This is a genomic window from Lactobacillus selangorensis (genome assembly GCF_001437205.1).
Lineage (GTDB): Bacteria > Bacillota > Bacilli > Lactobacillales > Lactobacillaceae > Paralactobacillus > Paralactobacillus selangorensis.
Window position 1 is genome coordinate 113,782 of record NZ_JQAZ01000005.1, and the last position, 48,973, is coordinate 162,754.

General features: G+C 44.7%; 50 protein-coding genes and 2 pseudogenes (1 of these 52 cut by a window edge). 22 read left to right on the plus strand and 30 right to left on the minus strand.

From position 1 onward, the window contains the following. Positions 1-663: the 3' portion of an aldo/keto reductase gene (locus tag IV40_RS07665; protein ID WP_057770173.1), read on the plus strand. It extends 141 nt beyond the left edge of the window; only the last 663 of its 804 coding nucleotides appear in the window; its start codon lies beyond the left edge, outside the window; it ends in the stop codon at positions 661-663. A gap of 59 nt (positions 664-722) precedes the next feature. Here the strand turns inward: IV40_RS07665 and IV40_RS07670 are convergent, their stop codons facing one another. From IV40_RS07670 to IV40_RS07680, 3 genes are all read right to left on the minus strand, one after another. After that, positions 723-1,694 carry a LacI family DNA-binding transcriptional regulator gene (locus IV40_RS07670; protein ID WP_057770175.1) on the minus strand — a complete coding sequence of 324 codons (972 nt, stop codon included), beginning with the start codon at positions 1,692-1,694 and terminating at the stop codon, positions 723-725. A 1-nt stretch (position 1,695) separates the two neighbouring features. Next, entirely contained in the window at positions 1,696-2,514 is an 819-nt protein-coding gene (locus IV40_RS07675) for an HAD family hydrolase (RefSeq protein WP_057770177.1), read from the minus strand. Between the two features lie 200 nt (positions 2,515-2,714). Next, on the minus strand, positions 2,715-3,359 hold the full coding sequence (locus tag IV40_RS07680; RefSeq protein ID WP_057770180.1) for an NAD(P)H-binding protein: 645 nt from the start codon (positions 3,357-3,359) through the stop codon (positions 2,715-2,717). A 206-nt stretch (positions 3,360-3,565) separates the two neighbouring features. Here IV40_RS07680 and IV40_RS07685 point away from each other — a divergent pair, with 206 nt between their 5' ends. Next, positions 3,566-4,711 carry a low temperature requirement protein A gene (locus tag IV40_RS07685; RefSeq protein ID WP_057770182.1) on the plus strand — a complete coding sequence of 382 codons (1,146 nt, stop codon included), beginning with the start codon at positions 3,566-3,568 and terminating at the stop codon, positions 4,709-4,711. A gap of 29 nt (positions 4,712-4,740) precedes the next feature. On the opposite strand, the gene pepI is transcribed toward IV40_RS07685, so the two are convergent. Together pepI and IV40_RS07695 are read right to left on the minus strand one after the other, a co-directional pair. Continuing rightward, positions 4,741-5,619: a proline iminopeptidase gene (gene pepI / locus IV40_RS07690; protein WP_057770184.1), complete on the minus strand. Its 879-nt coding sequence runs from the start codon at positions 5,617-5,619 to the stop codon at positions 4,741-4,743. A gap of 82 nt (positions 5,620-5,701) precedes the next feature. Next, positions 5,702-6,619 carry a magnesium transporter CorA family protein gene (locus IV40_RS07695; protein ID WP_057770186.1) on the minus strand — a complete coding sequence of 306 codons (918 nt, stop codon included), beginning with the start codon at positions 6,617-6,619 and terminating at the stop codon, positions 5,702-5,704. 127 nt (positions 6,620-6,746) lie between these two features. Between IV40_RS07695 and IV40_RS07700 the strand changes: the two genes are divergently transcribed. After that, positions 6,747-7,214 carry a hypothetical protein gene (locus tag IV40_RS07700; protein ID WP_057770188.1) on the plus strand — a complete coding sequence of 156 codons (468 nt, stop codon included), beginning with the start codon at positions 6,747-6,749 and terminating at the stop codon, positions 7,212-7,214. A 42-nt stretch (positions 7,215-7,256) separates the two neighbouring features. Here the strand turns inward: IV40_RS07700 and IV40_RS07705 are convergent, their stop codons facing one another. The 13 genes and pseudogenes from IV40_RS07705 to IV40_RS07765 form a co-directional block, all read right to left on the minus strand. Beyond that, a complete protein-coding gene (locus tag IV40_RS07705; protein WP_057770191.1) occupies positions 7,257-7,694 on the minus strand; it encodes a universal stress protein in 438 nt (145 codons plus the stop codon). 2 nt (positions 7,695-7,696) lie between these two features. Continuing rightward, on the minus strand, positions 7,697-9,277 hold the full coding sequence (locus tag IV40_RS07710; protein ID WP_057770194.1) for an Nramp family divalent metal transporter: 1,581 nt from the start codon (positions 9,275-9,277) through the stop codon (positions 7,697-7,699). Positions 9,278-9,487: 210 nt separating this feature from the next. Beyond that, positions 9,488-9,874 (minus strand): metal-dependent transcriptional regulator, encoded by a 387-nt coding sequence (locus IV40_RS07715; RefSeq protein ID WP_057770196.1) that lies wholly within the window; start codon positions 9,872-9,874, stop codon positions 9,488-9,490. A 148-nt stretch (positions 9,875-10,022) separates the two neighbouring features. Next, positions 10,023-10,574, minus strand: a complete 552-nt coding sequence (locus tag IV40_RS07720) for a GNAT family N-acetyltransferase (protein ID WP_057770199.1) — start codon at positions 10,572-10,574, stop codon at positions 10,023-10,025. 282 nt (positions 10,575-10,856) lie between these two features. After that, on the minus strand, positions 10,857-13,202 hold the full coding sequence (locus IV40_RS07725; protein WP_057770202.1) for an HAD-IC family P-type ATPase: 2,346 nt from the start codon (positions 13,200-13,202) through the stop codon (positions 10,857-10,859). Between the two features lie 44 nt (positions 13,203-13,246). Continuing rightward, a complete protein-coding gene (locus IV40_RS07730; RefSeq protein WP_057770205.1) occupies positions 13,247-14,260 on the minus strand; it encodes a glycosyltransferase family 2 protein in 1,014 nt (337 codons plus the stop codon). 270 nt (positions 14,261-14,530) lie between these two features. Continuing rightward, positions 14,531-15,175, minus strand: a complete 645-nt coding sequence (locus tag IV40_RS07735) for a nitroreductase family protein (RefSeq protein ID WP_057770207.1) — start codon at positions 15,173-15,175, stop codon at positions 14,531-14,533. 71 nt (positions 15,176-15,246) lie between these two features. Further along, positions 15,247-15,627, minus strand: coding sequence for a winged helix-turn-helix transcriptional regulator (locus tag IV40_RS07740; protein WP_057770210.1), 381 nt, complete (start codon positions 15,625-15,627; stop codon positions 15,247-15,249). A gap of 15 nt (positions 15,628-15,642) precedes the next feature. Next, positions 15,643-16,536, minus strand: a complete 894-nt coding sequence (locus IV40_RS10615; protein ID WP_082617937.1) for a DMT family transporter — start codon at positions 16,534-16,536, stop codon at positions 15,643-15,645. Between the two features lie 138 nt (positions 16,537-16,674). After that, a pseudogene (locus IV40_RS07750) lies at positions 16,675-17,284 on the minus strand (cation efflux transmembrane domain-containing protein). Further along, positions 17,274-17,594, minus strand: a complete 321-nt coding sequence (locus tag IV40_RS07755; RefSeq protein ID WP_420843262.1) for an ArsR/SmtB family transcription factor — start codon at positions 17,592-17,594, stop codon at positions 17,274-17,276. Before IV40_RS07755 ends, IV40_RS07750 begins: the two are co-directional and overlap by 11 nt. A gap of 93 nt (positions 17,595-17,687) precedes the next feature. Further along, a complete protein-coding gene (locus tag IV40_RS07760) occupies positions 17,688-18,452 on the minus strand; it encodes an alpha/beta hydrolase (RefSeq protein WP_236698035.1) in 765 nt (254 codons plus the stop codon). Positions 18,453-18,471: 19 nt separating this feature from the next. Continuing rightward, on the minus strand, positions 18,472-19,461 hold the full coding sequence (locus IV40_RS07765) for a choloylglycine hydrolase family protein (protein ID WP_057770216.1): 990 nt from the start codon (positions 19,459-19,461) through the stop codon (positions 18,472-18,474). A 270-nt stretch (positions 19,462-19,731) separates the two neighbouring features. On the opposite strand from IV40_RS07765, the gene IV40_RS07770 reads away from it, so the two are divergent. After that, positions 19,732-20,238, plus strand: a complete 507-nt coding sequence (locus IV40_RS07770) for a MarR family winged helix-turn-helix transcriptional regulator (protein ID WP_057770219.1) — start codon at positions 19,732-19,734, stop codon at positions 20,236-20,238. Between the two features lie 97 nt (positions 20,239-20,335). After that, on the plus strand, positions 20,336-21,130 hold the full coding sequence (map, locus tag IV40_RS07775; protein ID WP_057770223.1) for a type I methionyl aminopeptidase: 795 nt from the start codon (positions 20,336-20,338) through the stop codon (positions 21,128-21,130). A 51-nt stretch (positions 21,131-21,181) separates the two neighbouring features. On the opposite strand, the gene IV40_RS07780 is transcribed toward map, so the two are convergent. Both IV40_RS07780 and IV40_RS07785 read right to left on the minus strand, forming a co-directional pair. Then, entirely contained in the window at positions 21,182-21,937 is a 756-nt protein-coding gene (locus tag IV40_RS07780) for an ABC transporter permease (protein ID WP_057770226.1), read from the minus strand. 15 nt (positions 21,938-21,952) lie between these two features. Beyond that, entirely contained in the window at positions 21,953-22,894 is a 942-nt protein-coding gene (locus tag IV40_RS07785; RefSeq protein ID WP_057770229.1) for an ATP-binding cassette domain-containing protein, read from the minus strand. Between the two features lie 217 nt (positions 22,895-23,111). Here IV40_RS07785 and IV40_RS07790 point away from each other — a divergent pair, with 217 nt between their 5' ends. Further along, the gene (locus tag IV40_RS07790) at positions 23,112-23,585 is read left to right on the plus strand and encodes a MerR family transcriptional regulator (RefSeq protein ID WP_057770232.1); all 474 of its coding nucleotides are present in this window, start codon (positions 23,112-23,114) and stop codon (positions 23,583-23,585) included. Between the two features lie 156 nt (positions 23,586-23,741). On the opposite strand, the gene IV40_RS07795 is transcribed toward IV40_RS07790, so the two are convergent. The 5 genes from IV40_RS07795 to IV40_RS07820 all read right to left on the minus strand — a co-directional run bounded on the left by IV40_RS07795 (position 23,742) and on the right by IV40_RS07820 (position 29,212). Then, positions 23,742-24,773 (minus strand): Gfo/Idh/MocA family oxidoreductase, encoded by a 1,032-nt coding sequence (locus IV40_RS07795; RefSeq protein ID WP_236698034.1) that lies wholly within the window; start codon positions 24,771-24,773, stop codon positions 23,742-23,744. Positions 24,774-25,171: 398 nt separating this feature from the next. Further along, positions 25,172-26,377, minus strand: a complete 1,206-nt coding sequence (locus IV40_RS07800) for an MFS transporter (RefSeq protein WP_057770235.1) — start codon at positions 26,375-26,377, stop codon at positions 25,172-25,174. Between the two features lie 100 nt (positions 26,378-26,477). After that, entirely contained in the window at positions 26,478-26,987 is a 510-nt protein-coding gene (locus IV40_RS07805) for a transcription repressor NadR (RefSeq protein ID WP_057770238.1), read from the minus strand. A gap of 421 nt (positions 26,988-27,408) precedes the next feature. Beyond that, the gene (locus IV40_RS07815) at positions 27,409-28,248 is read right to left on the minus strand and encodes an alpha/beta fold hydrolase (protein WP_057770243.1); all 840 of its coding nucleotides are present in this window, start codon (positions 28,246-28,248) and stop codon (positions 27,409-27,411) included. A 109-nt stretch (positions 28,249-28,357) separates the two neighbouring features. Further along, positions 28,358-29,212, minus strand: a complete 855-nt coding sequence (locus IV40_RS07820) for an arginase family protein (protein WP_057770245.1) — start codon at positions 29,210-29,212, stop codon at positions 28,358-28,360. Positions 29,213-29,393: 181 nt separating this feature from the next. Here IV40_RS07820 and IV40_RS07825 point away from each other — a divergent pair, with 181 nt between their 5' ends. The 10 genes and pseudogenes from IV40_RS07825 (at position 29,394) to IV40_RS07870 (ending at position 40,871) form a co-directional block, all read left to right on the plus strand. Then, positions 29,394-30,497, plus strand: coding sequence for a YncE family protein (locus IV40_RS07825; RefSeq protein ID WP_057770248.1), 1,104 nt, complete (start codon positions 29,394-29,396; stop codon positions 30,495-30,497). A 62-nt stretch (positions 30,498-30,559) separates the two neighbouring features. Beyond that, on the plus strand, positions 30,560-31,258 hold the full coding sequence (locus tag IV40_RS07830; protein WP_057770252.1) for a response regulator transcription factor: 699 nt from the start codon (positions 30,560-30,562) through the stop codon (positions 31,256-31,258). Between the two features lie 12 nt (positions 31,259-31,270). Beyond that, on the plus strand, positions 31,271-32,620 hold the full coding sequence (locus IV40_RS07835) for a sensor histidine kinase (protein ID WP_057770254.1): 1,350 nt from the start codon (positions 31,271-31,273) through the stop codon (positions 32,618-32,620). A 191-nt stretch (positions 32,621-32,811) separates the two neighbouring features. Beyond that, entirely contained in the window at positions 32,812-33,438 is a 627-nt protein-coding gene (locus IV40_RS07840) for a VTT domain-containing protein (protein ID WP_057770257.1), read from the plus strand. A 112-nt stretch (positions 33,439-33,550) separates the two neighbouring features. Further along, complete coding sequence (locus IV40_RS07845) at positions 33,551-34,090, plus strand: phosphatase PAP2 family protein (protein WP_057770260.1); 540 nt, start codon at positions 33,551-33,553, stop codon at positions 34,088-34,090. 5 nt (positions 34,091-34,095) lie between these two features. Beyond that, positions 34,096-35,019, plus strand: a pseudogene (locus IV40_RS07850) (glycosyltransferase family 2 protein); the annotation flags it as partial. Positions 35,020-35,125: 106 nt separating this feature from the next. After that, entirely contained in the window at positions 35,126-37,081 is a 1,956-nt protein-coding gene (locus IV40_RS07855) for a hypothetical protein (protein WP_057770263.1), read from the plus strand. 24 nt (positions 37,082-37,105) lie between these two features. Further along, on the plus strand, positions 37,106-39,001 hold the full coding sequence (locus tag IV40_RS07860; RefSeq protein WP_156404261.1) for a hypothetical protein: 1,896 nt from the start codon (positions 37,106-37,108) through the stop codon (positions 38,999-39,001). A 143-nt stretch (positions 39,002-39,144) separates the two neighbouring features. Then, positions 39,145-40,035, plus strand: a complete 891-nt coding sequence (locus tag IV40_RS07865) for a LysR family transcriptional regulator (RefSeq protein ID WP_057770270.1) — start codon at positions 39,145-39,147, stop codon at positions 40,033-40,035. Between the two features lie 92 nt (positions 40,036-40,127). Continuing rightward, positions 40,128-40,871, plus strand: a complete 744-nt coding sequence (locus IV40_RS07870; RefSeq protein ID WP_057770273.1) for an SDR family oxidoreductase — start codon at positions 40,128-40,130, stop codon at positions 40,869-40,871. 45 nt (positions 40,872-40,916) lie between these two features. Here the strand turns inward: IV40_RS07870 and IV40_RS07875 are convergent, their stop codons facing one another. The 5 genes from IV40_RS07875 to IV40_RS07895 form a co-directional block, all read right to left on the minus strand. After that, a complete protein-coding gene (locus IV40_RS07875) occupies positions 40,917-41,885 on the minus strand; it encodes an alpha/beta hydrolase (RefSeq protein WP_057770276.1) in 969 nt (322 codons plus the stop codon). Between the two features lie 14 nt (positions 41,886-41,899). Next, positions 41,900-42,748, minus strand: coding sequence for an alpha/beta hydrolase (locus IV40_RS07880; RefSeq protein WP_057770278.1), 849 nt, complete (start codon positions 42,746-42,748; stop codon positions 41,900-41,902). Continuing rightward, positions 42,748-43,095, minus strand: coding sequence for an SDR family oxidoreductase (locus tag IV40_RS07885; protein ID WP_057770282.1), 348 nt, complete (start codon positions 43,093-43,095; stop codon positions 42,748-42,750). Before IV40_RS07885 ends, IV40_RS07880 begins: the two co-directional genes overlap by 1 nt. A 25-nt stretch (positions 43,096-43,120) precedes the next feature. After that, the gene (locus IV40_RS07890; protein WP_057770285.1) at positions 43,121-43,582 is read right to left on the minus strand and encodes a cyclophilin-like fold protein; all 462 of its coding nucleotides are present in this window, start codon (positions 43,580-43,582) and stop codon (positions 43,121-43,123) included. A gap of 349 nt (positions 43,583-43,931) precedes the next feature. After that, positions 43,932-44,705 carry a hypothetical protein gene (locus IV40_RS07895; protein WP_057770287.1) on the minus strand — a complete coding sequence of 258 codons (774 nt, stop codon included), beginning with the start codon at positions 44,703-44,705 and terminating at the stop codon, positions 43,932-43,934. Between the two features lie 298 nt (positions 44,706-45,003). On the opposite strand from IV40_RS07895, the gene IV40_RS07900 reads away from it, so the two are divergent. The 6 genes from IV40_RS07900 to IV40_RS07925 all read left to right on the plus strand — a co-directional run bounded on the left by IV40_RS07900 (position 45,004) and on the right by IV40_RS07925 (position 48,925). Next, positions 45,004-45,747 carry an SDR family oxidoreductase gene (locus IV40_RS07900; RefSeq protein ID WP_057770290.1) on the plus strand — a complete coding sequence of 248 codons (744 nt, stop codon included), beginning with the start codon at positions 45,004-45,006 and terminating at the stop codon, positions 45,745-45,747. A gap of 15 nt (positions 45,748-45,762) precedes the next feature. Beyond that, a complete protein-coding gene (locus IV40_RS07905) occupies positions 45,763-46,173 on the plus strand; it encodes a cupin domain-containing protein (protein WP_057770293.1) in 411 nt (136 codons plus the stop codon). Positions 46,174-46,185: 12 nt separating this feature from the next. Further along, a complete protein-coding gene (locus IV40_RS07910; RefSeq protein ID WP_082617932.1) occupies positions 46,186-46,698 on the plus strand; it encodes a flavodoxin in 513 nt (170 codons plus the stop codon). Positions 46,699-46,782: 84 nt separating this feature from the next. After that, a complete protein-coding gene (locus IV40_RS07915) occupies positions 46,783-47,667 on the plus strand; it encodes a LysR family transcriptional regulator (RefSeq protein ID WP_057770297.1) in 885 nt (294 codons plus the stop codon). A gap of 110 nt (positions 47,668-47,777) precedes the next feature. Then, positions 47,778-48,134, plus strand: coding sequence for a cyclophilin-like fold protein (locus tag IV40_RS07920; protein WP_057770300.1), 357 nt, complete (start codon positions 47,778-47,780; stop codon positions 48,132-48,134). 152 nt (positions 48,135-48,286) lie between these two features. Continuing rightward, the gene (locus IV40_RS07925; RefSeq protein ID WP_057770303.1) at positions 48,287-48,925 is read left to right on the plus strand and encodes an NAD(P)H-binding protein; all 639 of its coding nucleotides are present in this window, start codon (positions 48,287-48,289) and stop codon (positions 48,923-48,925) included. Positions 48,926-48,973 lie beyond the last annotated feature (48 nt).

The window sequence follows — 48,973 nt, forward strand, 5'->3', positions numbered from 1 at the left end:
TATGGCAACGAAAAAGCCATCGGTGAAGCATTGACCAAATCGAATGTCGCCCGGAAAGATTTATTCATTACCTCAAAAGTCTGGAACACCGATCAAGGCTACGATAAGACCCTCAAGGCTTTCCAACAATCACTGGATGACCTGCAGCAGGATTATCTCGACCTGTATCTAATTCACTGGCCAGACGCCAAGAATTTCCAGCTGACCTTGGACACTTGGAAAGCGCTGGAAAAGATCTATGCAGACGGCAAAGCACGTGCCATTGGGGTTTCCAACTTCTCAGAAGATCAATTGACTGAACTCGCTAAAACAGCCACTGTTAAGCCAATGGTCAATCAGATTGAACGGCATCCGTACAAGGTTCAGAAGGCACTTGGTGATTTCGACGCCGCCCACCAGATTGTCAACGAAGGCTATTCACCACTTGGCCATGGTCACGCCATGCTGAATGACCCCGTTCTCGTCGATTTAGCCGCCAAATATCACAAGACAGCCGCACAAGTCGTCCTCAGATGGGACATCGACACCAATTTCGTCGTCTTCCCCAAGTCCTCAAAGCCTGAACGCATCAAGGAAAACTTCGACATCTTCGACTTCAAGCTCGAACCAGCCGACATCGACCGTATCAATGCTTTGGACCAAGATAAACATTTGAATTATTAACAGGACGCAAAAAGCCAAGCGAAAAATTACTTGGCTTTTTTTTGATGACATCCATTCATTTACCGTGCCGAATACCGTGCCGAAAAATGATTCTGCGCAATAAATTCTGATTCGATTTTAATTTTCTGGACCGGTTCGTCGGCGGCGATGACCATTTGAAAGGCTTGCCGACCTAACCGGTCAAAATGATGATCAATCGTCGGAATACCTAGAATCATCCCCGACATTTGATGTTCCTGTCCGATCAGCACCGGCACTTTTAACTGATGATCCAGATAATACTGCCGTACCGCAGCCGCAACATCATCGCCATTCGTAAAAATACTGTCCAAGTGCGGCAATTGCGCCAATTTAGCCGCCGCCCGGTACCCGTCTTCAGGCGTCGTCACATCCGCAATGACCTGATCCGCTTGCGGGAGCCGTCCGTACACTTCCTGAAAGGTTCTCACAGTACTGCTGCTGGTTGCGCTGACTTGCGAATTGCGGCTGAATAGAAAACCCACCTGCTGGCAATGATGCTGCTGCAACCATTCAAATGCGGATCGATAAGCTGGCGCCCGATCCGAATAAACGGCATTGATTTGATGCTCGCCCGGATCCCAGCAGCAGACGATTGTCCCGTACTGGGTATATTTCTCCAGTTGTGTCAGCGAAATCCGCTGCGAGGTGAAAATCAAACCGTCAAATTCCTTGCGGCGCAGCTGTTCCAGATAATGATTTTCCAATTCACGGTCATATTCGGACGGCAATAAAACGACGTTATAGTGCGTCGTCACGGCAGCCGCAATGACACCTTTTAAAATTTGCGCAAAGTACGGATGGCGCACATGCGGCAGAACGACACCGATTTTGTTGGTGGCACCGCGACTCAGATCTTGGGCCACGCCATTCGGCACATAGTCCAGTTCGTCCATCACCGCTTCGATCTTCCGCCGTGTTTGCGGCGCAACCCGCCCTTTGTGATTCAGAACACGTGACACTGTCGAAATCGCATAGCCGCTGATACGGGCCACATCACGGATCGTTGCCATCTTAACGCCTCCCCTGATTGATAAAATGTTTGATGGCATAACCGACACCATCTTCATCATTTGACTTGGTAATGAAATCACCCTGGGCTTTAATCGCCGGCAAGGCATCGTTCATCACAATTGCTCGTCCCACTTCGGCAAACATCGGCAAATCATTGTAGCTGTCGCCGAAAGCAGCCGTTTCAGCCTTCTCTAGATGTGTTTGATGCAGCACATAGCGGATGCCGCGTGATTTTTTAGCCTGCTGACTGGTGATTTCCAAATAGGCCTCACCAGTCTGCTGGATACTGACGCCCTGCAACCCCACCCCATTCATAAACGTCTTTAAATGTGCCAGTTCATCCGGATCAAAAGTGATCAGCATAATTTTGAACACCACCCGGCTCGGATCGGCAAAATAGTCGGCGTAACTGATTTTAGCTGCTGATTGCTGAACCAGTTTTTCTTCGAAACGAATCAACCGATCCACTCGTTCCGTATACCAATGCTGCAAATCATAAAAACTGACACTGACGTGCGGAAAATGTGTCCGCACCAATGGCAATATTTGCCAGACTGTCTGCAGGCTGATCGGATTCTGATCGATCACCTCATAGTCGGTGCCATTCGGCTTGAAAATCAGACCGCCATTAAATGCAATCTGTTCCGTCCGCAAACCCAACTTGTCGATCGCACCTTGCATCTCTCGCGGCGCACGTGCCGATACCAGTGTAAACGGCAATTTGCTGTCACGAATAATTTCCGCATTACGATCCGACAAACGACCCTGACTATTTAATAAGGTGCCGTCCATATCTGAAAAAAGATGTTTGATTGTCATATTCCCGTTCTCCTATCTCTAACCTGAATTCAGTATAGAGTGTCGAACGCGTTCGACGTCAAATCTTTTTTCGAAAATAAATGACTTTCTGTTTTTTTTGACTGCTGGTTTTATCTAATTATATCAAAAATGAAAAAGAGCCTCTCAAATGCAGCGATTTGCATTTAGGGGACTCTTTTTTAAGATACCTCTGGACGAGCTTAGATCCAAGCCGGCTGGGCGCCGTCTGTATTGGGTTTATCGATCCCGATGCTGTCATTTTCGTATAAACGCGGATCCTTGATGATCTTAACGATCAGATCGGCCACACTCTGGCGAGAGACCTCGGTGCCCTTGAAAGCATCGTGGCTGCCTGTCAATTCATAATCGATCTCATTGTAATCCGTCAACCAAGCCGGACGAATTTCAGTTGTGTCGATGTTCGCCGCAGCGTCGAGCAATTCAGCCGATTTTCTGAAACCAGGCAAATAATCAGCAATCGCCTGTTCATTCCATGCGCCGAACTTGCCAGGAACTTCATGCCGTGCCCCTAACGCACTGAAGAAAATCAGCCGTTTGACACCGGCCTGTGTCATCGCCGTCAAAATCGCCTGTGTGCTCTTTGCCAAATTAACGCCGCCGACATTCGAATAGACCAAATCAACATTTTGCATGGCTTGAGTTAAAGCCGCTACTGATTCAGTATTGCCGTCGATCAGCTCAACACGTGGGTTGTCGGCAAATTGCTTTAAGCGCTGCGGATTCCGCAAATACAGTTTTAACTGATCAGCCGTTTCTTTCAGCAAACGGTTCGTGACGATTTGGGCAGTCGCCCCATGTGCACCTAAAATTAAAATTGTTTTCATGTGAAGTGAACTCCTTTTTTGAATGATTGCATTCAGTTTAAGGGGCGGCGCCAGTAATGTAAAATACGGATATTTGATGATTCAGTATAGTTAAAATGAATAGTTTACATGGACACGCCATTTTCAGCATTCAAATCAGCATTTCATTATTTTTATGCGTCAACTTGTTTTAAAATAAAGGCAGCTTGTAAAAAAGGATGAGGATCTTGAATCACTTTCAGAAATGGTGGGGCACGCCCCAAAAACTAACCAGCCGAGTGCTCAATCGACAGATATCATGGCTGGAATTATTCTCCGATTTGGCCTACGTGGTCATGCTGCATTCGCTAATCATCAGCTATGCACCGCATTACCCAACGACCGGTATTTGGAAATTTGCACTGTTTTTCATGCTGGTCTTTTATATCTGGTATAACTTCATGACCTATTTCGACCTCCATGGCGATCGCAACGCCCGCACGACGGTCATCACGTTGGCCCAACTTGTTGCCGTTCTGGCCCTGACAACGCGTTTTCCGCTCGTCTTCAAAGGGCAGCTGCAAGGATTCATTGCGATTTATTTATTTGTTCAAATCCTAATGCTGTATGTGTGGATGCTCGTCGTTCACATCGACCCCGACCATCTTCAATCGTCATGGGTCTACTTTGTGATTGAATGGGCCGACTTCTTCATTTTGATTGCCGCCTTGTGGGTTGCAAATCCGCAGCTTAAATTGGACCTGCTGATTTTCGTCATCTTTGCGAAATACTGCATTCTGCCCATTGACAGCCCTGAGATGACAGCCGAAATGAACCGGCGTCATCTTCCAATCGTTGCCTCCGAATCATCGGAAGAACGTTTCGGTCAATTTGCAATGATTCTATTTGGGGAAGCCATTGCGCTGGTTACCGAACCATTGATGGGCCAAAGCAGCTGGCACGCCATCCTGGTGTTCGCCGTTTTTATGCTGAACATTATTTTATTATGGTGGCTCTACTATGCCTTTATGAACGATGTGACTGTTTCAGCCCAACATTTCCTAGTCATTGAAGCGTTCCATCTTTTAAACGTCCTCTTTACGCTGGCACTAGCCATGATGCTGCTCTTTATGTACCTGCTGCTCGAAGAACCGACGCAGCCCGAACTGCTTGGTTATACGGTCTTCATGGACTTGACCGTGGTGCTGGTCTTTATTATGAAAGATTATGAAATGCGGCGCTTTAAAACCACGACTACAATCGAATCCATCCTGTTGATGCTTGTCAGTCTGCTCGCCTTCAAACTGCCTTATCTCGGGATGATTGGCTTGTTGAACCTAGTGCTGATTGGCATCATCTTTATGAAAGAACGGCAGCAAGTTTTGGCACAATAAAAAATGACCCTTTTCGGGGTCATTTTTATTTAGTCGTTTTCTTTCAGCCAGTGATCGAGCACGTCGATAAATTCATCATGCTGGTCTAACAGCGCCAAATGACGGCTGTTCTGGAATAGATGCCACTTGCAGCCAGGAATATGATCATAAACCGACTTGGCAATCAGCGGTGTGCACAGGTCATCGGTCCCATTGGTCATTAAAACAGGGACATGAATCTTGTAGAGCTGATCAGTCAATTCGAAATCGCTGATTGAGCCGTTTTCGGTAAATTCATTCGGTCCTTCAGCAATCAGGCTGGCCCGTTTGCCGTTCGTCGGACGCCGCAAAGGTTCCGGCGAGTTTTCATCGGGATCATCCCAGCAGTAGCGTTCCATGTAACGATCGTTTGCCGCCAGATATTTCGGGCCGGTAAAATCACCCGTCCGTTCGGCTTCGGCGATTGCTTTCCGATCTTCATAACTTAAATAAGTAATTAGGCGATGCTGTTCTTGCGTCCACAATTTGATTGAAGCCGGCGAGCCATCGATCATGACACTCTTGACGCCGGTCTGGTCATATTGTGTCAGATACAGCATTTCAAGCATGCCGCCCCATGACTGACCCAGCATATGTATTTCATCCAAATGCAAGTATTTCCGCAGGGCAATCAGTTCTTCCGCCCAAGTCTCCTTGACGTAGACACTTTCGTCCTCTGGCAAGGAAGACTTGCCGCAGCCGACCTGATCGTACATGATCAGCTGGCGTCCGGTGGCGGCATAATCATCGAGTAATTCGAAGTAATTATGCGACGAGCCTGGGCCGCCATGGATTAAAAGCAGCGGTGCTTTGCCAGGCTGGGCTTCACCAACGATGCGGTAGTACGTCTGGTAACCATGGAATGGCATGTAGCCTTCTTCAATTTTCATAGCGAACACTCCTTTTTCTGGTATTAGAGCTTATTGTACGCTTTGAATTGAAGGGTCACAATATGAAAATTTTGATAATGGTTTACAACATATGACGCCGTTTGAACATCAGGATCATCCACACTACGAAAAACAGCGAAATACCGATTACCAGCAGCCACGCTGAAGACACATTTGAAAACGGTAATTTCACATTCATTCCATAGAACCCCGTCACGATGGTCGGAATTGCCAGGACCAACGACCAGATCGTCATAAACTTCATAATCCCATTCAAATTGTTATTGAGGACATTATTGAAGGTATTCGAGATACGATCGGTGACTTCCGTTTCGGTCGCCGTCATTTGGGCCACCTGCTTGGCCTCGACTAGGACATCGTCGAGCCGTTCTTGATCGACGGCATCCAATTGCTCGCCGAAGTGGGCTTTCGGCATCGCCCGCAATAAAATCTCATTATTATTCGTCGCACTAGTGAAATAGGCCAGACTTTGGGCCAAATGTGAGAGCCGATGCAGATTTTCATTGGTCGTCTGCTTGTCGAGCAGCTGGTCGAGATCGTTGCGTGTCGCCGTAATCTCCTCCAGCGCCGGAATAAATTCATCGCTCATTTTCAGCAGCGCCATCAATATGCAGTTGGCATAATCGGTGATTTCGGCATTGTTTTCCAAAGCGGCGAAATCGCGATTGACCCGTTCGATGTTGCGTACGTTGAACGTAAACAGATAATTTCCCTGATAAATAAGGCTGATTGGGGCCGTTATATAATGGACATCATCGGCATCAATCCGATACGGCACGTGATAAACGAACAATTCTGATTGTTCGAACAAATCGTAATCATAGTTCGTCCGTTCGTTAGGATCCAACGCATATTTCAAAATTTCATCCGTCAAGCCGTAGTCTGCTTTCAATTTAGCCACTTCGTCAGCAGTCGGAGCCGTGATTTCAATCCAGCTGGTATCCGTAGCGATCGCCGGCATCGTATGAACAGTTATCATGTTTGAGCACACCCATTTCGTCACAAGATTCTCGTCCATCTTACAATAGTTGCGAGCCATGCGCAAAAAGAGCTCGCAACTGGCCGCAATTTTCGGTACGATAGAAGCTGAGAAAAGGAGACTTATCATGGCGATCAAATTAACCGAATTTAAATATTATCTCTCGTTAGTCAAAACCCGCAATAAGTTGGAGGGCGTTCAATTTCAAGGCCATGCCGATCCGGTCCAGCTGGATGAAGCCAAGCAGGCCTGTGCCCAGCAGAAACAGCGTATCGATACTATTCAAGCGTTGGATGCCCATTTCAGCGCCCATTATCACGTCGAATCCGTTGTGGTCGACTCACAGAACGAAATCGTCCGCTTGATTCTAGCACCGCAGGACTATGCGACGTTCGTTGCCCATGAAACGGCGGCCAATCCAGTAACGGCGATTCCAGATGAAGTAACTGAAAAAGGCAGCTTCGAAATTATCATCGGCGATCAAGCGCATCTTGGCACTTGTTTAACCCATTTACTGCACAAGCCGCTGCCGCTTGAATTACCGACGACGTTTTTCAAAGTGACCCCAACAGCTTTCGCCAAAACGGTGGCGTAATATAAAAAGGCGCCTCAGTATTTTGCTGAGGCGCCTTTTGTATTACTTGCGAACGACCATTACCGAAATCGGTGTGTTCTTCACCATATAAGCTGCTTGACTGCCTAATCGCTGCGGCAGGCCGTTCTTCTTTGCTTTCGAGCCGATGACCAAGAGATCAGGATGAACTTGCGGAATGACCGTTTTAACGATTGTTTCGCCGGCATCCCCTTCTGCCACAAAGACACGGACGTTTTTAACGCCGGCATCCAGTGCCTGCTGCTGATACTCCCGAATGTGCTTATCAAGCGCATCTCGTTTGCCATGGACATAATCTTTGTCCAACGCTTGATAAACATTCAAAGTATCGTCTTCGAGCACCGAACAGATAATCAATTCGACATCATCCCGAATAGCCCGATGAATCGCATACTTAAAGGCTTTGATTGCATCCTCAGAATCGTCGACGCCAACTAAAATCTTTTCAAAATAAGGTTTCATCGTTATTCAGCCTCCCCATTCTGTTGGGCTGCTAAGCGTTTATTGCTGTTATACAATTCAATTGTTGTCCAAGCCAGCAAAATCAGGACGACCACGATGGCGGTATAAGCAATCATGTGCGCCGTTTGTGTTTGTGCAGCGGTGATGTGGTCGCCGTAGAATCCGGCGATCGCATCCGGCAGACTGATCATGTTCAAGAAGGTCAGTCCAATGACAGATGCCCAGCCGCAGAGTTTGACCCAGAAAGTATTTTTAAACCGATTGCCCATTTCGACTTTGCTGTCGGTCATCATCAACAACGGCAGCATCGAGAACGGCAAGGCAAACGCCAGAAAGACCTGTGAATTGTTCATCAAATTGTTGAGCGCAATATGCTGATTGATATCACTCTCGCCGGCCGTTGTAGCCACACAGAACAGCACTGGAATGACGGAAATAACACGAGTCACCAAGCGCCGCATCCATAACGGCATCTTCATGTGGATGAAACCTTCCATAATCACCTGTCCGGTTAATGTCCCAGTAATGGTTGAATTCTGGCCGGAAGCCAATAATGCAACGGCGAACAAGGTCGATAAGATACCTGTTTTGGCCACTTTGATCAGCAGCGGATTGCTGAGCATGCTGCCATTCTGCAAAGCGTCGTACAAACCGAAGAAGGACGGGTCCTTGACGGCACCGGACTTGAAGACGGCAACCCCCATAATCAGCAGCAACGAATTAACGACAAATGCAGCTGACAACTGGATGTTCGAATCCCAAGTTGTAAACCGAACGGATTGAGCAATGGAATCTTCATCCTTATGGTTGATCTTGCGGGTCTGCGAAATTGCAGAATGCAAGTACAAATTATGCGGCATCACAGTCGCACCGATGATGCCCAGTGCACCGGATAAGGGGGTCATCCCGGCAACGGACGGATGAGTCGCAAAGGTCTCGCCCGTTGGCAGATAACCGGCAAAAACGGCGGCCCAGTTTGGATGGGACAACGCCACTTGGTAAGCAAAGACGAATAAAATAACCAGAATTAAACTCACGACCAGTGCTTCGATTTTACGAAAACCGATTTTCGTTAATAATAGCAAGACTAAAACATCCAAAACAGTAATCAGCACTGAAATCATCAGCGGAATTCCAAATAATAAGTACAGTGAGATTGCGGCCCCAATGACTTCCGCAATATCAGTCGCCATGATCGCCAATTCGGTCATGATCCATAAAATAATTCCCAACGTTTTACTCGTGCGGGCCCGAATGGCTTGTGCCAAATCCATTTGACTCACGATGCCCAGTTTAGCCGCCATATATTGCAATAACATCGCGATTAAACTCGACAACAGAATAACAGACATCAGCAAGTAACCGAAGTTCTGCCCACCAGTAATTGAAGTCGACCAGTTCCCTGGATCCATGTACCCGACAGCGACTAGCGCACCAGGTCCAGAATACGCAAGTAAGGTTCGCCAAAACCCTTTTCCCTTTGGAACCTTGACAGTCCCGTTGATCTCTTCGAGTGATTTACCGTTTGCATAGTGAATCAGCCCCGACGTGCGGTGTCCTTCCGCATCATGTGTTGCAGCCATAAAATGACCTCCTTTTTCGCTTTAATCATTTTTAGCATAGACTTAATTTTTTGTTTTGAAAACCCCACTTTTATTATAATAACGCCTTATTTATTTCTGTAATCGCTGACAATGTGTCTGTTGCAACAATAAAAAAAAATAAAAAAATTTGGTGTTCCTAAACTTTTTCCACATCGGTCATTACAAAATCTCTATCATCCATCAAAAAAGTTATTCGGGAGTCCCATTTTTTTGATGCTGGACCATCAGTTTCACCAGCCGTTTGGCTAACTGCGGATCATGAATGTGCTCTAAACCGCCTAATGCTGTTTCTAACTCAGTTGCTGAACAGTGCAACGCATCGGACAAAAATAATTGCCAGAGCTGCCGATTCTTAAGAATCGCCTCAGCCTTGTCACGACCAGCTTTTGTGAGTGTAATCGAACGCTGATACTTTGGATGGATTACAAAACCGTCCGCCTGCAATGCTTGAATCAGATAAGTGGCACTGGCCGCCCGCACTTTAAAAATCGTCGCTAAACGACGAATCGTTACCGTTCGTTGTTGTGTCTGCAACTGATAAATCACCCGTAAAAAATCTTCCCGAATCGGATTCATTTTGTTCGCCCTCCTCCAATTGTTGGCTCCATTATTATCATAAGCAGAGAACTAGTTGACTGCAACAGAAAATTTAGATGCAGCTAATTTATATATTTTGTGTGCCGCATAAAAGGGCTGGTGCTCAACTGAGCGCCAGCCCTTTTATCTAGTCTGCCTGCCAAGCAGCACGAGTTAGCTTGGTAAAATGTTCAACAATGGTTTCAGCCAGATACGGATTCGGCATCTGGCCAATCGTGCGATCGTAACGATAGCCCTGTTTTGCTTGTGCCCGTTTGGATTGTTCATTACCATCTTTGTAGCCGCACCAAATTGCCGCTAAATGCAGCGTTTCAAAGCCATAACGATCAACGGCTGCGATGGCTTCTGGCGCTAATCCTTGTCCCCAGAACGGTTCGCCTAGCCAGTAGCTGATTTCGGCGGTACCAGGCTGCATAAATGATTTGCCGCCGCCTTCTGCAACCAGCTCCAATCCGATGAGGCCGATTACATGATTCGGAGCGTTTTTTAAAGTAATTGCAAAAATATGCGGCCGCATAAAGTATGCGGCAATATAATGCCGTGAATCGGCGACACTCGTATGGACCGGCCAGCCGGCAATCGGACCAACGTGCGGATTCTTAGCGTATTGATAAACACTCGCTGCATCGCTTAATTTGAATGGCCGTAAAATCATTCGTTGGGTCGTTAATGTAGTCATGATGAAGGACTCCTCTCATTGTTTTTGTCATCATTGGTCAGCAATGATCGGTCCAGAAAACGATACAAAAAAACAGAAGGTGAACTTATTTCACGCTTCTGCTGCAAACGCAGAAGAACGTCCCCTTTTAAGCACCCATTTAGCTGTGCCCACCGCAAAAAGTGCGCACAAATCGACAATCTAGATCGATCTAAATTGGTTTCTTAAAAATTGGGGCCTCCTCTGCGAATTGATATTCTGCTGCTGTATTTCTTTTTAAAATAACAAATTGCTAAAATAATGTCAAGCACGCTGCCGACTGATCAGCATCAGACAGCCCTTGACCAGCAATGACAATGCCAAGCTGATGCCAAAGGCGATACCGACCAAAGTTAGGTCCTGCAAGAGCGTCAGGGGCCCAAAGCCAAGCAAAGACTGGAAAACGAAGGCGGCGGTAAACACCGTGACAACACTGACGATCCCCAATAAGACTTTGAGCCGGTTATACGGGTTGCAGATGCGCAGCAAACTGAACAGACTGCACCAAATGACGAGATAAAACATCAGCGTCGTCCGCTGATTGGCCGCCAGCGGCAGTGCGTGCGACAAGCTCAGAAGGCCGCCAACTCCCAGCGTAATGGCGATGGCAAACGGTAATGCCTGCCCAAACGCAAACCGCAGCGGCTGTTTCTTGACCGGATTCGTATCCTGACTGAACTGTAGGAAAAAGGTCGGATAACCTTCAATCAGTGTATCTGTCAACGTAATTTCAATCGGCAAAAATGGATACGGAACGTTCAAAACGACACACACCAGCGACAGCAGCAACGAATAGATGACTTTGACGAAAAAGAGACTGCTGACACGAGTGACAATGTTGACGACCCGCCGGCCTTCTTTAATCAGTGCCGGCAAAATACCGAAGTCATCATTCAGCAAAACGAGCTGCGCAGCCTGTTTGGCCGCCGGACTGCCGCCGTTGATGGCAATACTGCAGTTGGCAGCTCGCAAGGCCAGCACATCATTTACACCATCACCGACCATTGTTACTGTATGGCCTTTATCCTGCAGGGCTTTAATCAGCGCCTGCTTCTGATTCGGGGTAACCCGCCCAAACACATTATTATCTTGGGCCGCCACTTCAAGGTCATGCTGTGTCGTAATTTGCGACATGTCGACTAATTGATCGGCATTTTTAATGCCGGCATGGGCCGCCACTGTCGAAATGGTAAACGGATTGTCGCCGGAAATAATCTTAACGTTGATGTGCTGGGCATTGCAGTAATCCAATACCTCATGAACATTCGTCCGAATTTTGTCGTTAAAGGTAATCACCGCCAAAACGGTAGCTTGCGCTGGGTCAATTGTTTCCGCATCCGGTGCCAAATACCCGACACAAATTAGACGTTTGCCCTGCTGCTGGGCCGCCAGTACCTTTGTGGCAATGCCGTTTGTTGTCGTCTGCTTGAATTTTTCCGGTGCTCCAGTAATAATCGTGCCTAGATCGGCAAAACTGACGGCACTCCACTTCTGTTCAGACGAAAACGGGATTTTGCCCGTGACATCCCATTCATTCAAAGTACCGAAATATTCTTTCAATGCTTTATAAGTCGAATTATTATCATCAGTTGCTCCGATAAAATTCTGGAGCACCTCTTTCAGCGAGTAGGGAAAGGCCGGCTGTGGCACTTCATGGACGGCGGACACTGAAATTTTGCCTTCAGTGATTGTGCCGGTTTTATCCAGACACAAGACATCGGTCCGAGATAATGCATCCAGTGCATAGAGATCATGGACCAAAACGTGCTTGACCGACAGCCACATCGCACCGGCGATAAAGGAGACCCCTAGCAATAACTGGACCCCAATCGGCATAATGCCCAGCAAAGCCGTCGCCATATTGAGAATCGTCCGGTTAAAAGATGCCCCCCGGACAAAATAAGCTTGCACAAATAAAATAACACCTAACGGCAGCATCAGCATACTAGCCAAATGATTAAAATGCTGCATCGATTGTAAAATCGGCGACGTTTCGCGTTTACTTTCTCGTGCCCGCAAAGTCAGCTGCGTAGCAAAATTATCCTTGCCGATCCGATTGATGCGTGCATAAGCTTTGCCGCTGACAACAAAACTGCCGGACAAGACTTGCGCCCCGACATTTTTGGTAATCGGATCGACTTCTCCCGTCAGCAACGCCTCGTTCGCAAATAATTGGCCGGAAATGACGATTGCATCGGCACTAATCTGATCGCCGGCTGTCAGTTCGATCACATCATCAAGCACTAATTGCTCCGGCTCCAAACTGACCGTTTTCCCATTGCGCCGTGTTCGGACCTTGTCATTGGATAAAATGGCCAGCTGATTGGTCATCCGTTGGGTTCGCCACTCTTGAACGATTCCGCTGATGATATTGAAACTGACCACCACGAGGTAGAGCAGATTGATATAAGCCCCCGTTAAGGCAATCAGGACCCCAATGCCGAACTGGAAGAAATTAAGCCATGTAAACAGATTCCGCCGAATAATCGTGCCTAAACTTTTTTGACCGTTTTCAGCGACTTGATTGTCCAAGCCCTGATTACGCTGGGCGGCGACTTGTTCGTCCGTCAGACCCGCTAATTCAGCTTGGTTCTGAGTTGTTTGATCCAATTGTTGTGGTCCTCCTCTCTTTCAGCAGTCCCATCCAATCAAAATTATTGAAACTTCACAATCGAACGTGCCACTTGGTAACCCTTTTTAGTCGCCCAGCTGCCCAATTTAGTCGGCAGATACGTCAGGCCGCAAAGACGGTGATAGCGCAACCGCCGGTATAAGTACGGTGAACGGTTCTTCGCATAGTCCCACAAATCCTTGCGTTTGGCCATGGCGTCGGGTGTCCCGATCATCAGCAGCAAGACCGATGAAATCGACATTACTGACGAAATATTGCGCTCCATGCACATCGCCAGCTTCGGATGCGGCATCGTATAAATGTTGGTCACATCGATCATCATTTTGGTGACTCGCAGCTGCTGGTCGATACGCGCCATCATATTTTTCGTCGTTGTCGATTGGTCGTCACGTCCGATAAAATAACGATACAAGTCGACATCTAGATAACAGATTGTTTCCACAAACGGCAACGGCTGATAGGCAAATAAATTATCTACGTAGAACGTATGTAGCGGCAGCTGCACCCCGCTTTTTCGAATCACACTCGTTTTGAAAATCTGCGCATGCATGATCAGATATTGTGTAATGCCGAACCGCCCCATGTCATCCCAGCCGCAAATCCGGCCATTTTTGAACACCTTGCGGTAATTGACCACATACGGAGCGGTCCCGGTCTTTTCGTAGACATAGTTGCAGACAATCATGTCGACATTGGTTTTGGTGGCTTCCCAATGCTGAATATGTTTCAAAACCGTCTTGAGTGATTTAGCATCCAGCCGATCGTCCGAATCGACGACTTTGAAATACTTGCCAGTGGCGTTGCGAACGCCCGTATTGACGGCACCCCCATGGCCTTCGTTTTCCTGATTGATCACCTTGACGATCGTCGGATATTTGGCCGCATATTCATTGGCGATTTCTTCCGTTCGATCTGTCGAGCCATCGTTGACGACAAGGATCTCGACATTCTCCCCACCAACTAGCAGACTATCAAGGCAGCGGCCAAGATAATCTTCGGAATTGTAGCTGGGTACTGTAATGGTCAGATACTTCACTTTAATTTATCTCCCTAAGCAGGAATCCACACATTCCATGTGAACTCGTGATACATAAATTTTTCCACTAAAAATGCCGTTTCACCGCCGTACAACAATGGCATTGAAATAACATTCAACAATAAGCGTGCAAATAGTTTTCAATAAGTAATTATTACATTTTCATTCCATTGATACAAGGGGCCTAAGACTTAGTCCGACCGCATTTGAAAAATTGTCCAATAAAAAACACTTCCCCAGCAGGTGAAGAAGTGTTTCCAAACTTGTTCTTTAAAGAAATTCAGTTTGTGTTTTCGGGTCATAACGGTCGGTCTTCAAAACTTTTTCACCGGCAGCCGGCTTTCCAATCGAAATCGCCATGACGGGTACATACCGTTTCGGGTCAAGCCCCAAAGTCGGAATGATTGTCTTGAAGTCGAAACCGGACCATGGATTGGCTTCATAACCATGAGCCCGTGCGATGAGTAATAACTGCATGCCCACAATCGCACAATCAATAGTGGCATCCAGCGTTAAAAATTCCGGTGTTGCATGCTCGTACATTGGCAGAAAAGTGCTGAAAATTGTATCCAACTGTTTTTTGTCGATTTTGCCTTCATGGTAGGTCTGGGTCCACACATCCCGGTAGACTTCATGCGACTGCGTATCGCCGGCCAAAAAAATGGTTGCGGCGCTAGTATCGACCTGCGGATCGTTGAATTTCATGGCAGCTTGTTTCAGCTTTTCTTTGCCGTCAGGGGTATCGATCACCACAAAGTGCCACGACTGTAAATTGCAAGCTGACGGTGCTGTCGTCGCCTGTGCAATCATTTCATGAAGCTCAGTGCGTGGAATTTTGACATTCGGATCAAACTTCCGCACCGAATGCCGGTTAAACATCACGTCCGCAAAATCATTATTTTTCAAATCAGTCATTCTAATTACCTCCTGCGGTCAAAATCACTTTTTGAATTGTGATTATTATAAACCAATCAGCCGGTATTATTTTAGTGACCTTCCAAATATCCTTGATGGTCGCCCAGCAGTTCAATCTTTTCGTCAGGATGGGCAGCCTGCAACCGTTTGATCCGCTGTTCGCCCCAAATCGACATCTCGACTAAAATTTGATTCAAAGTTTTGCCATAATCCGTCAATTGATAGACCACTTTGGGCGGGACCTGCTGAAAAACATGCCGGTCGATAATCTGATCATCCTCCAGTTCGCGCAGCTGCTGGGTCAGCACTTTCTGTGTAATCTGTGGAATCGCCCGCCGCAGCTGACCGGTGCGCAGCGGTCCCTTGCCCAGGTGGCACAAAATGAGCGGCTTCCATTTGCCGCCGATGACGTCCAGCGTTGCCTCAACGCCGATTTGATAAATTTTTTCCATCGTTCCGCCTCCTTGTTAATAAATGAATACAAGCGCACCGAACATCAAAACAAGTGCCACAATCCGAGCACCGGTAATCGGCTGTTTAGGACTGCCGAACCAACCGAAGGCTTCAATCAGCATGCTGATTACGACCTGCCCAACCACGATGCCGATCATAGCGATGCCGACACCTAAAGTCGGGATGCCGAAAACCAAACTGGTCAGATAAATGACCCCATACAGGCCGCCTAACAAATACCAGCTGCTGTTGGTCCGAATCCCGCTGAAACTGCCTTTGCCAAAGAACAAAACAAGTAGGAAGAGTAAGAACGAACCGGCAAAAAAGTTGTAGAAACTACTTTCGAAGGTCCCAATCGTCTTCCCGAGTTCGCTGTACATCGTGCCTTCGAAACTGAGAAAACTGCCGGCTAATAAAGCTAACAGATAACAAAACAGCTGGCCCAATGAATGGTCTTGCGGACCGGCCTGCTTGTTCTGATCCCGATACAGAAATACCAGTGCGGCGATCAATAACAAGGTCGCGCCAAAACGCTGCCAGCCATACGGAATGACCGTACTACCGAAAATGCCGAAATTGTCAATCAAAAAACTAGCAATCAGCTGCCCGGCAATGGCGACAATGTTTGATGCCACCACACCAATCTGCGGCACTGCCAGAATCATCAGCACCAGATAGCCGGTTCCAAAGACGACGCCGAATAACTGCCATTTCGGCACCGTAACAATCCGCAGGAGCCGCCCGTCCCAAGTCAGCAATAACCAGAAACCTAAAAGAATGGCGCCGACCACAAAGTTCAGCAGCGCCGTTTCAAGCGCCCCGATGCTGGCACTGAGTTTCCCGTTAGTCGCAGATTGCACCCCTAAAATGATACCGCCCAAAATAATGGTCATTAAACTAATCATCATTACACAACCTCCTCGATGACTTTCCAAAAAGATAATAAAAATCAGTATAGGAGATTGTGTTACAAAAAGTAAGTAGGTACTAAAAAGTGCCTATCCGAAAGGAGTCATTTCATTCGCTTTAGAGTGGTTTTAATGATATCACTTCTTCGCATTTTGCAGGGATTCAATGCCTTCATGGGCAATGAAATAAACCAAGATTAAGGCAAAAAACGAATCGACCCACCACCAGCCGCATAAGGCGGTCAGCAATGCACCGACCAAAACGGTGCCGGCCATATAAGCACAGGTCAGGTTGCACATGCCGTCTTCGACCAATGCCTGTGCGTGCAGACGCAGGCCGAGCCGTTTCTTTTGCCGCATCAAAACCGGCATCAGCACAACGGAACAAATCGAAATTGTCAGCCCCGCAAGGCTGGTATCCGCTGCGGCATGAGTCCACAAATGGTAAACAGAAGTCGCTACGACATAAACGGCCAATAAGATCAGGATTGTCCCGACAATCAAGTCAGCTACCCGTTCAGCGTGCCGAATAACAGCCGGTGACGCGCCATTGGCTTCTTTTTTCAATCGCCAGATTAAGGCCCCCCGAGATGATTTCCAAACAGCTGTCCAATCCAAACACAATCAGCAGAATCGATCCGGCTTGCAGACCAGCATAGAGTCCCACTGCAAACTCGGTCGCCATCCAAATGACGGAAAAATACGCCGTCCGCAACCCTGCACGAACGGTCTGTGCGTTATTCTCCATGCGGCTTCCCACACATCACATGGTCGGCATGTTCGAGCATTTCATTGATTACATCTAAAATATGCGGATCATCCAGCTGATAGAAAACTTGTTTGCCTTGCCGTTTCGCACTGACTAATTGATGCTGGCGCAGCAACGCTAGCTGATGCGAAACAACAGACTGTTCGACCTTCAGCAGTTCGGCTAAATCACCGACATTCAATGGGTGCTGTTCGAGCACATCCAAAATCTGGAGCCGGATTGGATTGGCCAGCAATTTAAAAATACGAGTCGACTCCTTCAAATGCGGTTCGTCGATTAGGTTCACCATATATGTCATTCCTTTCATATGTAAAATCTAACATTTGTTCACTGACTTGTAAAGCCGCTCAAAAAAAGTCGCCCACTTTGGGACGACTTTTCCTTATTTCGTTAAAAAGGCAACGGCTAGATTAGTCGCCGTTTCGCGGCTGGCGCCGGTAAAACGATGGTCGGCACCTGGAATTAGGTGCAATTCCGAAGCTTGGTAAACGGCCTGATATTTCTGAGAAGCTTCATGTGCGACAGTCTGATCAGCGGTGCCATGAATCAAACAAACGGGACCTGTGAACCGTTGGGCGACTGCATAAATCGGCAGAACTTGTGCCGTTCTGAGGTAAAAGCCGCCCACTTTTTCAGGATACCAAGACAATGGCAATGCATCTGGAATACTGTGCGGATCATAGTGGCTGCCCTGCAAAACGCCTTTTTGCGCATCGCTTTTTAAAGTGGCTGCCGGCGCCATTAAAACAACTTTTGCAATCCAGTCCGGATATAAACCGGCTAACATGCTGGCAACAACACCACCCTGCGAGTGGCCTAACAACGAAATCTGGCCGACATTGGCCAAATGGCGGACATACAGCAGGGCCGCTTTGGCATCGGCAATTTCACTTGGGACGGTCATGTCTTCAAACTGACCATCGCTGTGTCCATGACCGTCAAAATCAAAGCGCAGTGTTGCCAATCCCTTGGCTGTCAGTTTTTCACTCAATTCATACAATAAATCGGCATGGGTCCTGCCCATGTTGCCGGTAAACCCATGCATCAGGATGACGAAATCATACTTAGCCTGCTGAGCATCTGGAAAATCCAGTGCCCCACGCAAGGTTAAGCCATCCCGTTTAAATTCAATTGCTTGTTCATGCACGTTTAAAATCTCTTTTCAATTATTTTTGCGGCTCGATGAAGGCCTGTTCATGAGCGATTGGGAATTCTTGGGCGGCTGTGGCATTTAAAGCCGTTTCGGTCAGCGCCACTTTAGTGATTTCGGTATTTTCGGCTAGTTGCAGGAAATAGGCATGGCGGCTCAAATCAAAATAAGCCCGGTACTGAGTAAAGTCGCACTTGTTGTTGTCCAGCAGCTTGACACCCTTGGGAATATTGACATTGTCGAGCATATGGACAATATTATTGATACTAGCCGCCTGGCCTTTGGTTTTCTGAGCATACTGACGAGTAAAGGCCGCCCGAACGAAGCGTGAAACAGATGTATAATCACCCGGCAAGCCTAATGCGCCGCTCCCAGCGCCGTAGCTTTGTGCCGCATAGTCGCCGAATTTCTTGTCGCTGTGCGGCAAAGCCTGCAGCTGCGTATAATTATTCAAATTCATCAAATGCCAATTGAAATCAGGCGAATTAGTCATCACACCGGCCGGATCATCATAGACGTTAACGCCGTTTTGAGTGATTTCAATCACCGCACAAGCGCCGGTTGCATCGGCCACAATCCAATGCAGCGGCACCACGATTTGCATAAATGCATTCGCAGCACTAACCACATTGACATGCGCCATTGCCTGCGGTAAATCGGCAACACAGGCGACATTGCCTAACAGCCACATCAGTAATTCATGCGGAGCCACATTGGTTTTATCCGGCACCGCTTGGGCAGCATACTGTGCTTGACCGACAAAATACAATTCGGCCACGCCTAGCCCTTTTTCATTGACCCCGTCGACTAAAATGTAACCGTTCAAATCACGGCCAGTCCCGACGAACCCATAGTCGCCGCTGAAGCCTGCTTCACTTACATCGCTCTTGAAGTGGTAATGACGGGGAATAATCACTGGGCGTCCGCCTAAATCAAAATTAAAATCCATCGTCCGTGCTAAATACCACATGCCGTCTAAATCTTCATACGTTAAACTTGTGCACATTTGAAATAATCCCCTCCTAATCGCTGTTTTAAATTATTTTCACAAAGATAGGATTATTATACGGTTTTATCTTAAAAAGAGCGCAACTTTTATCAACTTGGCTAAGCCACATCTTGGGACTACAAAAAAGCATCGCTGGTCCGATTAACATTTGCCTCTCCAGATTGCAAAACGGCGTCCTCTTCCGCCCATTGCAGCCATTGAAATTTGAAATAGCTGCACCTGAAAATGTTGTATACTGAAGGAAACAAACGAATGAGATGAACAAATATGGCAAACGAAATCAAAGCCGAACTGGCTGCCGGAAAATTGGCTGAATATGAACAGCTCAGCAAAATTTATGATGATATCGTCAAACAATCACGACCGCACTTGACGGTGGAAGGCCAAGGCAAGATTCTGCTGGCTTTAGCCGATGAGGACCATCTGCCTCAGCGAACACTGGCCGAACGGCTCGATATGTCGCCCCAATCAGTCAGTGAATTTGTCAGCAAACTGGCTAAACGCGACATGGTCACCCTCACTAAATCACCGCACGACCGGCGAGTCAACTTAGTCAATTTAACCAGTACTGGCCGTCAAGAAGTCGAAGCTGCTGCGCAGGAGGTACCGCCCTTTGTCAATGCGCTCTCCGATGCCGAACTCGATCAGCTGACGAACCTGCTCACGAAGATTACGGATGCCATGTATACCGATATCGATACGGCCAATCCAACTTTCAGTGTGAAGTTCCATAAATTATTTGCCAATCGTTATTTGAAACGTTTCAAAAAATAAACCGTCCTTTTGCAGACCTCATTTGCAAATAGAATCAGAGAACCATAGAATAAAGATTAGTATGTTTAAGCAAAAAAACAAAAAAGGAAGTATTCGCTTGATTACACTAAAATCAGATCGTGAAATTGAGAAAATGGCCGAATCCGGTGCGATTCTGGCCGGTGCTTTAAAGGGTGTTCAAAGCCTCATCAAACCTGGGACCAGCACTTGGGAGCTTGAACAATATGTCCGGAATTATGTTGAAAGTCATGGGGCCACACCAGCTGACCTTGGTTTCGAAGGTTATAAGTTTGCCACGACCATTTCAACGAATGAAGAAGTCGCCCACACGATTCCCCGTAAACGGAAGATTCTTAAGGAAGGCGACATCGTCAAGGTCGATACGACTGTAAATTACAAGGGTTATATGAGCGACGCCTGCCGGTCCTTTATCGTCGGCAAGGGCACGCCTGAAATCCAGCGTTTGAAAGATGTCACCAAAAAAGCCTTATATTTAGGCATTGACCAAGCTGTTATCGGCAACCGTCTCGGCGATATCGGTGCTGCCATCCAAGATTATGCCGAAGGTGAAAATGGTTTCGGTGTCGTTCGGGATTTAGTCGGCCATGGGATTCAGCCGACAATGCATGAAGAACCAAATGTCCCTCATTATGGGAAACATGGCCATGGTTTGCGTTTAAAGGAAGGCATGACAATCACAATCGAACCGATGATTGATATCGGTACATGGGAAATCAAAGACCGTTACGATGCCAAAGATGATTGGACGGACTATGTCTCAGCTGATGGTTCGGCTTCAGCTCAGTATGAACACACCATCGCAATCACTAAAGACGGCCCTAAGATTCTGACTTCTTACGATCCGGAATATGATGCCAAATATCTGTTGTAAAAATGAACTTAAAAAGACTGTTTTCGCATTGCGAAAACAGTCTTTTTAAGTCTAATCTCGTTTTTGATACACGAGAATGGTTAGCGGCATAAAAATCAAAATCATCACGCCGCCGCTGACAAATACCAGTGTGGCATTACTGCCCCAGCTGCCTGTTTGCAAAATAGTACGAATTGCCGTGATTGTCAGACTGACGGGATTTACCCTTACGAACGCCTGTAGAAAATGCGGCAAAGTTTTGGTTGGAATGAAGGCATTCGACAAGAAAGTCAGTACTAAAATGAGAATCATGGATATACTGCCAATCAGCTCCGCATTTTTAGCTAGCAGACCGACCAACGCAAAGACCCATGACGTCGCCCAGCCAATAAAAATCGCCAGAAATAAAGCTGCCATCAACATCGGCACGCCCGTAGTCGGGCGCCAGCCCATTAAAAAGGCCGTTGCTAAAGCCGTGACCCCTGAAAGAAACAGCCGCAGAATGTCGCCTACTAATTGCCCAGCTAACGGTGCAATTGGTGCAATCGGCAATGTTTTAAAACGGTCAAAAACGCCGGCGTTAATATCTTCTCGCAGCTGTTGTCCTGAACCGGAAGCTGCATTCAAAATACTTTGAACCAGAATTCCGGCGACCAGCATCGGTAAATAAGCCTGCACACTGCCGGCAATCACGCCGCCGAATAGATAGCCGAACAACAATGTAAAAATAATCGGCTCGATAATCACGTCGCTTAAGCTGTCCGGATTGTGCATCGTTTTAAGCAGATTCCGGTGGGTCATCGTGACAATATTACTCATATCATGCATCAAATTGATCTCTCCTTAGTTTTTACCAACAGTCATCTTTAAGAACACATCATCCAGCGACGGTGTTTCGATTGCAAAATGATTCAGCGGAATTTGTGTGCTTTGCAGCTGCGCCAAAACCTGCGCCACCTGCTGCATCTCAGTCTGATTAAGCAGCACCGTCACAGTCCGCCCATCTGTCTGGACGGATTCTCCTAAAACAGTTTGAACAATCGTCTGGACGTGCGGCACAGCTTGCAGTTCGGTGACATCAATTCGTAACTGCATCCCGCCGACTTGCCGTTCCAATTCAGTCGGTGTCCCCATCACAATCATTTTGCCATGGTCAATTAAGGCAATCCGATCGGCCAAATGTTCGGCCTCTTCCAAATATTGTGTCGTCAGCAAAACAGTCGACCCTTCTGCCACCAGTTTGCGAATTGCCTGCCACATCTGCAACCGTGTACGTGGGTCCAGCCCCGTCGTCGGTTCGTCGAGAAACAACAGTGCCGGCTTGCCGACCAGACTGACCGCCAAATCCAAGCGCCGCCGCATCCCGCCGGAAAAAGTTGCTAACGTTTGATCCGCTGACTGCACTAAGTCAAAATCAGTCAGCAATTCATCGGCCCGTTGACGGGCTGCATCCCGATGCAAACCATTTAGTTTGCCGAAAATAATCAAATTTTCACGGGCCGTCAAATCCTGATCGATGGCGGCCGTTTGACCGGTAATGCTGAATTGCTGTCGAGCTAAACGGCCCTGGGTCAGCGTATTATAGCCATTCAATGTGATTTCGCCAGCATCCTGCCGCAGCAAGGAAGTCATCATTCTTAAAATGGTCGTCTTGCCAGCCCCATTCGGGCCCAGCAAACCGAAAATCTCTCCCTTTTTGATTTCAAACGACACATCCTGAACAGCAGCCTTCTTGCCGAAACGTTTGCGAATATTTTTAACTTGCACCACATTTTTAGAATTCATTTTTTAACCTCTTTATATTTAATCAGGCACCCTGAATAAATATATAATAAGGGGACCTGATTAAAATGTCAAGCGTTATCCAAAAGAAACCTATGCTGAAGTCTTTTTTAATTTCAACGTAACGATTGCTAAATCTGCAAGCATCCCAATAAAAAGCTTTCTTTCTGGTGTCCAAGAATTACAATATGAAATGAATAAACATTTGGGAGGATTCAATATGTATTCAATCGGTGACGTTGCCAAAAAACTAAATATCAGTACATCCGCACTTCGTTTTTATGATCGGCAGGGTTTATTGCCGTTTGAACAACGGGACGCTGCAGGCAGACGGCAATTCAGAGAACAGGATTTAAACCTGATTGAAGCAATCGCTTGTTTTAAAGAAGGTCATGTCCCTGTCAAAGACATTGCCACTTTTATTCAATACTGTATGGAGGGCGATTCCTCACTGCAAAAACGGTACGCGCTCATTTCAAAGGAATCTGACGATCTGGCTCAAAAAATTGCTGTCCTACAAAAGGATTACGATTATCTGCAGTATAAAAAATGGTATTTTAAGACTGCCGTGCAGGCAGGTACCGAAAAGATTCATTTCATCAAAGATAGTAATTTCGTGGATCCGCAAGCACGCAAGGATTTCGAAAAATTATATCAGGATAAACAGAAACGCCAAAATCTGGTCGATTTCTAACTTGATTTAAACAGCTTCTTAAGCAGATAAAATAACGAGGAGATGACATAAGTGTCTCTTTCACGAAAAATGACTCTTTCAATGCAATTTTTGCATTGAAAGAGTCATTTTTGTTTGAACAGCATAAATCTGCGAAACGCAGTTGCCATCTGGCATTTACTGCGCATCTGCCAATGTGTGAATGCCCTGCTCCAGCAGGTGAATCTGATAAATGGTTTCTTCATCTTTGACCGTCTTGGGCTTGCCGTTCATAATCGAATCATACAAACCAGCATAAACACGACTGTAATCGCCTATTTCACTGACAACTGCCCCTTGGTGATATTGACCATCCTCATCGAGATACGTCAATTGGCCGTAGTCTTCAGGTCGGTCGCGTCCAAAATCAGGATGATTCGGCATATAGAAATGCTTCAAATCAATTTCCTGCCGGTCCATATTCTGTTTCACAAAAACGCCTTTTTTCCCATAAACCGTGAAACTCGGGCGGGGAAGCAAACGGAAATAACTCGACTTGACCGCCACTTTTGTCATGCCATAATCCAGGTCAATATCAAAATAGTCATTCATCCGATGCCGGCCTAGCAATTGACGCACATCATAGTGAACCCGGTCCGCCTTTCCAAAATAAGCGATAATCTGATCCAGCGTATGGCAAGCATGCCCATATAAAAAACCATTCAGAATGCTGAATTCATGAACGGATTCAGGGACTTGCGGCCGGAAATAATCATAAGTCGATTCAAGCTCCAAAATGTCGCCCAATTTGCCGCTTTCAATCACTTTTTTAACCGTTAGAAAGTCTGAGTCGTAGCGCCGATTTTGATAACATTGAATCAGCAGATTCTTTTGCTTGGCCAGTGAAAATAATTCACGTGCCTCAGCTTCTGTTTCAGTAAATGGTTTTTCAACCAAAACGTTTTTGCCATGATTCAGCACCTCTTTTGCAAGTTGATAATGCACATTGGCCGGCACTGACAAGACCACTAAATCAATTGTCGGATCCTGATAAATGTCCGCAATGTCAGTCGTATAATGCACGTGCGGAATTTTCGCCCAAGTATCCCTAATATGCGGTGCATAAATCGTTTTAATCGCAATCTGATCTTTTAGCTTTAACGCAAACGGAATGTGATAACGATTGGCACTTTTACCATTTCCGATATAGGCAATTGTCATTTTTTTCATATAAACGTCTCCTCAATCTCACTATACAAGTTTTCGCGAAGCTCAGAAACATTTTTAAAAAGATGGGTCATTCATTTTAAAAATTCATCCATGATCAACCTAAAATTAAACATTTTGTTCAAAACGCAGATGTGTCAATTTCTATTAAAGGCCTAGCTCGATTAGCTGCCAAACCGTCTCAAAACGTTGCTGATACATGGAGTCATTCTAAGTCGCCTGAAATTCGCTCAGCATGAAAATACTCATCGTACTTAAAATAGCTGCGGCGCGATGTGAAAACCAGATGGCTGCCGTATTTAACAAGTTTCTCCTGTTCAAACAAAAATGACTCTTTCAATGCAATTTTTGCATTGAAAGAGTCATTTTTCATGAAAGAGACACTTAACAGTCGCACTTTTTTAATCGCGTTGTAGTTTTTCAGTCGACTGCTTGGTTTCAGTGCCCAAGACAGAAACGGTTCCTGCGGCAATAATGATCGCCACGAAGAAAATAATGAAGATAACAGCAATTGACACCTTTGCTTGCAGCAGATAGCCTACTAAGACCGGTCCTAAAATACCACCGATTCGGCCAACACCTGCCGCAATCCCAGTGCCGGTGCCACGAATATCAGCCGGATATTGTTCGGGTGAATAAGCATACAAGGCACCCCAGGCCCCTAAATTGAAAAATGAAAGCAGCATGCCTGCAATCAGCAGAATAGCTAATGACTGTGCCCAGCCAAACACGATCGCCGCCAGAGCTGCTCCGACCAGGAAAAAGACCAATGTGGCTTTGCGGCCCCATTTTTCAATGCACCAAGCCGCCATAAAATAACCAGGCAGCTGGGCTAAGGTCATGATCATCACATAGCCGAAACTCTGTACGATTGAATAACCACGCATCACTAACACACTCGGCAGCCATAAGAACATCCCATAATAGGAGAAGACGACCATGAACCAAACAATCCATAACATCAGCGTGGCCCGTCTATGTTCGGGACTGAATAATTGTGCCAAGCGAACCGGCAACGGCAGTTTTTTTACGCTGCGCACTGACTTGGGCGCATGCCGTTTCAAAGAAGAACGCAAGAACAAGGCATAAAGAGCTGTTAAGGAAGTCAACAACAGCGCCGCACGCCAGCCGAATCTTGGAATCAGCAGATACGAAACGACTGCTGCGACTAACCAGCCGCCTGCCCAAAAGCTTTCCAGCAGAACAACTGTGCGACCACGAACGGCTTCTGGAGCATTTTCAGAAACCAGTGTGGAAGCGACTGGCAGCTCGCCGCCTAATCCGCAACCAATCAAAAAGCGCAACATCAAGAAAAGCAGGTAGCTGGACACCAATGCTGAGAGACCGTTAAAAATGGAAAAAGTCAGCAAACTGAAAATCAAAACACTTTGTCGGCTGTAACGATCGGCCAAGATTCCAAAAACGACCGCCCCGATTGCCATTCCTAATGAACTGACACTGCCGATTAATCCCGCCTGTGCACTAGTCAGATGCCATTCCTTAGTCACTGCCGTGATCACAAAGGACAACATCCCCACATCCATTGCATCAAATAACCAGGCAAACCCCGCTGAAGCCAATAACTTGTGATAACTTGCTTGTTTCAAATCGCACCTCGTTTAACGTGTCAAGACACTTTATGATGCAATTATAGCAATGAAATCTTGCTTAATCAATAGCTAATAATAATTAGTGTCAAGACACTAATTATTGATATAAATATCCGGCTTGGTCCAAGGCTGCTCGAATCTCATCGATTTGAGCAGCAGTATCCGCCATAATCGTATGTGTATGAATCCCATTGGTCAGTTCGCTCAGCAAATGTCCATCGTCCGCTTGCATTTTCGTCACAAATGACTTGACATCGGCTAAACTGCTGACATTGAGCTGTCCGACCAGGATGCCATACAAAGGATGTGCAATTTCAACATCCTTGATAGTCCCGCCATGATTGACCACAAGACTCATTTCATCAGCCGTTTGATCCGGAAAGTGCCGGCACACCAGCTTGATCACGTGCTGTTCTGCCGGCGCATATTCATACCCACGTGGTGTTGGGACAATCTTTTCCCCGCTAGCACGCAGCAAGGCAATATCGCCAACAATCGTCTGCCGGCTCACCCCAAAGCGATGCGCCAAATGGCTGGCTGTGATCGGTGCCTCTGATGCATGTAATAAATTTTGCAGTTCCAGACGTCTTTTATTATTATCTGCCAAAGTGATTCTCCTTTTTATTGTCGTTCACTCTTATTTTACTTGTCCAGCCGCATTTTGAACATCGAATAAAAACAATTTTCGTAGTTCCTGATGGCGAACATGAGCGGCAAATTGCCGAAAAAGTGAATCCGCCAGTCATGGAACTCCTTTTTGCCACCCTCATGCTGATTCCGTTATTCTTGCCCACAATGTGGTTTGCCAATACATCATGGCTGAACATCCTTGTGCAAATTATCTTATTCACAGCCGGCATCTTGTTTGCTTCGAATATTTATTATTATTGCTTATGGAAAAAATAGAATCGCGTTTAATCAAAAAGAGCGCATGACATACAAAAACAGCTTCTTAAATGCAAAAATCACATTTAAGAAACTATTTTCGTTTCGATATTAAATTCGTAATTGCGAACACTAAAGCTGTGTCAGGCAAACATGTCGATTATCATTTTGGCAATCGTCTGATATTGCGATTCCAAGGCAAAGTGTCCCGCATCTAGCAGGTGAATTTCACTGTTGGAATCATCATTCTTGAAAGATTCAGCACCAGCCGGAATAAAGCTAGGATCATTTTTGCCCCACGCAGCCAATAGTTGCGGCTGATATTGACGTAAGTATGCTTGAAACTGAGGGTATAAGGCGACATTCGTCTGATAATCATAAATCAAATCAGATTGCCGATTCGAATAATCGTTTGAATGAGTGTAGTAAATATCCAACGAATAACCATCCGGCGAAATAGAACCTGGCTTTTCACCATTTGTATATTGCCCAATGATGGTTGCAGGTGCAAAGGCCGAAGTTAACTTTTGACGGACTGCTGGTGTCGGATTAGCCCAATATTCAGCCCGTTTCGCCCATTTAGGACCGAGCCCTGCTTGATAAACATTGCCATTTTGGCTGACAATGCCTAAAATCTTGTCAGGATGCGCAGCGGCAATTCTAAATCCGATTGGCGCACCATAATCAAACACATACAGGTAAAATGTGTCCAAATGCATAGCCGTAATGAACTTTTGAACATATTCAGTTAAATGGTCGAACGTATAAGTAAAGTCCGTTGTCAAAGGCGCATCCGACTGGCCAAAGCCAATCAAATCCGGCGCAATGACATGAAAATGCGCCGCCAAAAGCGGCATTAAATTGCGAAACATGGCACTCGAAGTTGGGAAACCGTGTAATAACAAGAAATCGGGTTTACTCGTATCTTCACTTTCACGGTAAAACACATTCAACCCGTCTAAGTTGATTTTTGCATATTTCATTTTGAACGCATCTTTTCATATCATTTCCGATTTTTTTTGGTCAAAATCTGTCTACAGATGCTCATTCCCCATCATGATTTAGGAATAAGCTGGTTTTGTTATTTCATATCTAATCTCTAAAAATGGGCAGCTGGGCTAACGCATGATTCAGGTGGATGGCATCCCACGGCATCGGCTCAGCGAGCGTCAATCCGACCAAATCGGCTGCCTCAGAAACAGCCCTCAATAAATAAGTCACCTGTTTCAAAGTCATTTCACCAATGGCCGCCCCGAATTGAGCCGAATCCAAGTAAGGCCGGGCCGGTAAAATTGACCGAAAATCAGCCGGCGACAAGACATCGAGATCCCAATGAATGGCGACCTGTTCGATTTGGTTGGCTTTAATCCAAGTCAAAATCGGCTGATTTGTCTTAGCTAATTGTTGCGGGGTCGCATAGTCGATCGCCAAATCCTTCACAGCTTGATCCATTGGACGCAGCTGTTCGTATTCAAGTCCGGCCAGCATGACATGACTGGGTTGCAACGGATTCTGGCTGTTAAAATCGCGAGCTCCTTTGCCTAACAAGTTGGCTAAGACCATCTCATGCAGATGCTGAGACTGCTGCTCATTGGAAATATCCGGATGTGCATCGAGCCAAATGACCCCAAAATGTTCGCCATACTGATTATGCAAGTACTCAAATGGCGCTTCAGAAACAGAACAGTCGCCGCCTAAAGTAATCACCTTATCAGGTTTCTCAGTCGCTAAAATCGAACGGGTTGTTTCCATTTGCGCTAATAAAGTGCCTTTTCCATCGATTCGTTCCGTTTCGCTTTGTCGTTCAAATCCCATATCGACAGGTACTTTGATTGTTTCAGCATTACCGTCTGGAACCAGTGCAGCCAGTATTTTTGCGCCCATAACATAGTTTGGATTCATGCCGCCCTGCCATTGCGGTATTTCAAGTCTGATTGTTTCACTCATTTTGCTTCACTCCCATCAATTCATCGCTTCGAGGTAATCATACCTTCATCGCCTTTTTCAAGCAACATTGACGGTTGTGGCGTGATATGCCGATCGACACCCCCTATAATGACACATAAATAGTGATTAAAACACAATCCAGCTTCCAATCAATTATAATAATTGGGGGAGGTTGTCAGTTATGAACAAAAAATTACTGTTGCCAATTATTATCGTTTTATTACTGCTTTCCGGATGCCACACCGTACAAAAAGTTGCGTTACATAATGGTAATGGAACTACGACAGTAACCGAAAAATTAACAGACGGAACAAACACGACGCCAGCGTATTACACACATACAGGTTTTATGAAGACATTGATTCACAACTACCCCCAGCTGAAACAGAACTTGGATAATTCCACACGCCCGAACACTTATGTCATTCCCGGCCTGCGGCAAACAAAATCATTGCAGGTCAATACCGGTAAAGTTGGCATCAGTAAAAAGATGGACCCACAAGGACTAGCTACTACTTATCATTACCTCATTATCTCCGCCTATAGTCATGATAAAAAATATAACTCGGTCCTTTACATTCTTGATAAAAAAACGGGCCAATATTTACGCGAAATTGTTTTGCCCGACAATTCCCACGTTGGTGGAATTGCCTACGATTCCGTTACAAAACGACTGTGGGTTACAACCGAAAACCAGCGCAATCAAGCCACATTATCTTCATTAAGTGCACAAAAATTAAGAACGGTCTCATTCGCCAAAACTCATCAGGTCGTTAAATTTGATCATAGTATCGTCTTACCAGGCGTCCCACGTTCTTCTTTTTTGACCTATCACCATAATGCGCTTTACGTCGGTTATTTTGGTGCCAATAAACAAGGACGATTTATTGCCTATCCGCTAACCAAAAATGGCTTACCTGACGTCAGCAAAGGAAGTCAGAAAGAATTACGTGGCACCGGCACCCAATTGGGTAGCTATACGACTGATAAACAATTACAAGGGGTCGCTTTCTACCAGGGTAAAATCCTATTTTCACAATCCTACGGACCGCAAAGCTCGAAAATTATGAGCTTCGACAATGACGGGCAGAAATCCTGGATTGACTTTGACAACGATGATGTTCTCAATCAGGTGATTATGCCGCCTTATTTGGAGCAAATCACCGTAGATGGCTCAAATCTTTACGCCATTTGTGAATCTGGAGCTGCCTATTATCGTAAAACCAAATTAAACTTTTATGCCGATCGTGTCATGAAATTCAAACTCAAAGATTTCGTTCAATAATTCTTTATTTTTTCGTAAGCAAAGTGTCGTAAGATAAAGGAAAAAGTTGGAGGCTTTTGCGTATGGATCAAACGGTTTTACTCGTTGAAGACGAAAAAGGATTGGTGGATTCCCTATCGACTGAATTTCAATTTGAGGGTTATCAAGTTTTGACGGCTGAGGATGGTTTGAGTGCCGTTAAAATTTTTGAAGATCATGCCGATCAAATCAACTTGATTATTTTAGATTGGATGCTGCCCAAATTAGACGGATTAGGCGTTTTACGCCGCATTCGCCGCACTAGCGATGTGCCGATCATCATGCTGACGGCTCGTGATTATACTGGCGATAAAGTGGCCGGTCTAACCAGCGGCGCCGATGATTATGTTACCAAGCCCTTCGACATCGAAGAATTATTGGCACGCATGCAAGTCGTTTTAAGAAGGCCGCGAATTGCTCAGACTCAAGTCAAACAATCCTTCTATCAGCTTGATGATTTAACACTAGACACAAACAAACGAGAGGTGACACGGGGCACACATCACATCCAACTGACTCAGCGCGAGTTTAAATTACTTTTGGAAATGTTTAAAGACGTCGGTAAAACCTTTACACGTGATGAATTATTAGATGCCGTCTGGGGCACCGACTTCGAAGGACAGCCCAATATTGTCGATGTATACATTCGTTATTTACGCAATAAAATCGATCATTTCGACGGTGAAAAAAAATTGATTCATACGGTTCGAGGCGTCGGTTATACATTAGCCATCAATAACTAAGGAGTCTGCAAAATGAGGACAGCCCAAAAACAAGATAGTGCTTCGATTATGCTGCGCAGTTTTTTGCTTCTGATTATCATCATCATTTTTTTCTCGAGTTTAACAACGGTTGTCGCAGTCGGGCATCAATTATTGGAGGTCAGTCGTTCAAATTCAGCGGAAATTATCACCAGTCTGAAAAAGACGGTAATCGATGGGGATGGCGATTGGAAAAATTGGCGTTCGAACAGCACCTTAAACACAAGTACCAGCTATGTTCATGTCGTCAACAACAGACCCGATGCCGATACTAAAAATTATTACTCCCCAGGCACCTATTCGCTGTTAAAAATACGGCCCCAAAAAGTTTTCTTTTTCAGCCATCTTTATTATCGCAACGGCAAGGGCTTTTTCTATTACAAAATGGGCCACGCTAAGGGGATTCAATACCAACTATGGACGAGCCTGAACCAACAGGCTGAAATCTTGGAACGGGTAATTTTAGTGACGATTGTAATTCTGGTCCTGACTTTACTGATTAGTCCGCTTTACATTCGTGTTATTGCTGATCGTCTCACCGACCCTCTAAAAAAGCTGACCACGAGTGCCAAAAAAGCGGCCGTGAAACCTAGCCAAGATCGCGTTCAGCTGCCTGTCCCCGTCCAGCCGAATGAAGTCAATGAATTGGCAAATAGTTTTAATCAATTATTGACACGTCTGAATAAACAAGCCGAACAGGAAAAACTTTTTGTTTCAAATGCAGCTCATGAATTACGCACCCCGATTGCCACAATTCGCAGTCATGCTCAACTGATCGAACGACGGGGGAAAGCCCATCCCGAAATCATTCCTAAATCCGTTCACTATATCAACGATGAATCTCAGCAAATGCAAACTTTGGTCGAAGAATTATTAACTTTGTCACGAGCCGATCGAATGCAACTTGATTTCACTGAATTTGATGTGAGTGCTTTACTGGTTAAAATTGTCGGTCAACTTCAGCCCCTGATTCCGCAAACGATTCAAGCCACACTGCCTGAAAAAGTTACCGTCACGGCTCACCAAGCCAGCATTGAACAAATTGTGTTGAATCTGCTCAATAACGCCAGTAAATATTCGCCTGCCGATAGTCAAATCCAGCTAATCCTCAGTGAGGATAACTCGCATCCAGTTTTACAGGTGGTCGATCAAGGACGTGGGATTACTGACCAAGAAAAACAGCACATCTTTGAACGTTTTTATCGTAGTGATGAAATTCGCGGCTCAATCCCAGGAACTGGGCTCGGCCTAGCAATCGTCAAACAATTGTCCGATCTCAATCATCTGCAGCTCACTGTGAGGGACAATCAGCCTGCCGGTACCATCTTTACATTGACCTTCTAAAAATTCCTTTCTGAAATAGAAAGGAATTTTTTTGTCTATTTTTGCTGGAATGGGCCTGATGTTCCATCAAGCAAGCACGCTGTAGCAGCTTTCTGAAAAATTCTCATTTTAAATTTATTTTAGTGTGCTTTTTTGCATCTTTGAATTTGATTAAGCTGATTAAGAATTCAAACAAGAAAAGAGGAACCCACATGTTTAACCTAACGCAATTACTCCCCAATCTCATTGTCCAATACGGCAGCTTCGTTTATTTAGGGTTGTTCGCCGCTGTGTTTATTGAGACGGGGATTGTCGTTTTCCCATTTTTACCTGGCGATTCATTGTTATTTTTGAGCGGTTCGATCGCTGCGATGTCGGGACATTCGTTAAATCTGGCCGTATTATTGCTTCTCTTGTCGATTGCAGCGATTGCCGGTGATAGTCTCAATTTCGAGATTGGCAAACGGTTTGGTCAGCGTCTTTCTCATTCCAAATGGATCAAGCCTCAATATTTGCAGGACGCGCAGGTTTTCTTCCAGCGACATGGCAATAGTGCCATCTTCCTGGGCCGTTTTATGCCGATCATCCGCACCTTCATTCCTTTTACAGCCGGTATCAGCAAGATGAAATATGAACACTTTATCTTATTCAATGTTCTGGGCGGTATTACCTGGGTAGCCGTTGCAACATTGTCAGGTTATTTTTTTGGCAACATTCCTGTCATTAAATCAAATTTTGAATTGATTATGATCGCAATTATTGTTATTTCCCTTTTGCCCGCCGTTTTAGTCGCACTTCAGAAAAAAATGAAAGGACCCAAAGCAGATGCAGAAAAGTAAAAATTGGCTACTGACTGGTTCGCTTTCCCTAATATTATTCGTGAGTTTAACTCTTCTAGTTAGTCTGTCGCCTACATGGCTAGTGGCCTTCGAAAGCAGTATTCAAAACACGATGACAAGTTTTGTTGATCCCGTCAGGACCCAGATTCTCAGTATCGTTGCTTTCTTCGGCAGTCCGATAATGGCGATTTTTCTGACCATTTTAGTCGCCGGCGCCTTTTGGCTGTATCACTATCGTCAAATTTCGATTTGGATTGTAGCAACACAGTTTTCTGGCGATGCCGTGGCACTCTTCGTAAAAGACTTTATCCAACGGCCACGACCAACTGGCCAAATTATTAAAGACACTGGATTCAGTTATCCCAGCGGACATACATTCAGTACCGCCATTTTAGTTTTAACCATCTTATTTATTGTCGTGCCGTTGTTAAAAGACCAAGAGGTGCAAGTCTTGGTGAGTGTGCTGGCCATTATTTGGCTTGGTGTCGTTGCTTTCTCACGTATCTATTTACGTGACCATTATCCCACCGATGTCATCGCTAGTTTATTGCTTGCTCTGACTTGGTGGACAGTCATGCGAGCCGCCTATTTTGCCTATCAAAATCGTTTTGCCAATTACAAAATCAAACAAACGAATAAAGAAAAGAGCTAATCAATATGAATCAACCTAAATTAACCATTGTAATCCCTGCTTATAATGAAGAAGCAGTTTTGCCAAACACCTTAAAAATCTTACTCAAAATTGAAAATAATTTGATTACCAGTAAAAAGATCGCCTTGAATTCAGATTTGCTTATCGTTGATGATGGTTCGTCTGATCGCACTTGGCAAATTATTCAAACTGTCCATGCGCAGCAGCCGCATATCAATGGAATCAAATTCAGCCGTAATTTCGGCCATCAAAATGCTTTAGTCGCCGGTATGACGGCTGCAATTCAAACGGCCGCCGTCGTCATCACCATTGATGCCGATCTGCAAGATGATCCTAATGCCATTCAAGCAATGGTCGATAAATATCTCCATGGCGCCGAAATTGTGTACGGTGTCCGTAATAATCGGGAGACTGATACTTGGTTTAAGCGTACGACTGCTAATCTTTATTATGCAACTTTAGCCGGTCTAGGTGTCCAGATCGTTCAGAACTCAGCCGATTTTCGTCTGATGTCAAAACAAGCGATCGAAACTTTTTTGAATTATGACGAACGCAATCTATTCATTCGTGGGATTATTCCTAAATTGGGATTTCACACCGAAAAAGTCTTTTACAAGCGCATGCCCAGAATGGCTGGTGAATCAAAGTATCCCCTCAAAAAAATGCTAGCCTTTGCTTGGGATGGTATCTCATCGCTGACAGTCGCACCGATCCGTTTCATTTTGGCATTTGGTATCCTCGTTTTGTTCGGCACTTTCATGACGTTTCTGCTCTCGTTATTTCATTTGTTCACTCTTTCGACAGTGGTGCTATCGATCTGGCTCATCGGCGGCATACAGCTCGTCAGTCTGGGAGTAGTCGGCGAATACATCGGTCAATTGACGACTGAGGTCAAACACCGCCCTCGTTATACCGTTCAAGAAACCCTGATCACTGCTTCGGCAGCAGATCCATTTCAAGCCCCTCTTTTTGCGTCGCAAATGACAACTGCAGCGCAAAAAGAAGCCCCAACATCAACGAAGGCTGGACTAAAACATGGCTATCAATATCAATAAATACATCAATCACTTAGCACTTGGAATTTTAGGAATTGGTTTGAGCCTCGCAGTGATTGCCAATCTTTTCTACCCCCAGAAAATTTCGATTTTTTTATTACTACTCGTTTTGCTTTTAATGAGCTGGTGCTTATGGACCCTTCTTTCGCAATGGCTGAACAGCCGAACCGAAAAACAGCTTCATTGGTTTTTCCGCATCGGAATGGGACTAATCCTGCTGATTCAGCTTTTCATCCTTGTTTTCTTACCAGCCACTATCCATCATGACCCGTTTCGTGTATTATATCAGGCCGAACAATTAAGTTATGGGCGCTACGACTGGGGCGCAACCACTTATTTCTGGCGTTATCCCAATAATGTTCCCCTAACCTATTTGATTTCACTGTGGCTTCGTCTGACTCATTCACTAAATTTATCAACGAACATTGGCATTGCCATGCTATCTTTGCTCATGCTGGATACATTTATCGTGACCGTTTTGGTTTTTGTTGACCACCATACTCAGCAAAATGGTTTCAAAATCATGCTGTTGCTATTCTTCTTGCTGAGCCCTTTTGCTTATACCTATTACCTGCAAGTCTTCTACTCAGATTTGCCGCTGCTCTTAGGTCTTTTATGGCTTTTTATCATTACCTTTAATTGGACCGATTATTCCCGCCGCCACAAAGCAGCATTTGGGAATATGCTCGTTCTAATTACCGTTTTAGCCGCACTTATCAAGCCCAATTTTGTTCTTATTGGAATTGCTGCTGTGATCGTTCTTGGTCTTTATTCGGTAGACCATCAGCAATCCCTCCAAACTTTATTGCCATTATTTTTGATTCTACTTGGCTTACTCCTCAGCCTCCCAGCGAAAAGCTTCATTTTGCAAATTGTCCATTTCAGCAATCACTCAAGTTATGAGATTCCGCTTACCAATTGGATTGCCATGAGTTATGCCCCCTCAGGAAACGGCTCCTATCATGCGGCTGCCATTCAGAAAATGAATACTTTGCCGACTTTAAAAGCACGCCAAACTTATTTAAATCAACAATTACCCCACATTTTAGCTCTCCTTGGGCCAACTGGAATTCTCCTGCGCTGGTTCAAAAAAGCCCTCACGTTTTTCAGTGTCAACACCGTTTTCAGCAGTTATACCGGCGGTTATCGTTCAGCGCCCCGCTTCTTTCAGCCCTATATTCGCAGCTGCCATGCTTATGGGCAAATCAGCGCTCGCTTTTTCTTGATTGAACTAGACCTGCTTGGCTTAACCGCCGCCTTTCAAAAGTTACGCCACAAGGACAGCCGCTTTTCATGGCAAGAATCACTGGTTGTCATCACAATGGTCGGTTTTTTCTTATTCCATACGTTGGTCTGGGAAAGCGAAGCCCGTTATGGACAGGTTTTTTTGCCCATGCTTTTCATTTGGCTCGCTACTTCTAAGCAAAAAATTATCCTGCCAAAGCTCGAACAAACACAAATCAGCGGAATAGCCTTAGTACTGAGCACTTTTGTGCTGCTGGGCGCAGCAGGCCTACATTCGGCCACTGCAAAAACGCCAAAACTGGTGGTCGCAGCTCAGCTCAGCCAGCTCTCCATTCAATATCATGCGAAGCCATGGCAGCTTCCAGCCGGTCAAAAGTTGCTTCAAACAGTTGCTCTGAACCATCAAGCTGACCACGTTACACTCTACACGCCAGTCAATGCTAAACTCACAGGTATTCTTAAAAACATTCATACCGGCCGTTCCTATCCATTAACCCGTAAGCAGGACCGAATGACCCTGCATCATTCATTGCCCATCGGCACCTATCAGCTTATGCTGACCAACCAAACACATGTCGAGCAGCCGGTCATGGTCAGTCACACAGAAAACAATCAACTCGCTGCATCCCCATTAAAGTTTATCCACACCAGCTACAAAAATGCCTCGCTGGTTTATTTCATCACCACATAAAGTAGAATCGAGGTGTTACTTCAAATGTTACCCACACAGCAGCGACTGTTGCTAATATTCAAGAATACTTTGGGGACGACCATGATTTTATTTTTTGCATTTGCGGCTGTTGGCCCCAGCAAGCAGCCATGGAACCTGCTTCAGCAACTGTTAATATTCACGCTGGCTGTTTTGACATTTCTCGGCGGCAAGATTCTATTTCAGTTGATTAACCGGCTTTCACACCAGGTTCAAATTACCCTTTTAGGAATAATTTTGCTTTTGAGCGGCGCCGCACAGTTTTACGTTGCGTTGCACTTTATCGATTATGGTCGTGCCGATTCTTTCTTTATCCGTGATCAGGCGATTCGGCTTGCCAATCATTCACATTATTGGACGCATTATTTCTTTGTTTATCCTAACAACGTCAATTTAGTCCTGCTCACCAGTTATCTGGTTCGATTCAGCAGGCTGTTTGGATGCGCAAACCCATGGTTATTCACCAATTTCTGTGGTTTTATTTGGCTGGACACTGGACTGGTCGCTGGAATATGGCTTTTAAAACGAAAAAAAGTTGTGCTCAGAATCCGTTTTTCATTTTTATGGCTATGCTGCCTGCCGATTTACGCTTATGGTGTTTTCAGTTACTCTGATCCGATTATTTTTCCAATTATACTGGATGCTTTTGCACTTATTTTATTAGCACAAACCCAACAGCATTGGCATTTATGGCTGACAAATGGCCTGCTTGCGATTTTATTAGTCGCTGCCTTTTTAATCAAAGGAAATATGATTGTCGGGCTGATCGCCTATGGACTTGTTCTGATAAGACAGTTTTTGCACCGTCGAATGACATTACAAAGATTTTTGCTCTCGATCGCAACTATCTTCACCGTCCTGATATTAGGCACGCTACTTTTTAAAGCACAAGCACAAAATACCGGTTATCAGCGTCAAACAAACACTGCGCTCCCTGCGACGAGCTGGATCATGATGAGCCTCAATCCTAAAAGCCAGGGCGAGTATGTTGCCCAAGATGCCGCTCATCAAATTTCACTCCCGACGTTTGCCGCAAAACAAGCTTCCGAAGCAAAACTGATTCAAAAACGACTTGCAAAGCTTGGTATCAATGGCCTGTTCACGCACACCTTATTAAAAGCGCAGTACTTTCTGACCGATGGCACCTTTGGAAGTCTGAAACTAACAAGCCAGTGGCAAAAAGTGCCTAACTGGTATTGGCAAAATAGGCCTGCCATGAATGGAAAGATTCGTATCATCGACCAAATTTTTCTATTGGTGCTGTTGTTGAATTGTCTTTTTGATTGGAGACCGCAAAGAAATGATTTTTTGACCTTATTCTGCCTAGGATTATGTGCATTTCACATTCTCTTTTGGGAAGTAGAACCTCGTTATGCGCTCCCTTTGCTGCCGATTCTCATGTTCTGGTCGGCAAATAGCCAACCAAACTATTCCTGCAAACTTTTTATACCAGCATTGGCAGCATTCAGCTGTATGGCTGCTTTTCTCCTTTTGATAATCGGGGCACCACGTCTTCCCGCAAATTCGATTTTGTCGCAACAGCAAAATGGAGCTTACTTTTCACATCGCACCTGCAAAATTGTGCCCAATCATCAGCTGACCACAACTATTCAAAGCGATACAAACCACGAAAAACTATTTTTATATCCTCAGAAAGGAAGTGGTCGCACTCTTATTTCAATTTATCAAGATGATCAACTTATTACCCAAAAATTAGGAACACCGCAGCAATTAAGCAAAATCTATTTTAAAGGTGCCCACAAAGGTTCTTTAAAGATCGTCATCCAAAATAAAGGAACAATCCCCCTGTTTTACGGGACTGGTGCTTCAAGCTACCCAATTTCCGCACACCCCATCCACGGCCATCCAGATCGTTACCTTCGATATGAATTAAAAAAATAGGTTCTAAGTCGAGCAATGAGTTCGATTTGAAACTTTTATAGCACTCAGTTAGCCGCTGAGTGCTATTTGATTGACTCAGAGCTTGCATGTTAAATGCTTATTTATAATGGTGGGATATAATGAGAGTGAATGGTGGTGAGCAAATGGAATTAGCGACGCTTCAAAATTATATTACGATTGCAGATTTGGGCAATATCACAGCAGCGGCCAAACTGCTGCATATTTCACAGCCGGCTTTATCACGCCAATTAAAAGATTTAGAAACTGAAATGGGCACGTCTTTAATGGAACGAACCAATCGTGGCATTACGCTGACTGACAAAGGTGAATTGCTGCTTAACCGTGCTCGAGAACTGGTTACACTTGCCGAAAAAACCAAGCAGGATGTCAAAACTCAAAATATGATCGGCGGCGATCTTTATATTGGTGCGGGCGAAACTCAGGGAATGCGCATCGTTGCAATGGCGGTCCGTCAGCTTCAACTCAAATATCCTGACGTCCGTGTTCATTTATACAGCGGCAATGCGGAAGATTTGACCAGCAAAATGCAAAGTGGCTTTTTGGATTTTTCCATTCTGACTTTGCCAGCCAATCATGACAATAATCATTTCATCAAGCTTCCGCATCAAGACATTTGGGGCGTTATCGTTCGCCAAGATGACCCGTTAGCCGACTTAAACGTAATCAAGCCGCAAGATCTGCACAATTGCAAATTGATCATTTCCAGTCAGCATCAAGTTCACGATCAATTTGAGGCTTGGCTTGGTGCGCCTTTAGAAAAGGAACAGGTCGTCGGCACTTACAATCTGATTTTTAATGCTGCTCTTTTAGTTGAACAAAACTTTGGGACCCTTGTGGGCTTTAATAATTTGATCGCGTCCACTGCTGATAATCACTTGATTTTCCGTCCCCTTGCTTATTTCCATGCCGCCCAAATGAATCTCGTTTGGAAACGGGGACGAGAACTCTCGCCGATTGCAGCCGCATTTTTAACCGAGATCAACCAATTGATCGTCACCGCAAAACAGCCATAAAATTATCAAATACCACCCTATCAAAGATAAGTATTTTACATGCTTATCAAAACCAATTAAGCTGACCTTATTCAAACAAAGGGGTGCTTAATTTGACAGTCAAGAATAAAGTCGTTGTAATTACAGGTGCATCAAGCGGAATCGGTGAAGCAACTGCAAAATTGCTTGCCAAAAATGGCGCACAAGTGATGCTTGGTGCTCGCCGTGAAGAACGTTTACAAAAAATCACCCAAGAAATCATCGATGACGGCGGTCAGGCAGCTTATCGGACGGTCGATGTTCGTGATCTCGGCCAAGTCCAAAATTTAGTCGAAGACGCCATCCAAAAATTCGGACATCTTGACGTTATTTTCAATAATGCCGGTATTATGCCGAATTCGCCCTTGAGCGAACTCAAAGTCCAAGAATGGTACGATACGATCGATATCAACCTCAAAGGTGTGCTAAATGGAATCGCCGCTGTTTTGCCAACGTTTACCAGCCAAAAATCTGGCCAAGTGATTGCCACTTCTTCGGTCGCCGGCTTAAAAAGTTTTACGGATGGTGCGATTTATGGGGCCACAAAATGGGGCGTTCGCGATTTAATGGAAGTATTGCACATGGAAAGTGCCCAAGAAGGCACCAATATCCGTACAGCGACAATTTATCCTTCTGCAACCAAATCTGAGTTGCTCGATCACATTTCTGATCAGCGAGTCCATGCGGATATGGTCAAACATTATAATGAAGCTGAACTGACGTCAGAAGATGTGGCCAAGGTCGTTCAATTTGCGATCGACCAGCCTGAAGACGTTAATATTAGTGAATTGACCGTTTATCCGACCGGTGAAAAATAAATCGTTAAAAAAGCAGGAAATCTTGCGATTTCCTGCTTTTTCTGACTATAGGTTTTCTTTGAAGAACTTTTCAAACTTGTCAAAAGGAATAATGTCGATGTTGTCATAAAAATCAACATGCTGTCCATGTGGTTCGACATCCAAATATTTCGGTTGATTCAAACGGGCAAATGTTTCATCAGTAAAGGCCTTCGAATGCGCTTCTGCACTCGTCACCATGAAAATCGGACGGGGCGCGATTTCATTGATTCGCCGTGTTGCTTCAAAATTCATAAAACTTAAGTTAGAGACATAGGTGATATTTTTCAAAGCATGCGGATGCCAGCCCCGTTTAAACCCATAAAAGCTGAAGAATTCCTTGCTGACGGCATCCAAGCCAGCTGGATACTCGGTGACAGGATGACTCGGATAATTTTGCGGTGCAGCAGTCCTATCTGTCCAACGTTGTTGACTAAACTGAGCGACTTGCTTAGCACGAGTTTCACCTGTTGCTAAATTAGCCAGATGGGGAATGTCATACATCACACTGGTGGCCACAGCTTTGAGACGTGAATCTTGTGCAGCGGCTGATAACACAAAACCGCCCGAAGCACAAATACCGAGCCCACCGATGCGGTTACGATCGACAAAGTCAACGGTACCTAAATAATCAACAGCCGCCGAAAAATCTTCGACATAGGTGTCCGGCGAACCGCTATAACGGGGATAACCGCCTGAATAACCATGATAAGCCGGATCAAATGCGACAACAACAAACCCACGTTGTGCCAATTGATTTGCATAAATACCTGGCCCTTGTTCTTTGACACCACCGAATGGCGGTCCAATGACTAATGCTGGTGATTTGGTATTTTTATCTAAATCCTTGGCATAATAGAGATCGGCTGCAATTTCAACACCATATCTGGTTTTATAATAAACATGCTCACGCGTCACACTAGGATCTTTTTCAAAAATATAATATTCGTCACCAGGTTTCACACGAGTCGCTAACAACGGATTTATTTCTGTCATGATGATTCCTCCTCTTATTTAGCCCACAAGAAATTGATCAATGCCTTATCAACCTGCGCATTTGAATGCAATTTGCTATGTTGAGCCTGCTTTCCATCGATTTCAAGGTTACGATAGGATTTTGCCCGATTGCCAACTAAGTATTGCAATGACTTAGACGAATCGTTTTGAACCGTGCCATCGGAATGATCTCCGATGTTGCCATAAATATTCAAAACTTCAGCATTTTTCGGAAAAGTCGTTCTCAGGCTTAATAAATCACGATAAGTCTTGATCATTTCCTGTGGTTTGCCATTTTTATCAACTGAATTGCCTTTAATGGCATCAATCCCACGAATTCCGTCAAAATGCCCGGCAATATTGACTTCCTTGTGCAGTTGCGGCAGTTTTTTATGCGTCGGTGCAATCTCGGCTAGATAATACATGACAGCTTCATTGCCGGCCGAATGGGAAACGGTATTATACTGTGTAAATCCGTATTGCTTTTGAAGCGCCGTTAAGACATTTTCAACCCACTTGCCCGTAGTGTGATAATTGATTTGACGAGGATTCTTAAAATCGACCATCACAATCGGATTGACCGCTTTTCTGGGTAATTTTCCCACTAAAGTGACTTGCCCTTTTTTTGAAACCTCAGCACGAATCACACCATTAGTCACCTGTGCTTTTTTGGCCGCAGCGACCATATGTTCTTCGGCATGATAGCTGCTGCCCCAGCCATGAAAAAACAGCGTCGGAATGTGCGTTTGCGTATATTGTTTCGCAACGCTGGAATGGGCGGAATGGTTGTACACGCCAAAGCCGCCGCCAATGAGCACCAGCGCCACTAAAATGAACCCGATGATTTTCGTTTGTTTTTTCATTATAACGCCTGATTTCTAGGGCGAATCAAAATTTCATTGATGTCGACATTTTCAGGCTGACTCATGATAAAGACAGCACTTGCGGCAATATCCTCCGGCTTCAAGAGTGCTGCATCTTGTTTAGCAGCTGCAATAATATTGGCACGAATCTTTTCATCGCCAACCGTATTGATTAATTCTGTATCAACTGAACCAGGCGAAACGAGCGCCGTTTTAATGCCATTTTTGACCCATAAAGTTTTTGTCGAATAAGATTGCTTTGAACTTGCTGAGACAACACCAGTTTGAAAGAATAATCCACTGGCTAGAAGAACTAAAATCAGCAATCCCGACATCCTTTTTTTCATTGTGCGACCTCCCCAACTTAGTTCTTTACTTTCCTAATTTTAACTGTAAATGTACCCGGCTGTTTTTTAATGCTTGGACAGCTTTTTTTGAGTCAAAGTGCCCAATGATATGGATCCCCGCATAATAATTAACATGCCCATCATATAAAACCACCCGTGGCTGCGGTGACCAATAGCCGATATCGCCCGTTTGAGCACTATTTCCGTTCGGCATTCCCTTAGTGGATAGTTTTGCAGGCAGGTCGCCAATCTTTTCATCAAAACCAGAACCGAATGCACTAAACTTTAATTTGAATGGTAACTTTTTCTTCAACCCATTTGCTGCTGCATTGTTATCCAAATGGGCTTTATAGTCGTGATTTGAAAAACGGACCACGATTTTAGTTTTGGCAGCAGCCAAAACTGGTTGTTGAATGCTGGTGACGACCCCAAACAAAAACAACGCACTCGCCAGAATTGCAAAACGAAGCAGCTTCTTCAAATTCATTTCTACCACCCCTTTTTATTTTATGTTAAAACCAGTTTTGAGCCCTGTCTAATGCTTATTTCAGATAGAGCGGTATAACAAGAGTGGATAACAAAAACCATCAGTCCGATTAAAGGGTTGATGGTCTTTGTGGTCAATAAAGAACTTGATTAACATGTTTCAAAGGCTTATAACCGTGCAATCTTGCCTGCTAATTCATAAAAAGTATACGCCAACTGTAATTAACATGGATCCTTTAAAATAACCTTGTGAGTCGCAAAATAGTAACACTAAATCGCACAAAAATAACACCAACCCTGACAAAGAGTTGGTGTTATTTTATGGGCTTCGAAAAAGCGCCTCACTCGTTTTAAAGAATGTCTGTAAGCCAATGGCCGAACTCGCAGGCCAAATGAATTTGATGATCGTGAATCATAAAGTCAGGCAATAGGCTTGGAAATTCAACAACTGCTTTAAAACGAAAACCGCTTGCTTCCTTTTTTACTTGATGCCGCACGCCACCAATGATCGTACCATCCTTCAATCTGGCTGCTCCAAATAATTGCGCTGAATATCCAGCTGACAAAGTCGAGCATAATCCAGAAGCATCTCCATAATGTGCATAAAAGTGAGTCGGCAACGGCGAACCACCAGTTACCTCAAGAACCTCTTGTACATCGTCAGATGAAGCCTGTAACACATAATGATCTGGATTTGCACCAATATTCAAAGCAAAATGAGCGGGATCATTGATCATCATCACATCATTGAGACGTGCGATAACTTCTGCTGGTGTTAATTGACTGTTGGGAACAACAATTTCTGTAATGCTAAATTTGCGCTTACCATTTGAAAGCTTTTCTGCAATAACAGAGGCTGCGTTCCCTACTTCATAACGTCCCCGTAAAACTCGGCGTAAATCTGACATTCCCATTGCCAGCTTAACACGGACAAGTTCGTTCTGAATAAAAGCCATTTCATGCTGAGCAAACCATTTCTCCATACGTGGGTCAAAAACCACCCCTTGCTGATGACGAAGTAAATTATAACTGACTCGCAGACGTCTAAATTCCCAATCTAAAATAACTTTGGCTGGAATCACCTGGCCATCCATCTCAAAAATAAGCCGTTTTGTATCGATCATTTGATCTCCCCTCAGTCTATATAAAAAACGATCATAAATGATTTTTCTATTATCAAAATTTTAATCAAGCAACTGGATGAAGCTAATTATATCAATCGGCTTATAAAAAACCACCTTATCGCTAATTTCCACTTCATAAATCATCCCTGTGGTGTCCACTAGTGACCAAATTTTGTTCGTAAATACATGCTTTTTAGCTATATAGATACCCACTTTAAGCATTATACGTATGAATGTTTGGGCGATATACTCGATTCATCAGTTAAGCAACACATTCAAATTTTTAGGAGGATTTAAGATGTCAGTTAAAAATAAAGTGGTTATCATTACAGGTGCATCCAGTGGAATCGGTGAAGCAACCGCCAAGTTACTAGCCAAGAATGGTGCCAAAATTGTTTTAGGCGCTCGTCGCGAATCACGTTTGCAAGAATTAGTGGATGAAATCAAAAAAGAGGGTGGTCAAGCAACATACAGTATCACCGATGTTATTAAGCCAGAAGATTTAAAAGCATTGGTTCAAAAAGCTAAGGATAGTTATGGCAAAATCGATGTCATCTTCAATAATGCCGGCATTATGCCAACGAGTCCTTTAAGTGCTTTGCACACCGATGAATGGAACCAAATGATCGGCACCAACTTAAAAGGTGTTTTAAATGGCATCGCCGCTGTCTTACCTGATTTTTCCAAACAAAAATCAGGTCAAGTAGTCACTACCTCATCTGTTGCTGGTTTAAAGAGATTCGTTGGTTCTGGTGTTTATGGTGCCACCAAGTTCGCCGTTAAAAACGCAATGGAAGTCTTACGAATGGAAAGTGCGCAAGAAGGTACGAATATTCGGACAACTACTTTATATCCTGGTGCCATCAACACTGAATTACTGCATACCATTACTGATGATGCTGCTGCTAAAAAAATGGCGGCTCAATATAATCGAGTCGGCATTTCACCAGATGCCATCGCTCGTGCGGTCAACTTTGCAATCGATCAGCCTGAAGAGGTCGATATCAGTGAATTGACGATTTATCCAACCAAACAAGGCTAAAGGGAGGCCATTTAAATGAATGATTCAGAAAAAGAAGTGAAGGACGGCTTATTTGCCATCGGCGGTAAAAATATCGCATTTCAAAAGAATTTTATCGGTCTAAGTTATCACAATTCATTAGTCAAAGACCCTGATATCAATGTCACTGTCAGCAATGTTAGCTTTGAACCGAGCTGCCGCAACAATTGGCACATTCATCATAATGGTTACCAGATTCTTTTGGTCACTGGCGGCGAAGGCTGGTATCAAGAATGGGGCAAGCCGGCACAGAAACTTCATCCTGGTGATGTCATCGTGACTCATGATGGTGTTAAACATTGGCATGGTGCCACTAAAGATAGTTGGATGAGTCATATTGCCATCACTGCCGGAACCCCTGAATGGCTTGAACCTGTGTCCGATGAAGAATACGGCCAATTAAATTAAGCGTGTTTCGTTATGGTCGCAATTGTCTATTTTTCACATGCTAAGGAGAATCTTTATCGTAATTCTGTCCGCAATCTTATCCAAGGAAATACAGCTATCATGGCCGCTAAAATTGCGCAGCAGCTTCACGCAACCTCTACAGAAATCATTCCTGTTCGGCCTTATCCTGCTAATTATCAGCAAACTTTAACGGTTACCAAAAACGAACTTGATCAGAAACGTTTCCCAGACATTAAACCCATTAAAATTGATTTTCATAAAGAAAAGAACCTCTTTTTAGGATTCCCAAATTGGTGGAGTACCATTCCACGGCCAGTTGCAACCTTCTTAAAATCACAATCATTGGAGAATGTTCATATTTATCCATTTTGTACTCACGAAGGCAGCCAATTTGGGTACAGTCGCAAAGACATCCAGCTGCTTGCACCCAATGCCGTCATTCACCAAGGCCTTCCTATTCGAGGCGTCTGTGTCGGGCAAGCCGATCAAGCAATTCAAAACTGGCTCAGTACGATCAATCTTTAAAGACAACTATGTAAAAATAGCTGTCTTTTTGTGTTTTTATACCTTATAGGCATGTTATGCTAACGATAGATGGGAGTCCTGATTATGGAAATGCGATTATTACGTTACTTTTGGACGGTGGCCGAGGTCGGTACGATTACCCAAGCAGCCGAACAGCTTCACGTGACTCAGCCGACTTTGAGCCGCCAAATCAAAAACTTGGAAACAGACCTTGGAACACCCCTATTTACACGCAATAAAAATCATTTAGCGCTAACCCAAGCTGGCTTATTTTTAAAGACCCGAGCTGAGGAAATCCTTGAACTCGATCAACAGACCGAGCAAGCTTTTATCGATGAAAAGAATCAATTATTCAGCGGCACAATTCATATCGGCTGTGTCGAAGCTGACAACTCGGACACGATGGCAATGATTCTCGAAGAATTTATCCGTGATTATCCCCAAGTCAAGTTCACCGTTGTGACTAGGACCAGCAGTTATGTTTCTGATCTTTTGGATAAAGGCATCATTGATGTGGCCATTCTATTAAAACCAATTGATACGCAAAAATATGAATCTTTAACTTTGCCACGAACCGAGCGCTGGGGCCTGCTTGTTTCTAAAGACGCTTTTTTGGCACAAAAAGACTTGATCACGCCCAATGACCTCTTAGATTTGCCGCTTATTATGTCCCGTCGTTCGGAAGTTTCAACCATGCTGGAGAAATGGCTTGGTCATCCCTTAAGCGAATTAAATGTGATTGGTTATTTTAACCTTCATTTCAATATCGAGCCCTTAGTTGAACGTCAGATTGGCGTGGCACTTGGCATCGAAGGTGCAATGTCAGCAGCTGATCATGACTTGCTAAAATTCATCCCACTCGACCCTGAACTCAAAACAAACTGTGTCCTTGCATGGGCCCGGAATCGCAATCTTTCGCCGGTTGCTTCGAAATACATCCGGCGTTTCAAAGATGCTTTTCAGAACTAGCATACCTGCTAGGCATATTAACCTGTGAAACAAGCATTATTCAAATGATATATTCTCCTTTATGATGATCCTTGTTGAACGAACAAGAATCACAGAAAGGAATAAGCTATATGTCAAATACAAATATTAAAATCACCGTAAACAACCAGACTTTATCCGGCCAATTTTTCGATAACAAAACGGCGCAAGCATTGTTAGCGCAATTTCCAGAAACTCTACCCATGTTAAATTTATATGGTCGTGAAATGACCTATCGTTTCAAAAAGGCATTGCCAACCGATCAGCTCAGCACTAGTGGCTACCAAGTCGGCGACATTGCCTATTGGGCGCCACGGCATAGTTTCGTGATTTTTTATAAACAAACCGGCGAGGTAATCTCTGATCTACAAAAAATCGGTCATATTGATTCCGATTTAGCTTTCTTAAATCATGCTGGCGACTTACAATTTCAATTCAAACAAGCTTAACCACTTCTAAAAAAGCTGCGAAAATTTCGCAGCCTTTTTTTATTTGAATTCATGCCTTCTAGCTATGTCACATTTAAATTTAAGCATTATACGTATGTATTTTGCGGACTTATACTTGATTCATCAGTTAAGCAAACAAAGGAGAAAATAATATGAAAAACGTTTTAATTTTAGGTGCCAATGGGCGAATAGCTCGAATTGTGCGTCAGTGCTTGCTGGAGCATCCAAATAAAGTTCATGTGACTTCTTATCTACGGAACGCCGCAAGAATCACACCAGGCCAAAATGAGACTGTTATTGATGGTGATGTCATGGATGAACATCAATTATCAGAAGCAATGGCAGGCCAAGATATTGTTTATGCCAATTTAGTTGGCAATATGGCACGAATGGCCAGCAATGTCTTAAATGCGATGAAGATCAATTCGGTGCAACGTTTGATTTGGGTCACTGGATCAGGCCTGTATCATGAAGTTCCAAATCCATTTGGCGATTGGGTCGAAAAAACAGTCGGTCATGCTTCCAAAGAAGATACGCGTGAAGCAGCTCGTTTAATTGAATCTTCATCGATTAAATACACCATTATTCGTGCAGCTGTTATGACTGACGCGGACGAAATTGATTACGAATTAACTGAAAAAGGAACACCTTTCAAAGGAAAGCTGATTCCACGCAAGAGCATCGCCGATTTTGTCGTTTCTTTGATCAAAGATCCTAGTCAACATGTTGACGGCAGCTTAGGTATTGATAAACCAGGCTCAACATTTGAGCAAGTATTGGCAAGATTTTAAGAAAAATATGAATAGAAAAAGGGAATTGAAGTGAACCCCAAAAATTGG

Bases quoted from the DNA above. Each gene is read 5' to 3' on its own strand.
- IV40_RS07670 (WP_057770175.1), bottom strand. From the start codon at position 1,694: ATGGCAACGATCCGTGATGTGGCCCGTATCAGCGGCTATGCGATTTCG.
- IV40_RS07675 (WP_057770177.1), bottom strand. From the start codon at position 2,514: ATGACAATCAAACATCTTTTTTCAGATATGGACGGCACCTTATTAAAT.
- IV40_RS07680 (WP_057770180.1), bottom strand. From the start codon at position 3,359: ATGAAAACAATTTTAATTTTAGGTGCACATGGGGCGACTGCCCAAATC.
- pepI (WP_057770184.1), bottom strand. From the start codon at position 5,619: ATGAAAATTGAAGAAGGCTACATGCCATTCCATGGTTACCAGACGTAC.
- IV40_RS07695 (WP_057770186.1), bottom strand. From the start codon at position 6,619: ATGATAACTGTTCATACGATGCCGGCGATCGCTACGGATACCAGCTGG.
- IV40_RS07700 (WP_057770188.1), top strand. From the start codon at position 6,747: ATGGCGATCAAATTAACCGAATTTAAATATTATCTCTCGTTAGTCAAA.
- IV40_RS07705 (WP_057770191.1), bottom strand. From the start codon at position 7,694: ATGAAACCTTATTTTGAAAAGATTTTAGTTGGCGTCGACGATTCTGAG.
- IV40_RS07710 (WP_057770194.1), bottom strand. From the start codon at position 9,277: ATGGCTGCAACACATGATGCGGAAGGACACCGCACGTCGGGGCTGATT.
- IV40_RS07715 (WP_057770196.1), bottom strand. From the start codon at position 9,874: ATGAATCCGATTCGGGAAGATTTTTTACGGGTGATTTATCAGTTGCAG.
- IV40_RS07720 (WP_057770199.1), bottom strand. From the start codon at position 10,574: ATGACTACATTAACGACCCAACGAATGATTTTACGGCCATTCAAATTA.
- IV40_RS07735 (WP_057770207.1), bottom strand. From the start codon at position 15,175: ATGACTGATTTGAAAAATAATGATTTTGCGGACGTGATGTTTAACCGG.
- IV40_RS07740 (WP_057770210.1), bottom strand. From the start codon at position 15,627: ATGGAAAAAATTTATCAAATCGGCGTTGAGGCAACGCTGGACGTCATC.
- IV40_RS10615 (WP_082617937.1), bottom strand. From the start codon at position 16,536: ATGATGATTAGTTTAATGACCATTATTTTGGGCGGTATCATTTTAGGG.
- IV40_RS07755 (WP_420843262.1), bottom strand. From the start codon at position 17,594: ATGGTGAACCTAATCGACGAACCGCATTTGAAGGAGTCGACTCGTATT.
- IV40_RS07765 (WP_057770216.1), bottom strand. From the start codon at position 19,461: ATGTGCACAAGTTTAACGTATGAAGATTTAGACGGCATGTGGTATTTA.
- IV40_RS07770 (WP_057770219.1), top strand. From the start codon at position 19,732: ATGGCAAACGAAATCAAAGCCGAACTGGCTGCCGGAAAATTGGCTGAA.
- IV40_RS07780 (WP_057770226.1), bottom strand. From the start codon at position 21,937: ATGCATGATATGAGTAATATTGTCACGATGACCCACCGGAATCTGCTT.
- IV40_RS07785 (WP_057770229.1), bottom strand. From the start codon at position 22,894: ATGAATTCTAAAAATGTGGTGCAAGTTAAAAATATTCGCAAACGTTTC.
- IV40_RS07790 (WP_057770232.1), top strand. From the start codon at position 23,112: ATGTATTCAATCGGTGACGTTGCCAAAAAACTAAATATCAGTACATCC.
- IV40_RS07795 (WP_236698034.1), bottom strand. From the start codon at position 24,773: ATGAAAAAAATGACAATTGCCTATATCGGAAATGGTAAAAGTGCCAAT.
- IV40_RS07815 (WP_057770243.1), bottom strand. From the start codon at position 28,248: ATGAAATATGCAAAAATCAACTTAGACGGGTTGAATGTGTTTTACCGT.
- IV40_RS07820 (WP_057770245.1), bottom strand. From the start codon at position 29,212: ATGAGTGAAACAATCAGACTTGAAATACCGCAATGGCAGGGCGGCATG.
- IV40_RS07825 (WP_057770248.1), top strand. From the start codon at position 29,394: ATGAACAAAAAATTACTGTTGCCAATTATTATCGTTTTATTACTGCTT.
- IV40_RS07830 (WP_057770252.1), top strand. From the start codon at position 30,560: ATGGATCAAACGGTTTTACTCGTTGAAGACGAAAAAGGATTGGTGGAT.
- IV40_RS07835 (WP_057770254.1), top strand. From the start codon at position 31,271: ATGAGGACAGCCCAAAAACAAGATAGTGCTTCGATTATGCTGCGCAGT.
- IV40_RS07840 (WP_057770257.1), top strand. From the start codon at position 32,812: ATGTTTAACCTAACGCAATTACTCCCCAATCTCATTGTCCAATACGGC.
- IV40_RS07845 (WP_057770260.1), top strand. From the start codon at position 33,551: ATGACAAGTTTTGTTGATCCCGTCAGGACCCAGATTCTCAGTATCGTT.
- IV40_RS07855 (WP_057770263.1), top strand. From the start codon at position 35,126: ATGGCTATCAATATCAATAAATACATCAATCACTTAGCACTTGGAATT.
- IV40_RS07860 (WP_156404261.1), top strand. From the start codon at position 37,106: ATGTTACCCACACAGCAGCGACTGTTGCTAATATTCAAGAATACTTTG.
- IV40_RS07865 (WP_057770270.1), top strand. From the start codon at position 39,145: ATGGAATTAGCGACGCTTCAAAATTATATTACGATTGCAGATTTGGGC.
- IV40_RS07875 (WP_057770276.1), bottom strand. From the start codon at position 41,885: ATGACAGAAATAAATCCGTTGTTAGCGACTCGTGTGAAACCTGGTGAC.
- IV40_RS07880 (WP_057770278.1), bottom strand. From the start codon at position 42,748: ATGAAAAAACAAACGAAAATCATCGGGTTCATTTTAGTGGCGCTGGTG.
- IV40_RS07885 (WP_057770282.1), bottom strand. From the start codon at position 43,095: ATGAAAAAAAGGATGTCGGGATTGCTGATTTTAGTTCTTCTAGCCAGT.
- IV40_RS07890 (WP_057770285.1), bottom strand. From the start codon at position 43,582: ATGAATTTGAAGAAGCTGCTTCGTTTTGCAATTCTGGCGAGTGCGTTG.
- IV40_RS07895 (WP_057770287.1), bottom strand. From the start codon at position 44,705: ATGATCGATACAAAACGGCTTATTTTTGAGATGGATGGCCAGGTGATT.
- IV40_RS07900 (WP_057770290.1), top strand. From the start codon at position 45,004: ATGTCAGTTAAAAATAAAGTGGTTATCATTACAGGTGCATCCAGTGGA.
- IV40_RS07905 (WP_057770293.1), top strand. From the start codon at position 45,763: ATGAATGATTCAGAAAAAGAAGTGAAGGACGGCTTATTTGCCATCGGC.
- IV40_RS07910 (WP_082617932.1), top strand. From the start codon at position 46,186: ATGGTCGCAATTGTCTATTTTTCACATGCTAAGGAGAATCTTTATCGT.
- IV40_RS07915 (WP_057770297.1), top strand. From the start codon at position 46,783: ATGGAAATGCGATTATTACGTTACTTTTGGACGGTGGCCGAGGTCGGT.
- IV40_RS07920 (WP_057770300.1), top strand. From the start codon at position 47,778: ATGTCAAATACAAATATTAAAATCACCGTAAACAACCAGACTTTATCC.
- IV40_RS07925 (WP_057770303.1), top strand. From the start codon at position 48,287: ATGAAAAACGTTTTAATTTTAGGTGCCAATGGGCGAATAGCTCGAATT.